Annotated in this window: 53 protein-coding genes, 2 tRNA genes and 3 other RNA genes (2 of these 58 only partly in view); 26 read left to right on the top strand and 32 right to left on the bottom strand. The window is 58.0% G+C overall.

All coding sequences use genetic code 11. The features are described from left to right. The 4 genes from chiD to sppA form a co-directional block, all read right to left on the bottom strand. Positions 1 to 635, bottom strand: partial view of a chitinase ChiD gene (gene chiD, locus QOL81_RS02080; protein ID WP_060423840.1) — the beginning only. 643 nt of this gene lie to the left of the window's left edge; the window shows 635 of its 1,278 coding nt (coding positions 1-635); the start codon lies at positions 633 to 635; its stop codon lies off the left edge, out of view. Positions 636 to 867: 232 nt separating this feature from the next. Continuing rightward, a complete protein-coding gene (gene pncA, locus QOL81_RS02075) occupies positions 868 to 1,500 on the bottom strand; it encodes a bifunctional nicotinamidase/pyrazinamidase (protein WP_070913642.1) in 633 nt (210 codons plus the stop codon). A gap of 22 nt (positions 1,501 to 1,522) precedes the next feature. After that, entirely contained in the window at positions 1,523 to 2,539 is a 1,017-nt protein-coding gene (ansA, locus tag QOL81_RS02070; RefSeq protein WP_047730911.1) for an asparaginase, read from the bottom strand. Between the two features lie 93 nt (positions 2,540 to 2,632). After that, entirely contained in the window at positions 2,633 to 4,489 is a 1,857-nt protein-coding gene (sppA, locus tag QOL81_RS02065) for a signal peptide peptidase SppA (protein ID WP_060439795.1), read from the bottom strand. 160 nt (positions 4,490 to 4,649) lie between these two features. Between sppA and QOL81_RS02060 the strand changes: the two genes are divergently transcribed. The 5 genes from QOL81_RS02060 to QOL81_RS02040 all read left to right on the top strand — a co-directional run bounded on the left by QOL81_RS02060 (position 4,650) and on the right by QOL81_RS02040 (position 9,738). Then, positions 4,650 to 5,201, top strand: coding sequence for an NAD(P)H nitroreductase (locus QOL81_RS02060; protein ID WP_060423835.1), 552 nt, complete (start codon positions 4,650 to 4,652; stop codon positions 5,199 to 5,201). 157 nt (positions 5,202 to 5,358) lie between these two features. After that, a complete protein-coding gene (gene selD / locus QOL81_RS02055; protein WP_060439797.1) occupies positions 5,359 to 6,402 on the top strand; it encodes a selenide, water dikinase SelD in 1,044 nt (347 codons plus the stop codon). After that, the gene (mnmH, locus tag QOL81_RS02050; protein ID WP_077267504.1) at positions 6,402 to 7,520 is read left to right on the top strand and encodes a tRNA 2-selenouridine(34) synthase MnmH; all 1,119 of its coding nucleotides are present in this window, start codon (positions 6,402 to 6,404) and stop codon (positions 7,518 to 7,520) included. Before selD ends, mnmH begins: the two co-directional genes overlap by 1 nt. Further along, positions 7,520 to 9,445 (top strand): DNA topoisomerase III, encoded by a 1,926-nt coding sequence (locus QOL81_RS02045; RefSeq protein WP_041035424.1) that lies wholly within the window; start codon positions 7,520 to 7,522, stop codon positions 9,443 to 9,445. The genes mnmH and QOL81_RS02045 overlap by 1 nt, the downstream gene beginning before the upstream one ends. Then, complete coding sequence (locus QOL81_RS02040) at positions 9,442 to 9,738, top strand: YnjH family protein (RefSeq protein ID WP_049201704.1); 297 nt, start codon at positions 9,442 to 9,444, stop codon at positions 9,736 to 9,738. Before QOL81_RS02045 ends, QOL81_RS02040 begins: the two co-directional genes overlap by 4 nt. Before the next feature lie 21 nt (positions 9,739 to 9,759). Here QOL81_RS02040 and QOL81_RS02035 read toward each other — a convergent pair whose 3' ends face one another. The 10 genes from QOL81_RS02035 to QOL81_RS01990 all read right to left on the bottom strand — a co-directional run bounded on the left by QOL81_RS02035 (position 9,760) and on the right by QOL81_RS01990 (position 14,171). After that, positions 9,760 to 10,161, bottom strand: coding sequence for a pyrimidine (deoxy)nucleoside triphosphate diphosphatase (locus QOL81_RS02035; protein ID WP_060423827.1), 402 nt, complete (start codon positions 10,159 to 10,161; stop codon positions 9,760 to 9,762). Positions 10,162 to 10,205: 44 nt separating this feature from the next. Then, a complete protein-coding gene (xthA, locus tag QOL81_RS02030; protein ID WP_038877231.1) occupies positions 10,206 to 11,012 on the bottom strand; it encodes an exodeoxyribonuclease III in 807 nt (268 codons plus the stop codon). Between the two features lie 101 nt (positions 11,013 to 11,113). Continuing rightward, the gene (locus QOL81_RS02025; RefSeq protein WP_033647601.1) at positions 11,114 to 11,686 is read right to left on the bottom strand and encodes an LOG family protein; all 573 of its coding nucleotides are present in this window, start codon (positions 11,684 to 11,686) and stop codon (positions 11,114 to 11,116) included. A 194-nt stretch (positions 11,687 to 11,880) separates the two neighbouring features. Then, a non-coding RNA gene (locus tag QOL81_RS02020) (RtT sRNA) lies at positions 11,881 to 12,008 on the bottom strand. A 47-nt stretch (positions 12,009 to 12,055) separates the two neighbouring features. After that, positions 12,056 to 12,183, bottom strand: a non-coding RNA gene (locus QOL81_RS02015) — RtT sRNA. Between the two features lie 47 nt (positions 12,184 to 12,230). Beyond that, positions 12,231 to 12,315, bottom strand: a tRNA-Tyr gene (locus tag QOL81_RS02010). Positions 12,316 to 12,411: 96 nt separating this feature from the next. Then, a non-coding RNA gene (locus QOL81_RS02005) (RtT sRNA) lies at positions 12,412 to 12,499 on the bottom strand. 29 nt (positions 12,500 to 12,528) lie between these two features. Then, positions 12,529 to 12,613 (bottom strand) — tRNA-Tyr (locus QOL81_RS02000). A gap of 176 nt (positions 12,614 to 12,789) precedes the next feature. Beyond that, entirely contained in the window at positions 12,790 to 13,638 is an 849-nt protein-coding gene (purU, locus tag QOL81_RS01995; RefSeq protein WP_060423821.1) for a formyltetrahydrofolate deformylase, read from the bottom strand. A 68-nt stretch (positions 13,639 to 13,706) separates the two neighbouring features. Next, positions 13,707 to 14,171 carry a YchJ family protein gene (locus QOL81_RS01990; RefSeq protein ID WP_038877235.1) on the bottom strand — a complete coding sequence of 155 codons (465 nt, stop codon included), beginning with the start codon at positions 14,169 to 14,171 and terminating at the stop codon, positions 13,707 to 13,709. 118 nt (positions 14,172 to 14,289) lie between these two features. Between QOL81_RS01990 and rssA the strand changes: the two genes are divergently transcribed. The 5 genes from rssA to QOL81_RS01965 all read left to right on the top strand — a co-directional run bounded on the left by rssA (position 14,290) and on the right by QOL81_RS01965 (position 19,848). Beyond that, on the top strand, positions 14,290 to 15,192 hold the full coding sequence (rssA, locus tag QOL81_RS01985; RefSeq protein WP_047730554.1) for a patatin-like phospholipase RssA: 903 nt from the start codon (positions 14,290 to 14,292) through the stop codon (positions 15,190 to 15,192). A gap of 103 nt (positions 15,193 to 15,295) precedes the next feature. Next, positions 15,296 to 16,309: a two-component system response regulator RssB gene (gene rssB, locus QOL81_RS01980; RefSeq protein WP_038877239.1), complete on the top strand. Its 1,014-nt coding sequence runs from the start codon at positions 15,296 to 15,298 to the stop codon at positions 16,307 to 16,309. A 214-nt stretch (positions 16,310 to 16,523) separates the two neighbouring features. Next, positions 16,524 to 17,441: a UTP--glucose-1-phosphate uridylyltransferase GalU gene (gene galU, locus QOL81_RS01975; RefSeq protein WP_060423820.1), complete on the top strand. Its 918-nt coding sequence runs from the start codon at positions 16,524 to 16,526 to the stop codon at positions 17,439 to 17,441. A gap of 43 nt (positions 17,442 to 17,484) precedes the next feature. Next, a complete protein-coding gene (locus tag QOL81_RS01970) occupies positions 17,485 to 18,828 on the top strand; it encodes a UDP-glucose dehydrogenase family protein (RefSeq protein ID WP_070913644.1) in 1,344 nt (447 codons plus the stop codon). 9 nt (positions 18,829 to 18,837) lie between these two features. Beyond that, a complete protein-coding gene (locus QOL81_RS01965) occupies positions 18,838 to 19,848 on the top strand; it encodes an NAD-dependent epimerase (RefSeq protein WP_283439596.1) in 1,011 nt (336 codons plus the stop codon). A gap of 183 nt (positions 19,849 to 20,031) precedes the next feature. Here the strand turns inward: QOL81_RS01965 and hns are convergent, their stop codons facing one another. Next, positions 20,032 to 20,439 carry a histone-like nucleoid-structuring protein H-NS gene (gene hns / locus QOL81_RS01960; RefSeq protein ID WP_004932170.1) on the bottom strand — a complete coding sequence of 136 codons (408 nt, stop codon included), beginning with the start codon at positions 20,437 to 20,439 and terminating at the stop codon, positions 20,032 to 20,034. Positions 20,440 to 21,142: 703 nt separating this feature from the next. Between hns and QOL81_RS01955 the strand changes: the two genes are divergently transcribed. Continuing rightward, the gene (locus QOL81_RS01955) at positions 21,143 to 21,727 is read left to right on the top strand and encodes a thymidine kinase (protein WP_060423810.1); all 585 of its coding nucleotides are present in this window, start codon (positions 21,143 to 21,145) and stop codon (positions 21,725 to 21,727) included. 120 nt (positions 21,728 to 21,847) lie between these two features. On the opposite strand, the gene adhE is transcribed toward QOL81_RS01955, so the two are convergent. Continuing rightward, positions 21,848 to 24,520: a bifunctional acetaldehyde-CoA/alcohol dehydrogenase gene (gene adhE / locus QOL81_RS01950; RefSeq protein ID WP_033634787.1), complete on the bottom strand. Its 2,673-nt coding sequence runs from the start codon at positions 24,518 to 24,520 to the stop codon at positions 21,848 to 21,850. A gap of 531 nt (positions 24,521 to 25,051) precedes the next feature. Here adhE and QOL81_RS01945 point away from each other — a divergent pair. The 7 genes from QOL81_RS01945 to oppF all read left to right on the top strand — a co-directional run bounded on the left by QOL81_RS01945 (position 25,052) and on the right by oppF (position 33,769). Next, complete coding sequence (locus QOL81_RS01945; protein WP_015378089.1) at positions 25,052 to 25,696, top strand: YchE family NAAT transporter; 645 nt, start codon at positions 25,052 to 25,054, stop codon at positions 25,694 to 25,696. Positions 25,697 to 26,392: 696 nt separating this feature from the next. After that, positions 26,393 to 28,030 (top strand): ABC transporter substrate-binding protein, encoded by a 1,638-nt coding sequence (locus QOL81_RS01940; protein ID WP_283439595.1) that lies wholly within the window; start codon positions 26,393 to 26,395, stop codon positions 28,028 to 28,030. Between the two features lie 148 nt (positions 28,031 to 28,178). Then, a complete protein-coding gene (gene oppA, locus QOL81_RS01935) occupies positions 28,179 to 29,816 on the top strand; it encodes an oligopeptide ABC transporter substrate-binding protein OppA (RefSeq protein WP_049199093.1) in 1,638 nt (545 codons plus the stop codon). Between the two features lie 83 nt (positions 29,817 to 29,899). Then, positions 29,900 to 30,820 (top strand): oligopeptide ABC transporter permease OppB, encoded by a 921-nt coding sequence (gene oppB, locus QOL81_RS01930; protein ID WP_004932150.1) that lies wholly within the window; start codon positions 29,900 to 29,902, stop codon positions 30,818 to 30,820. Positions 30,821 to 30,834: 14 nt separating this feature from the next. Further along, entirely contained in the window at positions 30,835 to 31,743 is a 909-nt protein-coding gene (gene oppC, locus QOL81_RS01925) for an oligopeptide ABC transporter permease OppC (RefSeq protein ID WP_049199092.1), read from the top strand. Positions 31,744 to 31,754: 11 nt separating this feature from the next. After that, on the top strand, positions 31,755 to 32,771 hold the full coding sequence (locus QOL81_RS01920) for an ABC transporter ATP-binding protein (RefSeq protein WP_033634782.1): 1,017 nt from the start codon (positions 31,755 to 31,757) through the stop codon (positions 32,769 to 32,771). Next, the gene (gene oppF / locus QOL81_RS01915) at positions 32,768 to 33,769 is read left to right on the top strand and encodes a murein tripeptide/oligopeptide ABC transporter ATP binding protein OppF (protein ID WP_025303071.1); all 1,002 of its coding nucleotides are present in this window, start codon (positions 32,768 to 32,770) and stop codon (positions 33,767 to 33,769) included. The genes QOL81_RS01920 and oppF overlap by 4 nt, the downstream gene beginning before the upstream one ends. Before the next feature lie 73 nt (positions 33,770 to 33,842). Here the strand turns inward: oppF and QOL81_RS01910 are convergent, their stop codons facing one another. Both QOL81_RS01910 and cls read right to left on the bottom strand, forming a co-directional pair. After that, the gene (locus QOL81_RS01910) at positions 33,843 to 34,166 is read right to left on the bottom strand and encodes an HI1450 family dsDNA-mimic protein (RefSeq protein WP_004932139.1); all 324 of its coding nucleotides are present in this window, start codon (positions 34,164 to 34,166) and stop codon (positions 33,843 to 33,845) included. Between the two features lie 56 nt (positions 34,167 to 34,222). Further along, a complete protein-coding gene (gene cls / locus QOL81_RS01905) occupies positions 34,223 to 35,683 on the bottom strand; it encodes a cardiolipin synthase (RefSeq protein ID WP_038877257.1) in 1,461 nt (486 codons plus the stop codon). Positions 35,684 to 35,925: 242 nt separating this feature from the next. Here cls and QOL81_RS01900 point away from each other — a divergent pair, with 242 nt between their 5' ends. After that, positions 35,926 to 36,102 carry a YciY family protein gene (locus QOL81_RS01900; protein ID WP_025159792.1) on the top strand — a complete coding sequence of 59 codons (177 nt, stop codon included), beginning with the start codon at positions 35,926 to 35,928 and terminating at the stop codon, positions 36,100 to 36,102. A gap of 45 nt (positions 36,103 to 36,147) precedes the next feature. Here the strand turns inward: QOL81_RS01900 and QOL81_RS01895 are convergent, their stop codons facing one another. Together QOL81_RS01895 and smfY are read right to left on the bottom strand one after the other, a co-directional pair. Further along, the gene (locus QOL81_RS01895; RefSeq protein WP_004932132.1) at positions 36,148 to 36,639 is read right to left on the bottom strand and encodes a Dps family protein; all 492 of its coding nucleotides are present in this window, start codon (positions 36,637 to 36,639) and stop codon (positions 36,148 to 36,150) included. Positions 36,640 to 36,839: 200 nt separating this feature from the next. Further along, entirely contained in the window at positions 36,840 to 38,312 is a 1,473-nt protein-coding gene (gene smfY, locus QOL81_RS01890; RefSeq protein ID WP_283439594.1) for a multidrug efflux MFS transporter SmfY, read from the bottom strand. 126 nt (positions 38,313 to 38,438) lie between these two features. On the opposite strand from smfY, the gene QOL81_RS01885 reads away from it, so the two are divergent. After that, positions 38,439 to 38,990: a TetR/AcrR family transcriptional regulator gene (locus tag QOL81_RS01885; protein WP_038877264.1), complete on the top strand. Its 552-nt coding sequence runs from the start codon at positions 38,439 to 38,441 to the stop codon at positions 38,988 to 38,990. Between the two features lie 46 nt (positions 38,991 to 39,036). On the opposite strand, the gene QOL81_RS01880 is transcribed toward QOL81_RS01885, so the two are convergent. The 6 genes from QOL81_RS01880 to QOL81_RS01855 form a co-directional block, all read right to left on the bottom strand. Beyond that, positions 39,037 to 39,300 (bottom strand): hypothetical protein, encoded by a 264-nt coding sequence (locus tag QOL81_RS01880; protein ID WP_019452732.1) that lies wholly within the window; start codon positions 39,298 to 39,300, stop codon positions 39,037 to 39,039. A 274-nt stretch (positions 39,301 to 39,574) separates the two neighbouring features. After that, positions 39,575 to 40,582, bottom strand: coding sequence for a substrate-binding domain-containing protein (locus tag QOL81_RS01875; RefSeq protein ID WP_060423804.1), 1,008 nt, complete (start codon positions 40,580 to 40,582; stop codon positions 39,575 to 39,577). A gap of 33 nt (positions 40,583 to 40,615) precedes the next feature. After that, positions 40,616 to 41,593, bottom strand: coding sequence for an ABC transporter permease (locus QOL81_RS01870; protein ID WP_016927501.1), 978 nt, complete (start codon positions 41,591 to 41,593; stop codon positions 40,616 to 40,618). Positions 41,594 to 41,669: 76 nt separating this feature from the next. Next, entirely contained in the window at positions 41,670 to 43,175 is a 1,506-nt protein-coding gene (locus QOL81_RS01865; protein ID WP_060439806.1) for a sugar ABC transporter ATP-binding protein, read from the bottom strand. Next, positions 43,172 to 44,689, bottom strand: coding sequence for a xylulokinase (xylB, locus tag QOL81_RS01860; RefSeq protein ID WP_283439593.1), 1,518 nt, complete (start codon positions 44,687 to 44,689; stop codon positions 43,172 to 43,174). The genes QOL81_RS01865 and xylB overlap by 4 nt, the downstream gene beginning before the upstream one ends. Before the next feature lie 4 nt (positions 44,690 to 44,693). Further along, positions 44,694 to 45,728: an NAD(P)-dependent alcohol dehydrogenase gene (locus QOL81_RS01855; protein ID WP_089186057.1), complete on the bottom strand. Its 1,035-nt coding sequence runs from the start codon at positions 45,726 to 45,728 to the stop codon at positions 44,694 to 44,696. 229 nt (positions 45,729 to 45,957) lie between these two features. Between QOL81_RS01855 and QOL81_RS01850 the strand changes: the two genes are divergently transcribed. Together QOL81_RS01850 and QOL81_RS01845 are read left to right on the top strand one after the other, a co-directional pair. After that, the gene (locus QOL81_RS01850; protein WP_197657933.1) at positions 45,958 to 46,512 is read left to right on the top strand and encodes a D-lyxose/D-mannose family sugar isomerase; all 555 of its coding nucleotides are present in this window, start codon (positions 45,958 to 45,960) and stop codon (positions 46,510 to 46,512) included. A 71-nt stretch (positions 46,513 to 46,583) separates the two neighbouring features. Next, the gene (locus QOL81_RS01845; protein WP_060423786.1) at positions 46,584 to 47,585 is read left to right on the top strand and encodes a LacI family DNA-binding transcriptional regulator; all 1,002 of its coding nucleotides are present in this window, start codon (positions 46,584 to 46,586) and stop codon (positions 47,583 to 47,585) included. Between the two features lie 53 nt (positions 47,586 to 47,638). Here QOL81_RS01845 and QOL81_RS01840 read toward each other — a convergent pair whose 3' ends face one another. Together QOL81_RS01840 and QOL81_RS01835 are read right to left on the bottom strand one after the other, a co-directional pair. Then, positions 47,639 to 48,589 (bottom strand): amidohydrolase family protein, encoded by a 951-nt coding sequence (locus QOL81_RS01840; RefSeq protein WP_060439811.1) that lies wholly within the window; start codon positions 48,587 to 48,589, stop codon positions 47,639 to 47,641. Between the two features lie 172 nt (positions 48,590 to 48,761). Continuing rightward, positions 48,762 to 49,058 carry a YciI family protein gene (locus QOL81_RS01835; protein WP_033634770.1) on the bottom strand — a complete coding sequence of 99 codons (297 nt, stop codon included), beginning with the start codon at positions 49,056 to 49,058 and terminating at the stop codon, positions 48,762 to 48,764. Between the two features lie 175 nt (positions 49,059 to 49,233). Between QOL81_RS01835 and QOL81_RS01830 the strand changes: the two genes are divergently transcribed. Then, entirely contained in the window at positions 49,234 to 49,887 is a 654-nt protein-coding gene (locus QOL81_RS01830) for an epoxyqueuosine reductase QueH (protein ID WP_025303057.1), read from the top strand. Positions 49,888 to 50,123: 236 nt separating this feature from the next. Further along, the gene (gene tonB, locus QOL81_RS01825; RefSeq protein ID WP_049271333.1) at positions 50,124 to 50,867 is read left to right on the top strand and encodes a TonB system transport protein TonB; all 744 of its coding nucleotides are present in this window, start codon (positions 50,124 to 50,126) and stop codon (positions 50,865 to 50,867) included. A 70-nt stretch (positions 50,868 to 50,937) separates the two neighbouring features. Here the strand turns inward: tonB and yciA are convergent, their stop codons facing one another. Continuing rightward, entirely contained in the window at positions 50,938 to 51,366 is a 429-nt protein-coding gene (yciA, locus tag QOL81_RS01820) for an acyl-CoA thioester hydrolase YciA (protein ID WP_004932085.1), read from the bottom strand. A gap of 76 nt (positions 51,367 to 51,442) precedes the next feature. Then, positions 51,443 to 51,982, bottom strand: coding sequence for a septation protein A (locus QOL81_RS01815; protein WP_004932082.1), 540 nt, complete (start codon positions 51,980 to 51,982; stop codon positions 51,443 to 51,445). Between the two features lie 221 nt (positions 51,983 to 52,203). On the opposite strand from QOL81_RS01815, the gene QOL81_RS01810 reads away from it, so the two are divergent. Beyond that, a complete protein-coding gene (locus tag QOL81_RS01810; RefSeq protein WP_038877273.1) occupies positions 52,204 to 53,907 on the top strand; it encodes a SulP family inorganic anion transporter in 1,704 nt (567 codons plus the stop codon). A gap of 52 nt (positions 53,908 to 53,959) precedes the next feature. Here QOL81_RS01810 and QOL81_RS01805 read toward each other — a convergent pair whose 3' ends face one another. Continuing rightward, positions 53,960 to 54,712 carry a YciC family protein gene (locus tag QOL81_RS01805; RefSeq protein WP_049232944.1) on the bottom strand — a complete coding sequence of 251 codons (753 nt, stop codon included), beginning with the start codon at positions 54,710 to 54,712 and terminating at the stop codon, positions 53,960 to 53,962. Between the two features lie 34 nt (positions 54,713 to 54,746). Beyond that, the gene (locus QOL81_RS01800) at positions 54,747 to 55,187 is read right to left on the bottom strand and encodes a YkgJ family cysteine cluster protein (RefSeq protein ID WP_033634766.1); all 441 of its coding nucleotides are present in this window, start codon (positions 55,185 to 55,187) and stop codon (positions 54,747 to 54,749) included. A 286-nt stretch (positions 55,188 to 55,473) separates the two neighbouring features. Between QOL81_RS01800 and ompW the strand changes: the two genes are divergently transcribed. After that, positions 55,474 to 55,648, top strand: the 5' portion of a protein-coding gene (ompW, locus tag QOL81_RS01795) for an outer membrane protein OmpW (protein WP_019452715.1). The gene runs 458 nt beyond the window's last position; 175 of the gene's 633 nt are visible here — the first part of the coding sequence; the start codon lies at positions 55,474 to 55,476; the stop codon falls past the right edge of the window.

Below are 55,648 nucleotides of genomic sequence, written 5' to 3'. Positions count from 1 at the left end.
ACATCGACCCATTCCTGCGGGCTTTTGACGTTGGCCCCGACGGCGATGGTTAACAGCTTGCCTTTACCCAGCGCCTGGTGAAGCTCTTTCAGCAGCAGGGTGAAGTTGTCGCGGTCTGCCGGTTGGCTTTCCACCAGCCCCCAGGCGCCGTTCACCGGATATTCCCAGTCCAGATCGATACCATCCAGCTGATACTGGGCGATCACCTGCAGCGCGGAGCGGATGAATATCGCCCGGTTTTCCGCAGTCGCCGCGGCGGCGGAGAAGCCCCGTGCGCCCCAGCCGCCGACCGACAGCAGCACTTTCAGCTCGGGGTTCTGCTTGCGCAGCGTCGGTAGCCGTTGCAGATCGGCCATCACCTTTGGCGACAGGTAGATCTGGTGGCGGCGAGCGGGGTCTTTCAGCGCCGCATTGGTTTCGTCTTTCTCGCCGTTGTAGATCAGGCCGAACGAATAGTTGAGGTGGGTGATTTGCGTGACGTCCAGTTTGTCGATGTCGCCACCGGGGCCGGCGGTGACGTCGCCGCCGCCGTTGAAGTAACCGACGGAGAGATAAGCCGCCTGGGCCGTGCTTGCGCCGGCCATAGCCAACTGCACCGCCGCCAGCAAAGGCAGCAGTTTTCGGGTTATTTTCATGTCTGTCTCCTTGGGCCGGCAAGGCCGACCGCACCGCCAGAGGCGGTCACAATAAAGCCGGGCTCAGCGGGCCCCGGATGCGTATAACCGGTTGACGCCAAAAGCGTCGCAGCCATAACAGCAAAAGCGCCTGCCGGTCACAAGCCGTTGGGGAAGAAGAAGGGCGGTATTGTGAGCGGCGTCGATATTTTCGCCGCCGCGCAGAGAGGGCGCCGGTGGCACCCGAGAGGATTTAGCTGGCGAGAAATTGTGACAGGGTAACCAGTTGCGCACCGGCGCGCGCCATGTCCTGCAGCGCCCCTTCGCTGTCGTCCGGATGCAGATTAACGCCGCGGCAGCCGTCGACGATCACCTGCGTTGGATAGCCGGCAGCCAGCGCATCCAGCACGCTGAATTTGACGCAGTAGTCGGTCGCCAGGCCCATGATTGCCAGCCGCTGGACGCCCTGCGATTGCAACCAGCCGTGCAGTTCGGTCTGCGCACGGTGGCCGTTATCGAAGAAGGCGCTGTAGCTGTCGATGTCCGTCTCCTGCCCTTTGCGAAAAACGGCATTGATATGTTGCCGCTGCAACCGGGGGTGAAAATCGGCACCGTGGCTCCCTTGCACGCAGTGCACCGGCCACCACACCTGCGGCAGGCCCTCCAGCTCGCCAAGGGTGCCGACCTGCGCATGGGAATTCACCGCAAAGCTGCGGTGATTGGCGGGGTGCCAGTCCTGGCTGGCCACGACCGGCTCGCCACGCGCCAGACAGGCGGCGATCGCCTGATTGGCAACCGGGATGACGGCGTCGCCCGCCGTGACCGCCAGCGCGCCGCCGGGGCAGAAATCGTTTTGCAGATCGATCAACAACAGGGCCGTTTTCATCGCCGCTCCAAAGATCAGTAGGTTAACCGTTGATGCTCAGTTCGCCGCGCAGGTCTTGCTGCATCAGGGCGCGGATTTGTTCCGGCGTCAGCGGCTGGCTCAGCAGGTAGTGCAGCTTGGTCAAGGCGGCTTCCACCGTCATGTCGAAACCGCTGATCACCCCGGCGTGCGCCAGCGCGTTACCGGTGGCGTAGCCTTCCATATTGACGCGCCCGGAGATGCACTGCGTCAGGTTGACCACCACGATGCCGCGTTCGGAGGCCGCACGCAACTCGTCGATCAGCTCGGCCTTTTGCGGCGCGTTACCGACGCCGTAGGAGCGCAGGATCAGCGCCTTGACCGGTTGCAACAGGAAGTTGCGCACCACCGCGCCGGAAATGCCCGGATAGATGGTGACCACGCCGATCGGCTGCGGCGTGATATCGTGCACCCGCAGCGCGCCGTTGCAAGCCGGGCTGTCGATGCCGTGCTGGCGACGAATGTGAATGCCGGCTTCCAGCAGCGGCGGCAGATTCGGGGAGGCGAAGGCGTCAAAGCCGTCGGCGTGCGCTTTGGTGGTGCGGTTGCCGCGGAACAGCTTGTTGTTGAAGAACAGGCTGACTTCGTTCACCGGATGGTTAGCCGCCAGATACAGCGCGTTGAGCAGGTTGGTCTGGCCATCGGAGCGCAGCTCCGCCAGCGGAATCTGCGAACCGGTGACGATCACCGGTTTAGCCAGGTTTTCCAGCATGAAGGAGAGCGCCGATGCGGTGAACGCCATGGTGTCGGTACCGTGCAGGATCACGAAGCCGTCGTAGCGATCGTAGTTCTGTTTGATGTCGTCGGCGATGTGCTGCCAATCTTCCGGCGTCATGTCCGAAGAGTCGATCAATGGCGCATATTCATGAATGGTGAAATCCGGCATTTCCGGGCGATGGAATTCGGGCATCAGCGCCAGCTGGCGCTGCAGGTGGCCGGAAACCGGGATATAGCCGTGATCGGAACGCTGCATGCCGATGGTGCCGCCGGTGTAGGCGACGTAAATGGATTTCTTTTGCATGGTCATGATTTTAACAAAGATAAGATGGGCTGAATTATAGGGGCATGGCGGCAGAAAAAAAGCCCGGCGATGGCCGGGCTGCAGAATTATTTGTTAGCGGACTTCTCCGCAGGTCAGACAGATCGCATAACGGTTTTGCGGATCGTTCAGGTTATTGAACAAGCCCGGCTGTTCTTTCACCGCGTTGGCGACCGAGGCCAGCGGGGCGGGCAGCATGGCCTGAATCGCCGCCGGCAGCATGGCGTGAATGGAAACGCCGAACTGGCTGAGCACCATATCGCTCAGGCTTGGGGTATCGACGAACCAGTCGAGCTGCCACTGCTGCAGCTTCGCCAGCTCGGCGGCTTTCTTCACCGCGTCGTCGAAATCGCCCAATTGATCGACCAGGCCGTTGGCCTTGGCGTCGCTGCCGAGCCAGACGTGGCCTTGCGCGATTTGGTCAACCTGCTGCGGGGTCATCTTGCGCGATTTGGCGACCAAATCGAGGAAGTTCTTATACCCGTTTTCGATGTTCAGCTGCATCATCTGCGAGAACTCTTGCGGTAATGCCTTGGTGACCGCAATGTCGGCCAGCGGCGAGGTCGCCACGCCGTCGGTGTGCACGCCCAGCGTATCCAGGGTTTTCTCGTAGGTGTTGATGATGCCGAAAATGCCGATGGAGCCGGTCAGGGTGCTCGGGCTGGCGATGATGTAGTCGGCCGGCGTCGAAACCCAGTAGCCGCCCGACGCGGCCATGCCGCCCATCGACACCACCACCGGTTTGCCGGCGGCGCGCACGGCGGCCAGTTCGGAGCGGATCACTTCGGATGCGCTGACGCTGCCGCCCGGGCTGTTGACGCGGAACACCACGGCCTTGATGGCCGGATCCAGGCGCGCCTGGCGCAGCTCGGCGGCGGTTGTGTCACCTCCGACGTTACCCGGCGTCTGCGGGCCGTCCATGATGGCGCCGTTGGCGAACACCACGGCGATCTTACCGCCCTGGTTGGCGTCCGGCTTCGGCTGGTAGTCGTAGATGCTGGTGGCGTTGAAATCGTTCGCCTGTTTATCCCAGCCGAAGGCCTTGACCAACTGATTTTCGATCGCGGTGCGCGAGGCCAGCTCGTCCACCAGCTTATTGTCCAGCGCATAGCGGGCGGTGTCGCCACCGGCCGCCTGCAGGCCGCTCAGTACGCCGGCAGCGCCCGGGAACAGCTGCTGCGGCGTCAGCTGGCGGTTGGCCGCCACGGTTTCCAGATAGTTCTGCCACAGGCCGCCAATCCAGCGGCTGTCCGCTTCGCGCGCCGCCGGGGACATATCGTCGCGGATCAGCGGCTCGACCGCCGATTTATAGGTGCCGACGCGGAAGATATTGGTGGTGACTTTAAGCATGTCCAGCAACGACTTGTAATACAGGTTGTTGGTGGCGAAACCGTGCAGATCGACCGCGCCCTGCGGCGACAGGTAGATTTTGTTGGCGTAGCTGGCCAGGAAATATTGCGTCTGGTTATAGCTGTCGCCGATGGCGAAGATCGGCTTGCCACTGTCGCGGAACTCGCGCAGCGCCTTGCCGATATAACGCAGTGACGGTTGATCGGCGCCGGCGAAGTCATTCAGCTGCAACACCATGCCGGTAATGTTTTTGTCGTCTTTGGCCTTGCGGATGCTGTCCACCACGTCGAACAGCGAGTTTTCCTGCAGGCGGCTGCTGGAGGCACCCAACAGTTCGCGGCCCCATTGCCGCACCCGGTTGTTTACCGAAGGCTGATCGACCACCACGCCGCTTAAGTCAACCAGCAGCGCGCCGCGCGCCGGGGCCGTCGAGGTGGAGGAACTTTGGAAGGACAGATAGATGCCGACCCCAACCAGGATCAGCAAGACCAGGAACAGGTTAAGGATCAGTTCCCTGATAAAATTCAGCAGACGCCATGTCCACCGGAAAATGCCGGCAATAATTTGCCACAATGTGCGCATGTGCTCTCCAACAAGAGTCGAGAATGTTCCGCTATCCTAATGAGCGGCCGGGTAAATGTCAGCTTTAAATCGTGGCACGCAGACGCTATCGCCGAGGCTGTAACTCGTCGTTTAGCTATGTTAACGTGGCCGGAATGAAAATTGTTATCAGGAGTTTACGATGGATGCTCTGGATCTTTTATTGAATCGCCGCTCGGCTTCGCGCCTGGCGGAACCGGCGCCGGCGGGGGAAGTGCGTCAAAATATCATCAACGCGGGCCTGCGTGCGCCCGATCACGGCGCGCTGCAGCCGTGGCGTTTCGTGATGATCGAAAATCAGGGCCTGGAGCGCTTCAGCCAGCTGCTGCAGGCGGCGGCGAAGCAGGATCAACTGGACGAAGCGGCGATCGAAAAGGCCACCAAGGCGCCGTTCCGCGCACCGCTGATCATCACCGTCATCGCCCACTGTACTGAAGAGACCAAGGTGCCGCGCTGGGAGCAGGTGGTTTCCGCCGGTTGCGCGGTGCAGGCGATGCAGATGGCGGCGCTGGCGCAGGGCTTTAACGGCATCTGGCGCACCGGCGCCTGGACCGAGCATGCGCTGGTGCGCGAAGCCTTCGGCTGCCGCGAGCAGGATGAGATCGTCGGTTTCCTCTATCTGGGCACGCCACAGCTGAAGGCCGCCACCAAGGTGACGCCGCCGGACAGCGCGCCTTTCGTCAGCTATTTCTGAGTTTTCTCCCGCGGGGCGCGGCGAAAATGCGCCAAACCCCGCAAAATTGCATGGTTTCTGAGCAGGCCGTTCGCATATCGGCGGCCCGCTCTTATCAATCCCCTCGGCAAGCGCTACCCTATGATATCTTGAGTGCCGTTACCGAAGGGAGTGGACTATGACATCGCCAGCGATCCGTTTAACCCAGTACAGCCATGGCGCTGGCTGCGGCTGCAAAATCTCACCGAAAGTTCTCGAAACCATCTTGCACAGCGAGCGGGAAAAGTTTGTCGATCCGCGCCTGCTGGTCGGCAATGAAACCCGCGACGACGCGGCGGTGTACGACATCGGCAACGGCGTCGGCATCATCAGCACCACCGATTTCTTCATGCCGATCGTCGACGATCCGTTCGATTTCGGCCGCATTGCGGCCGCAAACGCCATCAGCGACGTGTACGCCATGGGCGGCAAACCGATCATGGCGATCGCCATTCTTGGCTGGCCGATCGCCAAACTGCCACCGGAGGTGGCGCAGCAGGTGATCGACGGCGGGCGTTTCGCCTGCCAGCAGGCGGGCATCGCGCTGGCCGGTGGCCATTCCATCGATGCGCCGGAACCAATTTTCGGCCTGGCGGTGACCGGCGTGGTCAATACCGAGCGGGTGAAGAAAAACAGCGCCGCACAGGCCGGTGCGAAACTCTATCTGACCAAGCCGCTAGGCATCGGCGTGCTGACGACCGCCGAGAAGCAAAGCAAGCTGCGCCCAGAGCATCAGGGCCTGGCGACGGAAGTGATGTGCCGCCTGAACAAGCCGGGCGCCGACTTTGCCGAGGTGGCGGGCGTTACGGCGATGACCGATATCACCGGCTTTGGCCTGCTGGGTCACCTGAGCGAGGTGTGCCAGGGCTCCGGTCTGCAGGCGACGGTCTGGTTCGATCGGGTGCCGAAGCTGCCGGACGTCGAGGCGTATATTGCCGAAGGCTGCGTGCCGGGTGGCACCGGGCGCAACTTCGACAGCTATGGCCATCTGGTGGGCGAGATGAGCGATTTGCAGCGCCAGCTGCTGTGCGATCCGCAAACCTCCGGCGGCTTGCTGTTGGCGGTATTGCCTGAGTCGGAGGCGCAGGTGCTGGCGATTGCCAAGCAGCACGGTATCACGCTTGAGGCCATCGGTGAGCTGCATGTGGCATCAGCCGGTAAGCCGCTAATCGAGGTCGTGTAGTGTCCAACATGCCAGGAAGACCGGACTGCGCCGATTATCAACGCATTTTTTTGCAGGACGTGCCGCTGATTGACGTGCGCGCGCCGATTGAGTTTCAGCAGGGCGCCTTTGCACAGGCGGTGAATTTGCCGCTGATGATCGACAGCGAGCGGCAGGCGGTCGGTACCTGCTATAAACAGCATGGTCAACAAGCGGCGATCGCGCTTGGCCACAGTCTGGTGAACGGCAAACTGCGCGAACAGCGCACCGCCGCCTGGCTGGCGGCCTGCGCAGAGCGGCCCGCAGGCTATATTTACTGCTTCCGCGGCGGGCTGCGCTCGCAGCTGGTGCAGCAATGGCTGCATGAGGCCGGCGTGGATTATCCGCGTATCACTGGCGGTTATAAGGCATTGCGCAATTATCTGCTCGGTGTACTGACGCAAAGCGCGGCATTGCCGATGGCCCTGGTGGGCGGCAATACCGGCAGCGGCAAGACGCTGCTGGTCAACGAACTGGCCGACGGCGTCGATCTGGAAGGCGCGGCGCGCCATCGCGGTTCATCTTTTGGCCGAACGCTGGCGGGACAGAGCTCGCAGATAGATTTTGAGAATCGTCTGGCTGTGTTATTGCTGAAAAAACAGCATGGTGGCAGCCGCCGTTGGGTGCTGGAAGACGAAGGGCGGATCATCGGCAGCAACAATCTGCCGTTGCCGTTGTTCAACGGCATGCAGCAGGCACCGGTGGCGGTGATCGACGATCCGTTCGACATTCGCCTGGCGCGCCTGCAGGCGGAATATATCGACGGTATGCGCGAACAGTTCGAACAGGCCTATGGCGTGGAAGAAGGTTGGCGGCAGTACGATGACTATCTGCATCACGGTCTGTTCGCCATTCGCCGCCGTTTGGGCCTGGAGCGTTTCCAGCAGCTGACGCAGCGGCTGGAGGCGGCGCTGCGGGCTCAGCGTCTCAGCGGCCAGGGCGACGCGCACCGTGAGTGGCTGGCGCCCCTGTTGCAGCAGTACTACGATCCGATGTATTGCTATCAGTTGGAAAAGAAAGCCCAGCGGATTGTTTTCCGTGGGAACTATGCAGAAGTAAGAGAATTCTTGATGACGTTCAGCCAGAAAAACGGTGATTAATGCGACTGTTCATAGCCGAGAAACCGAGTTTGGCGCGCGCCATTGCCGACGTCTTGCCCAAGCCGCACCGCCGTGGCGACGGCTATATCGCCTGCGGCAACAACGACGTGGTGACCTGGTGCGTCGGCCACCTGTTGGAACAGGCCCAGCCTGACGCCTATGACAGCCGCTATGCGCGCTGGTCGTTGGCGGATCTGCCGATCATCCCCGAAAAATGGCGCTTGCAGCCGCGGCCTTCGGTCAGCAAACAGCTCAACGCCATTAAAAAGTTGCTGCTCGAAGCTGATGAAGTGGTCCACGCCGGTGACCCGGATCGCGAAGGGCAACTGCTGGTGGATGAGGTGCTGGACTATCTGGATTTGACGGCGGAGAAGCGCCAGAACGTGCGCCGCTGTCTGATCAACGATCTCAACCCGCAGGCGGTGGAGCGTGCGGTCGAGCGCCTGCGCGACAACCGAGACTTTATCCCGCTGTGCGTGTCCGCGCTGGCGCGTTCGCGCGCCGACTGGCTGTACGGCATCAATATGACCCGCGCCTATACGCTGTTGGGCCGCAACGCCGGTTACGACGGCGTGCTGTCGGTGGGCAGGGTGCAGACGCCGGTGCTCGGATTGGTGGTGCGTCGCGACGAAGAGATCGAAAACTTCGTGCCAAAAGACTTCTTTGAGGTTAAGGCGCACATCGTCACGCCGAAAGAAGAACGCTTTGTGGCACTGTGGCAACCCAGCGACTCCTGTGAACCTTATCAGGATGAAGAAGGGCGTTTGCTGCACCGGCCGTTGGCGGAACACGTGGTCAAGCGCATCGAGGGCCAGCCGGCCCTGGTCACGGCCTATAATGATAAACGGGAATCAGATACCGCACCGCTGCCGTTCTCGCTTTCCACGCTGCAAATCGAGGCGGCCCGGCGCTACAACCTCAGCGCGCAACAGGTGCTGGACGTTTGCCAGCGGCTGTACGAAACCCACAAATTGATCACCTATCCGCGTTCCGACTGCCGCTATCTGCCGGAAGAGCATTTTGCCGGCCGCCACGCGGTGCTGAACGCCATCAGCGTGCACCAACCCGAGCTGTATCCGCAGCCGGTGATCGACAGCGATCGCCGCAACCGCTGCTGGGACGATAAAAAGGTCGATGCGCACCATGCCATCATTCCCACCGCCCGCGCCGGCAAGGTCAATTTGACGCAGGATGAACGGAACGTGTATGGGCTGGTGGCGCGCCAGTACCTGATGCAGTTTTGTCCGGATGCGGTGTTCCGCAAATGCGTGATCGAGCTGGATATCGCCGGCGGCAAATTCATCGCCAAGGCGCGTTTCCTGGCGGAAGCCGGCTGGCGTACGCTGCTGGGCAGCAAGGAGCGCGACGAGGAAAACGAAGGTGCGCCGCTGCCGGTGGTGGCCAAGGACGATGAGCTGCTGTGCGAGCGCGGTGAAGTGGTGGAGCGCCAGACGCAGCCGCCGCGGCCGTTTACCGACGCCAGTCTGTTGTCGGCTATGACCGGCATCGCGCGATTCGTACAAGATAAAGCGTTAAAGAAAATCCTGCGGGCGACCGATGGTTTAGGAACGGAAGCGACGCGAGCGGGGATCATCGAATTGCTGTTCAAGCGGGCGTTTCTGTACAAGAAGGGACGCTATATTCACTCCAGCGAAACCGGGCGCGCGTTGATTCACTCGCTGCCGGATCTTGCTGCGCGCCCTGATATGACGGCCAACTGGGAAGCCACGCTGACGCAAATCAGCGAGAAATCCTGCCGCTATCAGGACTTTATGCAGCCGTTGGTCGGCACGCTGCAAGAGCTGATTTATCAGGCTAAGCAGAGCCGGGCGAGCATGGCGTTTCGTGGATTGCCGCCGCCGCCCTCCAGCGGAGGCAAAAAACGCAGGAAAAGCGCCGGCAAGGCGCAGGAGAAGAGTGAATGAAGCGTGGACTCAGTGGGGTATTGGCTGCCGCTGCCCTGATGTTTTCCGGCCTGGCGGTCGCCAATCGCGGCGATGTGGACGTGGTGTTACCGGTTTCGCCGGAGATTTGGGGCACGGCTAAAAGCGGCGTCAACCCACCGCCGGCACAGCCCTGCAACCGCTGTTGCGTCTACCAGAATCAAAACTATTCCGAGGGCGCGGTGCTTAAAGTGGAAGGGGAAGTGCTGCAGTGCGTGCGTGAGCCTAACACCATCGGCACCAACCCCTTGATTTGGGTGCGATTGAAGAAGTGACGATGTAACCTGTCGCCGCGCTCAGCGTGCACCGCTTTGCGCGGCGATATAGTCCGCCAGCAGTGGAACGTCGGCGGGCGCCAGGGCGTATTCCTGCGCCTGTTGCGGCGTAACCCAGACCAACGCCGAGTGGCAGCGCTGTTGCAATTCACCGGAGAACGCCGTGACTTGCCAGGCGTGCAGGCGGATGATGCGTTCGCCTTGCTGCCACTGATTGCTGCCCACATAGTCGCCGATACGGGCGCAAATTCCCAATTCTTCATCCAGCTCGCGCGCCAGCGCTTCTGGCTGGCTTTCGCCCGTTTCAACCTTGCCGCCGGGAAACTCCCACAGACCGGCCTGATCGCTGCCTGTGCCGCGCTGGGCCAGTAAAATGTGGCCGTTCTGTTCCAGAATAGCGGCTACCACGTCGATAATTTTCATTGGCTTCACAGAGTAAAACCCCGGCGAGCGCCGGGGTGATGGGATTACAGCGTAAATTCCGCCCAGACCGGCGCATGGTCGGAAGGTTTTTCCATGCTGCGGGTTTGGTAATCGATGCCGGTGGCGATGCAGCGCGAAGCCAGCGGGGTACTGGCCAGCAGCAGATCGATACGCAGGCCGCGGTTGTCGTCGAACCCTTTGGAACGGTAGTCGAACCACGAGAATTCGTCGTTGCGCCCCGGGTTGGCGTGGCGATAGGTGTCTACCAGGCCCCAGTTCAGCAGGCGGTCCATCCATTCGCGCTCTTCCGGCAGGAAGGAACACTTGCCGGTGCGCAGCCAGCGTTTACGGCTGTCTTCGCCGATGCCAATGTCATAATCGCTCGGGCTGATGTTCATGTCACCCATGATCAACACCGGGGATTCCGCCGACAGCTGCTGCTCCAGGTAGTTTTGCAAATCCTGATAAAAGCGTGTTTTAGCCGGGAATTTGATCGGGTGGTCGCGGCTTTCACCTTGCGGGAAGTAGCCGTTGATCACCGTCAGCGTGCCCTGCGGCGTCGCCAGATCGGCCATGATGATGCGACGCTGCGCATCTTCTTCATCGGTCGGGAAACCGCGGCGCACGGCCAGAGGCTCCGCTTTGGTCAGCAGCGCTACGCCGTAATGGCCTTTTTGCCCGTGATAGAACACGTGATAGCCGTGCTGGCTGACTTCTTCCAGCGGGAACATGTCGTCGTGAACTTTCGTTTCTTGCAGGCCGATCACGTCGGGCTGGTGCTGTTCGATAATTGCCGCCAGCTGATGCGGACGCGCGCGCAGTCCATTGATATTAAAAGAGACAAACTTCATGAGCGGTGCCGTTTTCACGAGAAAAATGTGCTGTGATAGTAGCAGAGTTTGGCGGGAAATGTAACGCAGACAGCGGCAGGGCCGCTGGCTGCGCAGCGGGTTTATTTCGCCCAGCGGTCGTAATTTTTGGGTTGATAATCGTCAAACTGTTGCAGCAGCGTTTGCGCCGATTCACTGATGTGCAGGGTGCCGAGATAGTCGTGGCGCATAAAGCCCTGATCGGCGACGTGTTCGAGGAATTGGCTCAGCGGGCGGTAGAAGCCGTTAACGTTCAGCAGGCCGACCGGCTTGTTGTGATAGCCGATTTGTCCCCAGGTCCAGATTTCAAACAACTCTTCCAACGTGCCGATGCCGCCGGGCAGGGCGATAAAACCGTCCGCCAGCGCGGCCATACGGGCTTTGCGCGTATGCATATCAGGCACCACTTCCAGTTCGGTCAGGCCGCGATGCGCGGTTTCCGCTTCAACCAGGCGCTCGGGGATAATGCCGACAGCTTCACCGCCCGCCGCCAACACGGCATCTGCCACGATCCCCATCAATCCTTTCTTGCCGCCGCCGTAGATTAAACGGCGCCCCTGTGCGGCCAGCAGCTGCCCCAGTTGACGAGCCTGCTCGGCATAAGCGGGATTGACGCCTTCACTGGCGCCACAAAAAACGCAAATATTGTTTCGCATCCACCTGTTCCTTACTGCACTAAAGAAGCCAGTGGTATAGCGAATTGTCGGCCGGAGTTCAAGTTACGGCTGGGAGTGAGGAAATAAAACATCGAGGTGAACGCGGGGAATAAGGGGGGGTAATTGAGTTTTATTGATACGAGAGCATTGGGGGCGATGTGCTTTAAGTCGATTTGGGAATGTTCTGCAAGAGATGGTGGTGGGGGAAGGATGATTCGTCGCTGTGCGACTCACCCTGCGGGCCGCGCTAAAGCGCGTTGTCTCACTGCGTGAGACTCGAACCTTGGTCGAAGCTTCTCATCCTTCCCCGGTGCGGAGCATTATGGATGCGGTGTGCTTTAAGTCGGTTTAGGGAGTTTTTGCAAGAGATGGTGGTGGGGGAAGGATGATTTGTCGCTGCGCGCCTCACCCTGCGGGCCGCGCTGAAGCGCGTTGTCTCACTGCGTGAGACTCGAACCTTGGTCGAAGCTTCTCATCCTTCCCCAGTGCGGAGCAATATGGATGCGGTGTGCTTTAAGTCGGTTTAGGGAGTTTTTGCAAGAGATGGTGGTGGGGGAAGGATTCGAACCTTCGAAGTCTGTGACGGCAGATTTACAGTCTGCTCCCTTTGGCCGCTCGGGAACCCCACCATGATATTCATGGATTTACTAATTGTTGCTCCGGTTTTATCCGGAAGAAACCTGGCCGGCTTCTTTACTGCTTCTTCGCTCCTGGCGGAGAAAAGATGGTGGTGGGGGAAGGATTATTCGTCACTTCGTTCCTCACCCTTCGGGCCGCGCTAAAGCACGTTATCCTTCCCTTTCTGATTCGCTTTAACCCAATGCGTATCAGCAACGAAAAGATGGTGGTGGGGGAAGGATTCGAACCTTCGAAGTCAGTGACGGCAGATTTACAGTCTGCTCCCTTTGGCCGCTCGGGAACCCCACCATATTACATGGCTATTTAACTGGCCTTGCTTGCGAGAGCGCTGTCTCGGTAAGCGGGGCGCATCATATCAAATGAAGCGGATGTGTAAAGCATTGAAATGCAGAAAATGAATCGTTTGCCGTTTTTTTATTCTTGACGGTGCATCCCTGAACGAAATGCACCGATTTATTGAACGATTACAGAATAACGGTGCGGTTGCCGTAGACGAAGACGCGCTGTGCCAGCACCTGATACAGCGCGCGGCTGAGCACATTTTTCTCTACGTCGCGCCCGGCGCGCATCATATCCTCGGCGGAATAGGTGTGATCGACGTGGATCACGTCCTGCATGATGATCGGGCCTTCGTCGAGATTGTCGTTAACGTAGTGGGCGGTGGCGCCGATGATTTTTACCCCGCGCTCATAGGCCTGGTGGTAAGGGCGCGCGCCGATAAACGCCGGCAGGAACGAATGGTGAATGTTGATCACCTGATTCGGATAATGCTGCACGAAGGCCGGGGTCAGCACGCGCATATATTTGGCCAGCACCACGTAATCCGGCTGATATTGATCGATCTGGGCCGTCATTTCGCGGTCGTGTTGCTCACGCGTCAAGCCTTCGTGGCTCACCAGATGGAAAGGAATATCGAAACGTTCCACCAACGTTTGCAGCGTGTCGTGGTTGCCGATCACGGCGGCGATTTCAACGTCGAGGCCGCCATAGGCGCTTTTCATCAACAGATCGCCCAGGCAGTGGGCCTCTTTGGTGACCAGCACCACGATGCGGCGGCGCCCGGTGCTGTGCAGCTCGCGCAGCGAACCTTCCGGCAGCGCGCTGTCCAGATCGGCCAGCAGCGTGTTGTCGTTGAAAATGCCTTCCAGCTCGGTACGCATGAAGAAACGCCCGGTGCGGTGATCGACGAACTCATTATTCTGAACGATATTGAGTTCGTGCTTGTAACAGATGTTGGTGATCTTGGCGATCAGCCCTTTGGCGTCCGGGCAGATGGTGCGTAACACTTTCCGTTGTACATTTTGGTGTGGCATGGGTTTGAGGATCCTGTCTGATACTGAACGGCCTGTCTGCGCAGGCGTAAACGTGAAGCGCCGGCCGGCTAGCGCCCGCAGCACTTCTTGTATTTTTTCCCTGAGCCACAGGGACAAATTGCATTTCTGCCGGGCTGGGGTTTGGTGCCGTCGATATAATACCAACGTTGATCGCGACGAAGGAAGCGCGAGCGCTCATGCATCGCCTGCGGTTCGCCGCTTTCGCCATCGGTAAAACGGGCGATGAATTCGACGAAGCCTTCGTCCGGCTCATGGCCGGCTTTCTCTTCCACGATCGTCAGGCCCAGCCATTCGGTATTTTTAAAGCTGTCGACGATCGCATTGCGCCAGGCTTCGGCGCCGCAGTCGGGGTGCCAGGTAGCGATCAGATAATCGACGTTATGATTCACGTAGGCGGTGAAGCGTGAACGCATCAGCTGGCCGGGCGTCGGCGCCGGTTGATTGCCGCTGATAAAAGGGGCACAGCATGCGTTATACGCTAGTCCGCTGCCGCATGGGCATGATTCGGGCAAAATAACTCCTGAGAAGACGAGGCAGAAAATGAATTTAGCGCATATGTTACCTAACAATATTCGTCAGTGACAATCTACCCTGAAAGCAGATACCCCCTGTTACCGAGAGGATGGCGCTATGCGGCAAATCAAGATCGGACTGGCGCTGGGAGCTGGCTCGGCTAAAGGCTGGGCGCACATCGGCGTGATCAATGCGTTAAAGAAACTGGGAATTGAGGTCGATATCGTTGCCGGCTGCTCTGTCGGTGCGTTAGTGGGCGCGGCGTTCGCCAGCCATCGCCTGCCGGCGATGGAGCAGTGGGTGCGGTCGTTCAGCTATTGGGACGTGATTCGTCTGATGGACTTTTCCTGGCAGCGTGGTGGCTTGTTGCGCGGCGATCGGGTGTTTAACGCCGTCGGACAGCTATTGAAGATCAACGATATTGCCGAATGCGCGCTGAAGTTCGGCGCCGTGACGACCAATCTCAGCACCGGCCGCGAACTGTGGCTGACCGAAGGCGATATTCATCAGGCGGTGCGCGCTTCCTGCAGCATGCCTGGCCTGCTGGCGCCGGTGTGGGCCGACGGCTATTGGCTGGTGGACGGCGCGGTGGTCAATCCGGTGCCGGTGTCGCTCTGCCGGGCGCTGGGTGCCGATATCGTCATCGCGGTCGATCTGCAGCATGACGCGCACCTGATGCAGCAGGATTTGTTCTCGGTACGCATTGAGGACGAAAGTTCGGACGATGCGCCTGCCGATACCTGGCGCGGGCGTCTGAGAGAGCGCGTCGGCAGAATGCGACAGCGTAAACCGACGACGGCGCCGACGGCGATGGAGATTATGGGCACCTCGATTCAGATGCTGGAAAATCGCCTGAAGCGTAACCGGATGGCGAGCGATCCGCCGGACGTGCTGATCCAACCTTTTTGCCCGCAAATCTCGACGCTGGATTTCCACCGCGCCGATGAAGCGATCGAGGCAGGGTTACTGGCGGTGGAAAAACAACTGGATCGGTTGTTGCCGTTGATAAAAAATAGATAATTCTCGGTTCTTGGTTGGCAATGCGCGGTCGGTCTGATTCAGACGAGCATAAGTGACCTTTTTGAGCCACTATTACACTATGGAAAGGGACGAGGCTCGGCTGATGGCATTACCACTCACTCACAAACGCATCTTGATCGTTGAGGACGAACAGGTTTTTCGTTCCGTGCTGGTCGGTTATTTGACCTCGCTGGGCGCTGAAACCGGCGAGGCGACCAACGGTTTGCAGGCGCTGAGTGCCGTCGATGACTTCAAGCCCGATCTGATTCTGTGCGATCTCGCGATGCCGGAAATGGGCGGTATCGAATTTGTTGAGCACCTGCGTTTGCAGGGGGGGCAGATCCCGGTGCTGGTGATCTCGGCCACCGACAAGATGGCCGACATTGCCAAGGTGTTGCGCTTGGGCGTACAGGATGTCCTGCTGAAGCCCCTGACCGATCTCAATCGCCTGCGTGAAGCGGTGCTGGCGTGTTTATACCCCAATATGTTCACCTCTCAGGCGATTGAAGAGGTTGAGCTGTTTCAGGATTGGGATGCGCTGAGCAAAAACCCTTCCGAAGCCGTCAAACTGCTTAAACAACTGCAACCGCCGGTACAGCAGACCATTGCACATTGCCGGATCAACTATCGGCAGTTAACCACGGGCGAAAATCCCGGTCTGGTGCTGGATATTGCCGCGTTGTCAGAAAAAGACCTGGCATTCTATTGCCTGGACGTCACGCGCGCCGGCGATAATGGCGTATTGGCGGCATTGCTGTTGCGCGCATTATTTAATGGGTTGCTGCAAGACCATCTGGCTAATCAACAACATCGTCTGCCGCAAATGTCAGCATTGTTAAAGCAGGTTAATCAATTATTGCGGCAGGGGAAATTAGATGGCCAATTCCCACTGTTGCTGGGATATTACCACGCCGAAAATAAGAACCTGATTCTGGTCTCCGCCGGGCTGCATGCCAACGTCAATACCGGGGATAATCAAATTCAGCTGAGCAACGGCGTACCGCTGGGGACGCTGGGGGCGACCTATATGAACCAGATCAGTCAACGTTGCACCGCCTGGCAATGTCAGGTGTGGGGCAGCGGGGGCCGATTGCGGCTGATGCTGAGCGCTGAATAACGGGCGCCGAGCGGCGAGATCTTAAGCTATTCACTTATCGGTAATTAAACCGTTTATTTATTCTCCCGATTATCAGAACGGGTAATAGTCCTAAATGTTTTCTATTTGTGTTCTGGCTAATGCTCGGCGCGCATAAGCTGGTATACTCCGAAGGTTTTTTTTATATCGAGCCCAAGCTCATAAAATGAGCGTTTTAGCTTTAAGAGAGGAAATAATGCCTGCTGTAAATCGCAAAGTCAGAAAAGCCGTGATCCCGGTTGCAGGCTTGGGTACGCGGATGTTACCGGCCACCAAAGCCATTCCAAAAGAAATGCTGCCGCTGGTTGATAAACCGCTGATCCAATACGTCGTCAATGAGTGCATTGCGGCAGGGATTAACGAGATTGTGCTGGTCACTCACTCCTCCAAAAACTCGATCGAAAACCATTTTGATACCAGTTTCGAACTGGAAGCGATGCTGGAAAAACGCGTCAAGCGCCAATTACTGGATGAAGTGCAATCGATCTGCCCGAAAGGCGTTACCGTGATGCAAGTCCGTCAGGGGAATGCCAAAGGTTTGGGGCACGCTATCATGTGCGCCTATCCGATGGTGGGTGATGAGCCGGTTGCGGTGGTGCTTCCGGACGTGATCCTCGACGAATATAGCGCCGATCCGAAAAAAGATAACCTGCGCGAAATGTTGCAGCGCTTCGAAACCACCGGCGTCAGCCAGATCATGGTTGAGCCCGTGCCGCATAAAGATGTCGGAAACTACGGCGTAGCCGATTGTAAAGGTGTCAAGCTGCAACCGGGCGAAAGCGCGCCGATGGTCAGCGTGGTCGAGAAGCCGTCGCCGGATAAAGCGCCTTCCAATCTGGCGATTGTCGGTCGTTACGTGCTGTCCGCCGATATTTGGCCGCTGTTGGCGAAAACGCCTCCAGGCGCCGGCGACGAAATTCAGCTGACTGACAGCATCGAAATGTTGATGCAGCAGGAAACGGTGGAAGCGTATCACCTGAAAGGCGTGAGCCATGATTGTGGCAACAAACTGGGTTACATGCAGGCATTTGTGGAATACGGTATGCGCCATGCCAGCCTCGGTAAAGAATTTTCTCAGTGGCTGCAACAGGTTGTTGCCGCTGACAAGAAATAATTGCGTGATGTTTCGTCTTAATTTGAAAAACTAGGATTTTCACATGAAAGTAACAGTTTTTGGTATTGGTTATGTGGGTCTGGTGCAGGCCGCCGTGCTGGCTGAAGTTGGCCATGACGTTATGTGCATTGACGTCGATGAGCGAAAAGTCGAAAACCTGAAAAAAGGCAATATCCCGATTTTTGAACCGGGCCTGACGCCGCTGGTGCAGCAAAACTATGAGGCCGGCCGTCTGCATTTCACTACCGATGCCAAAGCGGGCGTGGCGCACGGGAATATCCAGTTCATCGCCGTCGGTACGCCGCCGGATGAAGACGGTTCCGCTGACCTGAAATATGTCACTGCGGTTGCTCGCACCATCGCTGAGCACATGACCGATCGCAAAGTGGTGATCGACAAATCCACCGTTCCGGTCGGCACGGCGGACAAGGTGCGTCAGGTGATGGCGGATACGCTGGCGAAGCGCGGCAGCAACGTGCCGTTCGACGTGGTGTCTAACCCGGAATTCCTGAAAGAAGGCGCGGCGGTGGCAGACTGCATGCGCCCTGAGCGCATCGTGATCGGCACCGATAATCTAGAGGTGATCGAACCTATTCGCGAGCTGTACGAGCCGTTTAACCGCAATCACGATCGTATGATCATGATGGATATCCGCAGCGCAGAGCTGACCAAATATGCCGCCAACTGTATGCTGGCGACCAAGATCAGCTTTATGAACGAAATGTCCAACCTGGCGGAAATGCTGGGTGCGGACATTGAGAAAGTGCGTCAGGGCATCGGTTCTGACTCACGCATCGGTTATCACTTCATCTACCCTGGCTGCGGCTACGGTGGTTCTTGCTTCCCGAAAGATGTCCAGGCGTTGATCCGCACGGCGGAGCAGATCGGTTACCAACCGAAGCTGCTGCAGGCGGTAGAGCAGGTCAACTACCAACAGAAAGACAAGCTGAACAGCTTTATCAAAGACTACTTCGGCAGCGATCTGAAGGGTAAAACCTTCGCGCTGTGGGGCCTGGCGTTCAAGCCGAATACCGATGACATGCGTGAGGCGTCCAGCCGCGTGCTGATGGAGACGTTGTGGGCTGCCGGCGCCACCGTTCAAGCCTACGATCCGGAAGCGATGAACGAAGTTCAACGCATCTATGGTCAGCGCGACGATTTGAAGCTGATGGGAACCAAAGAAGCTGCGTTGCACGGCGCCGATGCTTTGGTGATCTGCACTGAATGGCAGAACTTCCGCGCACCGGACTTCGATGTGATCAAGAGTGCACTGAAGCAGCCGGTGATCTTTGATGGGCGTAACCTGTACGATCCTGAGCGTTTGGAAAATCGCGGCTTTACCTACTACGCGATTGGCCGCGGAGCCTCGATTAAACCAGTTATTTAAGGAGTGGGTATGAAATTCCTGGTTACAGGCGCCGCAGGGTTTATTGGTTATCACGTTGCAGAGCGTTTATTGGCCGCCGGCCATCAGGTTGTCGGCATCGATAACCTGAACGACTATTATGACGTGGGCCTGAAAATGGCTCGTCTGGACAGACTGACGGATAAGCCGGGATTCCGCTTTATCAAGCTGGATTTGGCTGACCGTGAAGGTATGGCGGCATTGTTTGCCGAGCAGCAGTTCCAGCGAGTCATTCATTTGGGTGCTCAAGCCGGCGTACGTTACTCGCTGGTCAACCCGTTGGCCTATGCGGATGCCAACCTGATTGGCCATTTAAACGTTCTGGAAGGCTGCCGTCACAATAAGGTCGAGCATTTACTTTATGCTTCCTCCAGCTCGGTATATGGCCTGAATCGCAAGTTGCCTTTTGCCACGGAAGACAGTGTCGATCATCCGGTGTCATTGTATGCGGCAACCAAAAAAGCCAATGAGCTGATGTCGCACAGTTATTCCCACTTATACGGTCTCCCGACGACCGGACTGCGGTTCTTTACCGTATATGGCCCTTGGGGGCGTCCGGACATGGCGCTGTTCAAATTCACCAAAGCCATATTGGCGGGGGAGAGCATCGACGTATATAACTATGGCGAAATGCATCGCGATTTTACTTACATCGATGATATCGCTGAGGCGATAGTGCGCTTGCAGGCGGTTATTCCGCAGGCAAATCCATCCTGGACCGTTGAACAGGGATCGCCGGCGACCAGTTCTGCTCCGTACCATGTTTATAATATCGGCAATAGCGCTCCCGTAAAACTGATGGAATATATCAGCGCGCTGGAGCAGGCATTGGGGGTCACCGCCCGTAAGAATATGCTGCCGATGCAACCAGGCGATGTGATGGATACCAGTGCGGATACGGAAGAGCTTTATCGTGACATTGGTTTCAAACCGGAAACCGGCGTTGAAGAGGGTGTGAAGCGCTTTGTTGACTGGTATAAGGCATTCTATCAGGTTCAATAATTGGACGAGATTTAATGCGATACAGGGGCCTTAGGGTCCCTTTTTTTTCACTGAAATTTCATGATCGAAGGAAAAGCGAATTAGGATATTTACTAAAAGGATAGGGGGGCGGGTACAGAAAGATAAGATTTAAAATGAAAAGGCCCCCCGCAGGGAGCCTTTCAGATACGGACTGAATCGCTATTACAGCAGGAAATCGTCCAGAGATTTACCTTGCTCTTCGATAGCTTTCTTAATCACCGCAGGAGTACGGCCTTGGCCGGTCCAGGTTTTCAGCTCGCCGTTTTCGTCTTTATATTGGTATTTAGCAGGACGTGCTGCACGTTTTGCTTTACCGGCAGCCTTGTTGGCAGCCATGGTTTGCAGCAGTTCATTCGGGTCGATACCGTCAGCAATCAGCATTTCGCGGTATTGCTGCAGCTTACGAGTGCGTTCTTCGATTTCTGCTTGAGCCTGGCTGTCTTCTTCGCGACGTTCGTTCACAACAACTTCCAGTTTCTCGAGCATTTCTTCCAGCGTTTCCAGAGTGCATTCTCTTGCCTGGGCGCGCAGGGTGCGGATGTTGTTCAAAATCTTTAATGCTTCGCTCATTGTCCTAGTCTCAAATTATATTGGTGGGGGGCGTCTCGATAATAATAGAGTGCTCTTTTCTTTTCTGCAATAGCCAAATTGACTTGAATACTCAAATTTACCTTTAAAAAAACCGTTAATCGGATCAGTCCGACAAATAATAGGAAGGCCTGTTAACTATTACCTTCATCGAGCTTAAGTCAAAATTTCAGCAGACAGGCTTTAAAGGGCGCGTGTCGCAAGGCTTTCATCGATAAGTTATCGCCGTAATTTATATCAATATTACAATGGGTTCTGTGGGCTTAATCACGCCATGGCAAGGCAGACATTGTAAACAATAGGGGTATATAGGTAAAGATTGCGTCAGGTAACGTCGGGGCGTCGGCGAAGGCGATTAAATGCCCGTTATTGGCCTCACCTATAAATAGACAGGCGTTCCGCCGCAGCTACAGCGCCTGCGGAGGGGAAAGGGCGGCTATGCATTAATGGGCAAATGCCCGGGGCTAACCATTAGCAAGAATTAATAGTGATGACAGGCATACATTATCCTGTAAATAGCTGTAAAAAGAACATGCCGACAGAACGATATGTTTCGCTTGAAAGCGCATTATTACGGCGAACGCAATATTCGTTCGCTTTGGGCTGAGCCGGGGGGCGGGTTATGGTACACTCACCGTCCTAATCAACATTTGAATATTTCTTATACCATCGGAGTGGCGGGGCCATGGCTCAACTTTATTTTTATTACTCTGCGATGAATGCCGGCAAGTCTACCGCGCTGCTACAGTCTTCATATAACTATCAAGAGCGTGGTATGCGCACGCTGGTGTTCACCGCGGAGATCGATCACCGCTATGGCGTAGGCAAAGTCAGCTCGCGCATCGGGTTATCTTCACAGGCCCAGCTCTATAACAACGACTCAATGCTCTTCGCCATGATTCAGCAAGAGCATCAACAGCAGCAGGTGCATTGTGTGCTGCTCGATGAAAGCCAGTTCCTGACCAAAGCGCAGGTTGAGCAATTGTGCGATGTGGTGGACCAACTGGACATTCCCGTATTGTGTTACGGCCTGCGCACCGATTTTCTCGGTGAGTTGTTTACCGGCAGCCACTATTTGCTGGCCTGGGCCGATAAGCTGGTGGAATTGAAAACCATCTGTCACTGCGGGCGCAAAGCCAATATGGTGCTGCGACTGGACGAGAATGGCAAAGCGATGCATGCCGGTGAACAGGTGGTGATTGGCGGTAACGAGAGCTATGTCTCCGTCTGCCGCAAGCATTATAAAGAGGCGATTCACTCCCTGGACTAAGGGTGAAAATGCCGCCAGAGCCCGCTGAAGCGTTTTGGCGGCGTGAATCGAAATGCAGCGCCTCAGGCGCAATAAAAAACCCGCCGTTTGGCGGGTTTTTTTTATCGGTTCACGGAACCGTTATTTCTTGGGCTTCTTTACCGCGGCTTTGGCGGCAGCCGGAGCGGCCGCTTCCTCTTCTACCGCTTCGCTGAATTCGCGGCCGTAGAAGGTATCCAGCATGATTTGCTTCAGCTCGGCAATCAGCGGATAGCGTGGGTTGGCGCCGGTACATTGGTCGTCGAATGCATCTTCCGACAGCTTGTCGACTTTCGCCAGGAAGTCCGCTTCCTGCACACCCGCTTCACGGATGGAGGTTGGGATGCCCAACTCGGTTTTCAGCTCGTCCAGCCAGGCCAGCAGTTTCTCAATCTTCTGCGCAGTGCGGTCGCCCGGTGCGCTCAGGCCGAGGTGGTCGGCGATTTCAGCGTAGCGGCGGCGCGCCTGAGGGCGGTCGTACTGGCTGAAGGCCGTCTGCTTGGTCGGGTTGTCGTTCGCGTTGTAGCGAATGACGTTGGAAATCAGCATCGCGTTGGCCAGGCCGTGCGGAATGTGGAACTCCGAACCCAGCTTGTGCGCCATGGAGTGACAGACCCCGAGGAAGGCGTTGGCGAAGGCGATACCGGCGATGGTGGCGGCGTTGTGCACGCGTTCACGGGCAACCGGATTTTTCGCGCCTTCTTTATAGCTGGCCGGCAGATACTCTTTCAACAGTTTCAGCGCTTGCAACGCCTGGCCGTCGGAGTATTCGTTCGCCAGCACCGAAACGTAGGCTTCCAGCGCGTGGGTGACCGCATCCAGACCGCCGAAGGCGCACAGGGATTTCGGCATGTTCATCACCAGGTTGGCATCGACAATTGCCATGTCTGGGGTCAGCGCATAGTCGGCCAACGGGTATTTCTGTCCGGTGGTGTCGTCGGTTACGACGGCAAACGGCGTGACTTCCGAACCGGTGCCTGACGTGGTGGTGATGGCGATCATTTTCGCTTTCACGCCCATTTTCGGGAACTTGTAGATACGCTTGCGGATGTCCATGAAGCGCAGCGCCAGATCCTCGAAGTGGGTTTCAGGATGTTCGTACAGCACCCACATGATTTTGGCGGCGTCCATCGGCGAACCGCCGCCCAGCGCGATGATGACGTCCGGTTTGAAGGAGTTCATCTGCTCTGCGCCCTTGCGCACGATGCTCAGCGTCGGATCGGCTTCCACTTCGAAGAACACTTCGGTTTCGATGCCGTGAGACTTCAGAACCTTGGTGATCTGGTCGGCATAGCCGTTGTTGAACAGGAAACGGTCGGTCACGATGAAGGCGCGTTTTGCCCCGTCGGTCGCCACTTCTTCCAGCGCGATAGGCAGCGAGCCCCGGCGGAAGTAGATCGATTTCGGAAGTTTATGCCACAACATGTTTTCTGCTCGCTTCGCTACAGTTTTCTTGTTGATCAGGTGTTTAGGTCCGACGTTCTCAGAGATGGAGTTACCACCCCAGGAGCCGCAACCCAGCGTCAGCGAAGGCGCGAGTTTGAAGTTATACAGGTCGCCGATACCGCCCTGAGAAGCTGGGGTGTTGATCAGAATACGAGCCGTTTTCATTTTATCGCCGAAGTAGGCGATGCGAGCCGTTTGGTTATCCTGGTCGGTGTACAGGCAGGAGGTGTGGCCGATACCGCCCATGGCGACCAGTTTCTCAGCTTTGGCGACGGCGTCTTCGAAATCTTTGGCCCGGTACATCGCCAGGGTAGGCGACAGTTTTTCATGTGCGAAAGGCTCGGACTCGTCGACCAGCTTCACTTCGCCGATCAGCACTTTGGTGTTGGCCGGCACTTTGATGCCCGCCATCTCGGCGATTTTCGGTGCGGATTGCCCCACGATGGCCGCGTTCAGACCGCCGTTTTTCAGAATGATGTCCTGAACCGCTTTCAGTTCTTTACCCTGCAGCAGATAGCCGCCGTGGGAGGCGAAACGTTCGCGTACCGCATCATAAATAGAGTCGACGACGATGACCGACTGTTCGGAAGCGCAGATAACGCCGCTGTCGAAGGTTTTGGACATCAGGATAGAGGCGACCACGCGCTTGATGTCTGCGGTTTCGTCTACCACGACCGGGGTATTACCGGCACCGACGCCGATGGCAGGCTTGCCGGAGCTGTAGGCGGCCTTCACCATGCCCGGGCCACCGGTGGCCAGGATCAGGTTGATGTCCGGGTGGTGCATCAGCTGGTTGGACAGCTCGACGGTCGGTTGATCGATCCAACCGATGATGTCTTTTGGCGCGCCGGCGGCGATAGCGGCCTGCAGCACGATATCGGCGGCTTTATTGGTGGCATTCTTCGCACGCGGGTGCGGCGAGAAGATGATGCCGTTACGGGTTTTCAGGCTGATCAGCGCTTTGAAGATCGCGGTAGAAGTTGGGTTGGTGGTAGGAACGATACCGCAAATCAGGCCGATAGGTTCGGCGATGGTGATGGTACCGAAGGTGTCATCTTCAGACAGGATGCCACAGGTTTTTTCGTCTTTATAGGCGTTGTAGATGTACTCGGAAGCGAAGTGGTTTTTGATCACTTTGTCTTCGACGATACCCATTCCGGATTCTTCCACGGCCATTTTGGCCAACGGGATACGGGCATCAGCAGCGGCGAGGGCGGCAGCGCGGAAGATTTTATCCACTTGCTCTTGAGTGAAGTTGGCATATTCGCGCTGGGCTTTTTTGACACGTGCGACAAGCTCGTTCAGTTCAGCGACATTCGTTACAGCCATAATGCTCTCCTGATAATGTTAAACTCTTTCAGTAAATAAGCCGTGCGAGCCACTAGTATAGTCCTAACGGGAATAAACGGTGATGAGAATACCGGGGCTTTCCCGCGTTATTTCTTCGCATGCTGCTGATTTGCTTAAAGAGCTTTTCCCTACGCCAGCCGGAGGGGCAGACCGTGAAGAGAACGGTATCGGCGATGTGGCCACCCACTTTGTTCTACTCCCTGCCTACGACTAAGAGCTTACCCACTGTTGGGTAGTTGATTTGTGATCTAAATCATGAAAACTGCAAGCTGACACCTTTCAGCTTGCGGGTGTTGGGAATCATTCTTGATAACTGTGAGCAATGACTCTTTTTTCAACATAAAAAATCAAAAGGCCATACATCACTTTAACAAAGGGCATTTGTTTCGCAGCATAACTTGCTGACAGTCAAAAATGCTGCTCTGGCCGGATGGATTACCCGCGGCAATTCCATTACATTAGCGCGCATAGGCAGCACACCTTTTTATAGTACTTAACGCGGAGCCATCTGTGGGCCAATCTCTGTTGGATCTTTCCGGCTTTATCAAGTTCTTTGTCGGTCTGTTTGCACTGGTCAACCCGGTGGGCATTTTGCCGGTGTTCATCAGCATGACCAGTTATCAGGCGGAAGCGGGGCGCAATAAAACCAACCTGACCGCCAACCTGTCGGTCGCCATCATTCTGTGGACCTCGCTGTTCCTGGGGGAAGGGATCCTGCGGATGTTCGGCATCTCTATCGATTCGTTCCGCATCGCCGGCGGTATTCTGGTGGTGACCATCGCCATGTCGATGATCAGCGGCAAGCTGGGGGAAGACAAACAGAACAAACAGGAGAAGTCGGAGAGCGCGATCCGCGAAAGCATCGGCGTGGTGCCGTTAGCGCTGCCGCTGATGGCGGGGCCGGGGGCGATCAGTTCTACCATCGTGTGGAGCTCCCGTTATCACAACTGGCAAAGCCTGCTCGGTTTTACGGTCGCGATCGCCTTGTTCGCCTTTTGCTGCTGGCTATTGTTCCGCGCCGCGCCGCTGTTGGTGCGTTTGCTGGGGCAGACCGGCATCAACGTGATCACCCGTATCATGGGTCTGCTGCTGATGGCGCTCGGCATCGAGTTTATCGTTACCGGCATTAAGGCGATATTCCCCGGCCTGTTGTAATACGCCTTGTTTAGCCGCGCACCTTTCGCGTTAGCGCGGCTAAAATTAATTTTAAAGTTTAAATTATTTATTGGCTCGCATTATTATAGTGCACAGGATGAATAAAATTTATGCGGTTGCACTCTTATGTTGCATAAATCTCATGTTGTTGCTCAAAAAAAACGCTAAGCGTTATTTCAATCACTTTTCCTCCCCCATTTCTGCCCATTTCGCCCCCGCTAAACGGTCACGCTGTTGTTAAATTAGTCACATCATTCTGTGGGGCTTGTCTCACTTTCATCCAGGTGTTATTAGTGATTAACCGCACATAGGCAGGTGTTTGTTCTTTGAATGGTTAGATTGTTAACTGAATGTTTCTTTTTGCAGCGGTGAGATCGTGCTGATGGTTTCAATTGAAATGAATGTGGTTTTTTTGTCTTTAAAATCATGCTGATGATCTCGATTTTTCCTGCCTTCCATCTTGGTGGCCGGATTGGGCTTCGTGCGATAAAAGAGAATTGCTTAACATTTTCGTAAAATTTATTGGCTATGGAATTTGGCTTCTGCTAATTTCCGAGCAACTTTCCCGTGGTCAATTAACTGAAATGCGCCACAAAAACGGGAATGATTTTTGCTGGTATCCGTTTATTTAGAATTCTTATAAACACTTCACAAACTTCGATAAGCGATGCTTGTCGGTGAAAAGGAGCCTCGATTATGCAGCAAACCCTGAAGCGTACTTCTTTGACCTTGTTGATTAGCGGCGCGCTGGGCGCCGGCGCCGTAAATAGCAGTTTGGCGGCAGAGGTTCCGGCCGGCGTCCAATTGGCGCAGCAGCAGAATATTGTGATCAACAACGGTAGCGAAGTGGCTTCATTGGATCCGCATAAGGTCGAGGGCGTCCCGGAAAGCAATATCATTCTTAACCTGCTGGAAGGGCTGGTGAGCACCGACGCCAACGGGCATGTGGTGCCGGCGGCGGCGACAAGCTGGGAAAACCAGAATTATCAGCAGTGGACCTTCCACCTGCGCCCCGGCGCGGTGTGGAGCGACGGCAGCCCGGTGACCGCGCAAGACTTCGTCTACAGCTGGCAGCGTCTGGCCGATCCGAAAATCGCTTCGCCCTATGCCAGCTACCTGCAATACACCAAAGTCGAGAATATCGACGACATCCTGACCGGGAAGAAGAGCCCGCAGACCCTCGGCGTTAAGGCGCTGGACGACCAGACGCTGCAGGTGACCCTGAGCGAACCGGTGCCGTATTTCATCAGCATGCTGAGCCACACGTCGCTCAAACCGGTGAAACGGGCGGTGGTGGAGAAATTCGGCGATAAATGGACGCTGCCCGCCAACTATGTCGGCAACGGCGCTTACCGCATGAAAGAGTGGGTGGTGAACGAGCGCATTGTGCTGGAGCGCAGCCCGAGCTACTGGAACAACAAGCAAACGGTGATCAATCAGGCGACCTTCCTGCCGATTACCTCGGAGGTCAGCGACGTCAACCGCTTCCGCAGCGGCGAGATCGACATCACCAACAGCGCCATTCCGCCGTACCTGTACGTCAAGATGAAACGCGAAATGCCCGAGCAGCTGCACGTTAACCCTTATCTGTGCACCTTCTATTACGAGCTCAATAACAAGCGGGCGCCGTTCACCGATCCGCGCGTGCGTACGGCGGTGAAGATGACGCTGGATCGCGACATTATCGCCAACAAGATCATGGGCCAGGGGCAAATCCCGGCCTACAGCTTCACGCCAACCTTCACGGAAGGCGCCAGCTTCACTCAGCCTGCGTGGGCCGGCTGGAGTCAGGAGCAACGCAACGCCGAAGCCAGGAAACTGCTGGCGGAAGCGGGCTACAGCGACGCCAAGCCGCTGAAGTTCTCGCTGCTGTACAACACCTCCGATCAAAACAAACAACAGGCGATCGCTGCCGCGTCGATGTGGAAGAAGAACCTGGGCGCCGAGGTCACGCTGCGCAACCAGGAATGGAAAACTTCGCTGGAGAGCCGCCATCAGGGGCAATACGACGTGGCGCGTGCCACCTGGTGCGGGGATTACAACGAACCCAGCGCGTTCCTGAACCTGGTTCTGTCCAACAGCAGCATCAATACCGTGTTCTACAAGAGCCCGGCGTTCGACGCCATCATGGCCGCCACGCTGAAGGCGCCGGATGAGGCCGCGCGCGCCGCGCTCTATCAGCAGGCGGAAGCGCAGCTGGACAAAGACTCCGCGTTGGTCCCGGTTTATTACCGCGTCAGCGCGCGTTTGATCAAGCCGACGGTGGGTGGGTTCACCGGCAAAGATCCGCTGGACTATACCGACGTTAAAAATCTTTACATTATCAATCAGTAAAGGGGTATTCCTCACGCCGAGGGGCAGGGGAATATAGGGAAGGCCGGCCGCCGCATTCGTTCCGCGGCGGCGGGAAAACAAAGTCCGCTTACGGGCAACGCGGGTTCCACGAAGAGCCTGTGATAATAAAAAACTGGAGTCGATAAGTATGACCAACATCACGAAGAAAACGCTCATTGCCGCCGGCGTCATCGCCGCGCTGGGTATCACAGCAACCACCAGCGCTTTCGCCGCTGACGTCCCGGCGGGCGTGCAGCTGGCCGACAAGCAAGAAATCGTCAAAAACAACGGTTCCGAAGTGCAGTCGCTGGATCCGCACAAGATCGAGGGCGTGCCGGAAAACAACGTCACGCGCGACCTGATGGAAGGCCTGGCGAACAACAGCCCGGACGGTTCCATCGTGCCAGGCGTCGCGGAAAGCTGGGATAACAAGGATTTCAAAGTCTGGACCTTCCACCTGCGTAAAGACGCAAAATGGTCCAACGGCAAGCCGGTGACGGCGCAAGATTTCGTCTACAGCTGGCAGCGCGTGGTGGATCCGAAAACCGCGTCGCCTTACGCCAGCTACCTGCAGTACGCCCATGTGGAAAACGTCGATGACATCATCGCCGGTAAAAAAGACAAGTCGACGCTGGGCGTGAAGGCCATCGACGACCACACCTTCCAGGTGACCCTGAGCGAGCCGGTGCCTTATCTGGTTGAAATGACCCCGCACTACGCCATGAAGCCGGTTTACAAAGACGCGGTAGAGAAGTTTGGCGAGAAGTGGACGCTGCCGGCCAACTACGTCAGCAACGGCGCTTACAAACTGAAAGACTGGATTGTCAACGAACGCATCGTACTGGAACGCAACCCGGAATATTGGGATAACGCCAAAACCATCATCAATAAAGTGACGTTCCTGCCTATTTCGTCGGAAGTGACCGACGTTAACCGCTACCGCACCGGTGAAATCGACATGACCTACAACAACATGCCGATCGAACTGTTCCAGAAGCTGAAGAAAGAGATCCCGAAAGAGGTGCATGTCGATCCTTACCTGTGCACCTATTACTACGAAATCAACAACCAGAAGGCGCCGTTCACCGATGCGCGCGTGCGTGAAGCGCTGAAGCTGGGCATGGACCGCGACATCATCGTCAACAAGGTGAAAAACCAGGGCGACCTGCCGGCCTACAGCTTTACGCCGCCATACACCGACGGTGCCAAGCTGACCGCACCGGAGTGGTTCGGCTGGACGCAGGAAAAACGCAACGAAGTGGCGAAGAAACTGCTGGCCGACGCCGGCTACGGCCCGGGCAAACCGCTGACCTTCTCCCTGTTGTACAACACCTCCGATCTGCACAAGAAGCTGGCGATCGCCGCGGCCTCCATCTGGAAGAAAAACCTGGGCGTGGACGTGAAGCTGGTGAACCAGGAGTGGAAAACCTTCCTGGATACCCGTCATCAGGGCACCTATGACGTGGCGCGCGCCGGCTGGTGTGCCGACTACAACGAGCCGAGCTCGTTCCTGAACATGATGCTGTCCGACAGCAGCAGTAACACCCCGCACTACAAGAGCGCCGAGTTCGACAAGCTGATGGCCAACGTGTTGACCGCGAAGACCAAAGACGAGCGCGCCGAGCTGTATCAGAAAGCGGAAGTTCAGCTGGACAAAGATTCCGCCATCGTTCCGCTGTATTACTATGTGAACGCCCGTTTGGTGAAACCTTACGTCGGTGGTTACACCGGCAAAGACCCGCTTGATAACGTGTACGACAAAAACCTGTACATCATCAAGCATTGATACGGTAAGAGCCGGCGGCGCAGGCCGCCGGCCCATGTTGAGAATAATAAGCCGTCATCAGGCTGTCGCACAGGGTTAGGGCAATGCTTAAATTTATACTTCGTCGCTTGTTGGAAGCGATCCCGACACTATTTATCCTTATCACCATCTCATTCTTCATGATGCGCCTGGCACCCGGCAGTCCATTTACCGGGGAACGCGCATTGCCGCCGGAAGTTATGGCGAACATCGAAGCCAAATATCATTTGAACGACCCGATCTGGAAACAGTACGGTCATTATCTGGCGCAGCTTGCGCAGGGAGACTTCGGCCCGTCCTTTAAATACAAGGACTATTCGGTGAACGATCTGGTCGCCAGCTCTTTCCCGGTGTCCGCCAAACTCGGCCTGGCCGCGTTTCTGCTGGCGGTGGTGCTGGGGGTGAGCGCAGGCGTGATTGCCGCGCTGAATCAGAACACCAAATGGGACTACACGGTGATGGGGTTCGCCATGACCGGGGTGGTGATACCCAGTTTCGTGGTGGCGCCGCTGCTGGTGCTGATCTTCGCCATCACGCTGAAATGGCTGCCGGGCGGTGGCTGGAACGGCGGCGCGCCTAAATTCATCATCCTGCCGATGGTGGCGCTGTCGCTGGCCTATATCGCCAGCATCGCCCGTATCACGCGTGGCTCGATGATTGAAGTGCTGCACTCCAACTTCATCCGTACCGCGCGCGCCAAAGGCTTGCCGATGCGTCGCATCATTTTCCGCCACGCGCTGAAGCCGGCGCTGCTGCCGGTGCTGTCCTACATGGGGCCGGCGTTCGTCGGTATCATCACCGGATCGATGGTGATCGAAACCATCTACGGTCTGCCGGGGATCGGCCAGCTGTTCGTTAACGGCGCGCTGAACCGCGACTACTCCCTGGTGCTGAGCCTGACCATTCTGGTGGGCGCCCTGACCATTCTGTTCAACGCGATCGTCGATGTGCTGTATGCGGTCATCGATCCGAAAATCCGTTATTAATCTGGAGCACGCGAATGATGTTGACTAAAAAGAACAGCGAAGCTCTGGAAAACTTCAGCGAGAAGCTGGAAGTGGAAGGGCGCAGCCTGTGGCAAGACGCGCGTCGGCGCTTTATGCACAACCGCGCGGCGGTCAGCAGCCTGTTTATTCTGGTGCTGATCACGCTGTTTGTGGCGCTGGCGCCGATGCTGTCGCAGTTTGCCTACGACGATACCGACTGGGCGATGATGTCCGCCGCCCCAAGCGTGGAATCGGGGCACTATTTCGGCACTGACTCCTCCGGGCGCGATCTGCTGGTGCGCGTGGCGATCGGCGGGCGCATCTCGCTGATGGTCGGCGTGGCGGCGGCGCTGGTGGCGGTGGTGGTGGGCACCCTGTACGGCGCAATGTCCGGCTATCTGGGCGGCAAGGTCGACTCGGTGATGATGCGCCTGCTGGAGATCCTCAACTCCTTCCCGTTCATGTTCTTCGTGATCCTGCTGGTGACCTTCTTCGGCCAGAACATCCTGCTCATCTTCGTGGCGATCGGCATGGTGTCGTGGCTGGATATGGCGCGTATCGTGCGCGGCCAAACCCTCGGCCTGAAGCGTAAGGAATTCATCGAAGCGGCGCTGGTGTGCGGCGTCTCCACGCGCAATATCGTGCTGCGCCATATCGTGCCGAACGTGCTCGGCGTGGTGGTGGTGTATGCGTCGCTGCTGGTGCCGAGCATGATCCTGTTCGAATCCTTCCTCAGTTTCCTGGGGCTGGGCACGCAGGAGCCGCTCAGCAGTTGGGGCGCATTGCTCAGCGACGGCGCCAACTCAATGGAAGTTTCACCGTGGTTGCTGCTGTTCCCGGCGGGTTTCCTGGTTGTCACTCTGTTCTGTTTCAACTTTATCGGCGATGGCCTGCGTGACGCCCTCGACCCGAAAGATCGTTAAGGAGTGCAATCATGAGCACCATTGAACATCCTCAACTGCAAACCGGCGCCGGGGTCAAAACGTCGCCGCTGCTGGACGTGAAAGACCTGCGCGTCACGTTCTCCACCCCGGACGGCGACGTGACGGCGGTGAACGATCTGAACTTCGACCTGCGCGCCGGGGAAACGCTGGGCATCGTCGGTGAGTCCGGCTCCGGTAAATCGCAGACAGCGTTCGCTCTGATGGGCCTGCTGGCCAGCAATGGCCGCATCGGCGGCTCGGCCAAATTCAACGGCCGTGAAATCCTCAACCTGCCGGAAAATCAGCTCAACAAGCTGCGGGCAGAAGAGATCTCGATGATCTTCCAGGACCCGATGACCTCGCTCAACCCTTATATGCGCGTTGGCGAACAGCTGATGGAAGTGCTGATGCTGCATAAGAAAATGAGCAAAAGCGAAGCCTTTGAAGAGTCGGTACGCATGCTCGACGCGGTGAAAATGCCGGAAGCGCGCAAGCGCATGCGCATGTATCCGCATGAGTTTTCCGGTGGCATGCGCCAGCGCGTGATGATCGCCATGGCGCTGCTGTGTCGGCCAAAGCTGCTGATTGCCGACGAACCGACCACCGCGCTGGACGTTACCGTTCAGGCGCAGATCATGACGCTGCTCAACGAGCTGAAGCGCGAGTTCAACACCGCCATCATCATGATCACCCACGACCTGGGCGTGGTGGCCGGCATCTGCAACAAGGTGCTGGTAATGTACGCCGGCCGCACCATGGAATACGGCAGTGCGCGCGAGGTGTTCTACCAGCCGAGCCACCCGTACTCTATCGGTCTGTTGAACGCGGTGCCGCGTCTCGATGCCGAAGGCGAAGCGTTGCTGACCATTCCCGGCAACCCGCCGAACCTGCTGCGGTTGCCGAAAGGCTGCCCGTTCCAGCCGCGCTGTCCGTACGCCATGGAGCAGTGCGCGAGCGCTCCGCCGTTGGAGCAATTTGGGGAAGGGCGCCTGCGCGCCTGCTTTAAACCGGTGGAGGCGTTGGTATGACAGCGGTAACCGACAAGAAAGTGCTGCTCGAAGTGGCCGATCTGAAAGTGCACTTCGACATTCATGACGATAAACAGTGGTTCTGGCAGCCGCCGAAAACCCTGAAAGCGGTCGATGGCGTCACGCTGCGGCTGTTCGAGGGGGAAACCCTGGGCGTGGTCGGCGAATCCGGCTGCGGTAAATCCACCTTCGCGCGCGCCATCATCGGCCTGGTGAAGGCCACCAGCGGGCGCGTCGCCTGGCTGGGGAAAGATCTGCTGGGCATGAGCGACGCCGACTGGCGCAAAACCCGCAGCGATATCCAGATGATCTTCCAGGATCCGCTGGCTTCGCTCAACCCGCGCATGACCATCGGCGAGATCATCGCCGAGCCGCTGCGCACTTACTACCCGAAAATGCCGCGTCAGGAAGTGAAGGACAAGGTCAAGGCGATGATGCTGAAGGTCGGCCTGCTGCCTAACCTGATTAACCGCTACCCGCACGAGTTCTCCGGCGGCCAGTGCCAGCGTATCGGCATCGCGCGCGCGCTGATCCTCGAGCCGAAGCTGGTGATCTGCGACGAGCCGGTCTCCGCGCTGGACGTGTCGATTCAGGCGCAGGTGGTGAACCTGTTGCAGCAGCTGCAGCGCGAAATGGGCCTGTCACTGATCTTTATCGCCCACGACTTGGCGGTGGTGAAGCACATTTCCGATCGCGTGCTGGTGATGTATCTGGGCCATGCGGTGGAGCTGGGCACCTATGACGAGGTGTACCACAACCCGCAGCACCCTTACACCAAAGCGCTGATGTCTGCGGTGCCGATCCCGGATCCGGACAAGGAGAAGGAGAAGCAGATCCAGCTGTTGGAAGGGGAGCTGCCTTCGCCGATCAACCCGCCGACCGGTTGCGTGTTCCGCACCCGCTGCCCGATAGCCGGGCCGGAGTGCGCCAAGACGCGTCCGCTGCTGGAGGGCAGTTTCCGCCACGCGGTGTCCTGCCTGAAGGTCGATCCGCTGTAATGTGCCGCTAGTCGGCAACAAAAAGCCCCGCTGAATGAGCGGGGCTTTTTTTATCCGATGCGCTAACGGCGAATCACTCTTTCCACAGAATGTGGCACAGCTTGTGGTCTTTCTCACGGCAGATCAGCACGCGGGCGAACACGTCGTTGATCGGCTCGCCGTCGCTGTCCGCCAGACCGATCACCACCTCGGCGAAGAAGTCCGGGTTCAGGTCGTAATCCACGTGCTCGCTCCAGTCTTCGGAGGGATCGTACAGTTCGGCGCCGCCGCGCTCTTCAAACTGCAGGTTGAACAGCAGAATATCCGCCGGATCCAGATTGTCGCCGGCCAATTCGAGGAAGATGTCGTAGGCCTGTTCCAGCGTTTCGTCTTCGGTAAGGCGGTTATTCAAATCCATAAAAAAATCCTGATAACAAATGATTTGGCGCTATTAAAGCACGCTCGCCGCGGCTTTTACAGCAGCGGGCTGAAAAAGTAGAACAGGCGCTCGACCAGGCGATGCCAGAACGGCCGCTTCAGCCACTCTTTGGCGTTCAGCAGCTGGGAACGGGCGATGTAATCTTCCTGCACGCAGGCCAAATCGCTGCCGAAGCCGTCATCGTCGATCACCAGCGTGATTTCGAAATTCAGCCACAGGCTGCGCATGTCCAGATTGACGGTGCCGACCAGGCTGAGCTGGCCGTCCACCAGCACGCTCTTGGTATGCAGCAGGCCGCCTTCGAACTGATAGATCTTAACCCCGGCCTCCAGCAGCTCGGAGAAGAACGCGCGGCTGGCCCAGCGCACCATCATCGAATCGTTGTCGCGCGGCACGATGATGCTGACCTCGACGCCGCGCAGGGCGGCGGTGCAAATGGCGTGCAGCAGATCGTCACTTGGCACGAAGTACGGCGTGGTCATGATCAGCTGCTCGCGGGCGGAATAGACCGCGGTCAGCAACGCCTGGTGGATCATCTCCTCGGGGAAGCCGGGGCCGGAGGCGATCACCTGAATGGTATGGCCGCTTTCCTGCTCGAACGGCATGATGTTGACGTCCGGCGGTGGCGGCAGAATGCGCTTGCCGGTTTCAATCTCCCAGTCGCAGGCATAGACGATGCCCATGGTGGTGGCCACCGGGCCTTCCATGCGCGCCATCAGATCGATCCATTGGCCGACGCCCGCATCCTGCTTGAAGTAGCGCGGATCGACCATGTTCATGCTGCCGGTATAGGCGATGTAGTTGTCGATCAGCACCACCTTGCGGTGCTGGCGCAGGTCCATGCGGCGTAGAAATACGCGCAGCAGGTTGACTTTCAGCGCCTCGACCACTTCGATGCCGGCGTTGCGCATCATCGCCGGGTAGGGGCTGCGGAAAAATTGCAGGCTGCCGGCGGAGTCGAGCATCAGGCGGCAGTGTACGCCGCGTCGGGCGGCGGCCATCAGCGATTCGGCCACCTGATCGACCAGGCCGCCGGGTTGCCAGATATAGAACACCATTTCGATGTTGTGCCGCGCCAGTTCGATGTCGCGGATCAGCGCTTTCAGCGTGTCATCGGTGGTGGTGAGCAGCTGCAGCTGGTTGCCCTTGACGCCGTCGATGCCCTGGCGGCGGTTGCACAGCTGGAACAGCGGTTCGGCGACCTCGCTGTACTCGGTGGCGAAGATGCGGCGACTCTCTTTCAGCTCCTTCAGCCAGCGGGCGGTTGACGGCCACATGGCCTTGGCGCGCTCGGCCCGGCGCTTGCCCAGATGCAGCTCGCCGAACGATAAATAGGCCACGATGCCGAACAGCGGCAGTATGTAGATAACCAGCAGCCAGGCCATGGCAGAGGGAACCGCACGGCGTTTCATCAAAATGCGCATCGTCACGCCGGCGATCAGCAGCCAGTAGCCGAACACCATGAGCCAACTGATTACGGTATAAAATGTTGTCATAAAGGCGAAAAATCCCGTTCGCAAACCACCAATGATGAGTGTACGCACAGATCGGTCAAGGCGAAACCTTTTATCGGCGCTTATGTTACATAAATATGATGAAGTTAAGGCACTTGCTGAAAATGAAAGGGCGGCTTTTGCCCGCGTGGCGCCCGCTGTGCCGCCGATAACTGCGGCTTGGATCACGGGCGGAAAGGGCTATAATGCCCGCGGTTGGCATTAGACGAACGAGTGACGGAATTATGAGACGCAGTAGAAATGAAGTGGGCCGCTGGCGCATGTTGCGGCAGAGCCAACGCCGCCGGCATCGCTGGCTGGAACGCCAGTCGTGCAGCAATCGCCATATTATCCGGGTGCGGCGCCGCCTGGACGATCAGCATCGGCGCGCGCTGCTGTTTGCGGTATCCTGCGAGTGGTAAAACGAAAACAGTCCCGTGAGGGACTGTTTTGTTATGGCGCCTGGGTTATTTGCCCAGATAGGCGTTGAGCATCCAGACCTGTTTTTCCTGCTCTTTGATGTAATCGCTCATCAGCGATGCGGTGCCTTCGTCACCGGCGTCTGCCGCTACCGTCAGCAGTTCACGCTGCTGCTGCAGCAAGATTGAATACCCTTCCAACAGGCCGCGCAGCGTGCCTTTATCATCGGTCACGTTGGTGTGTTCCTTGATGTCGGCGGTTTTCAGATAGTCGCTGAAAGCGTGGCGCGGCTGCGAGCCCAGCGTCAGAATACGTTCCGCCAGCTCATCCACCTTGGTCAGCAGATCGTTATATGTCTCTTCGAATTTCGCGTGCAGCTCAAAGAACTGCGGGCCGGTAATATTCCAGTGATAGCCGCGCACGTTCATATACAGCACCTGATAGTTCGCCAACAGCGCGTTCAGCGCCTCGGCGAGTTTTGCCGATTGTTTACTGTCGAGGCCGATATGGGTTTTCGCTGCTTTCTTTGCCGTTGCCATAATAATCTTCTCCTGATTATTTGTTCCGATAGTAGACAGAATCAATTTCCATAGCTGTTACAGTAACCGGATTTATCGCAGGGTTAAACACGATAACAGGCATTATTGCCATCGCTAAAACCGATGACGATAAATCCGTCGAGCAAATTGCCGAATCAGTTTACGCAGGATCCGCAGGCGAAAAAAGCCGCTTTTATCGGTTACTTGCGCAGCGCCAGTTTCACCGCGCCGGCGCCCAGCGCCATTAGCAATGCGGCGGCGATCAGCACCGTAATAAACGCGCGATCAAAGGCCAGACGCGCCAGCTGCGTCAGCTGCTGCGCGCGATCGGCCGCCAGCCCGGCCGCCAGCCGCAGGGCTTCGTCGATGCTGTCGTAGGCCAAATCGCTAACCGGCAGCTCCGCCGGCAGTGCCAGGCTGTGGCTGTAAACCGCCGTCATCAACCCGCCGAGCAGCGTCACGCCCAGCACGCCACCCAGTTCGTAGGAGACGTCTTCGATGGACGCCGCCATGCCGGACTTCTCCTCCGGCGCGTTCAGCATGATGGCGGTAGAAGCGGCGGTGATCACGCCGCCGAGGCCAAAGCCCACCAGCGCCAGGCTGACCAATTGCGGCGCCATGCCGCTCTGGTACCACACGGCAAGACCGGCGATGCCGAGGGTAGTCAGGACAAAGCCGCCGAGGATGATGCTGCGTTCGCCGTAGCGCGGCAACAGCAGGCCGGCTACGGGCCCCGCCAGCGCCGAGGCCAGCGGGATCGGCAAAATAAACAGCGCCGCCTGCAGCGGGCTGAGGCCGAGCACCAGCTGTAGGCGTTGGCTGAGCACCAGCTCGACGCCGATCAGCGCTACCATCGACAGCAGGGCCACGCCGATGCCGCCTGCGAACAGCCGGTTGCGGAACAGGGAGAAATCGATCATCGGGTGGGCGCTGCGCTGCTGACGACGCACGAACAGCACCAGGAACAACACGCCGATCAGGGCCGCCACAAGCAAGGCGCCCACATCAGGCGTCGGCTTGCTCAGCTCCTTCAGCGCATAGATGGCGCCGACCAGACCCATCATGATCTGCACCGAACCGACGATGTCCGAAGGGCGCGGGTTATCGCCACCGCAGCGCGGGATCAGTTTCCACGCCAGCGGCCAGACCAGCAGTACGACCGGCACATTGATCAGGAACACCGACCCCCACCAGAAATACTCCAGCAGCAGGCCGCCGACCACCGGGCCGATGGCCGCGCCGCCGGAGGCCACCGAGGCCCAGATGCCGATTGCCAGCGCGCGTTCGCGTTCGTCGGTAAAGACGTGGCGCACGATGGACAGCGTGGCGGGCATCATCATTGCCGCGCCAACGGCGAGGAACACGCGGGCGGCGATCAGCCACTCGGCGGAGGGCGAGAACGCGGCGCACAGTGACGCGACGGCAAACACCGGCAGCCCGGCGAGAAACAGCCGCTTATGGCCGATGCGGTCGCTCAGCATGCCGGCGCCGGGCAGCAGGCCGGCCACCACCAGCGGGTAGGCGTTGACGATCCAGAGTTTTTGCGAGGCGCTGGCGTCCAGCGCCTGGGTTAAGCGCGGCAGGGCGGTATATAACACCGTCATATCGATGACGATCAGGAAAAGGGCGCTGGCGACCATCGTCAGGATCAACCAGCGGTTCTTGGCGTACATAATTCATATCCAGTTAACGTGGGCGGCGCGGAGGCGCCGCCATTGGGGTAACCCACCGGCGATGCCGGGTGGTATACTGATGATAATATATATCCATACGTTCGTATTGAAAAGAAGGGTTTCTTAATGGGACGTCAACGCAGCATCGATCGCGACAAGGTTTTGGACACCGCCGAAGAGATCGTCGCCACCCAGGGCGCCGCCGGCTTGACCATCGACGCCGTCGCCAAAGCGATGGGGATCTCCAAGGGCGGGGTGCAGTATTGTTTCGGCAGCAAAGACGCCCTTATCGATGCCATGTTCGATCGCTGGGGCAGTGCCTATGAGACGCTGTTCACGGCGATCGCCGGCGACGAGCCTTCGCCGCAGACCGCCGTGCGGGCGCATATGCTGGCCACCCACAGTTCGGATCAGACCTCCAGCGCCAAGGCCGCCGGGCTGATGGCGACGTTGATTCAAACGCCGGAGCATCTGGCGAGCACGCGCGAGTGGTATCGCAGCCGCATCGCCGGTTTGGATTTGACGACCGAAGAAGGCAAGCGCGCGCGCCTGGCGTTTCTCGCCACCGAAGGCGCCTTTATGCTGCGTTACTTTGGTTTGATGGATATCGACCAGGCGGAATGGGAAACGATGTTCGCCGATATGCAGGCATTGATATTGACGGGCGGCGACAAGTAAACGCCGGGACAAGCGGCAGGAGCAGCCTGCCGCGGGCTAAGCCTGATTATTTATAGGCTATCGCATTGATGGTTTCGAAGGTGGTTTTCCCCTCGCGGCCGATAATGACGTAATACTTACCGCCTTTTTCATCTACCGCTTTCGACAGACGCGCATGGTCGATCCCCACGGTGTCGTCGCCGTCTTGTGAAATGGTCACCGGACCGATCTCGGTATGTTTCGCCGCCTCTTCCCGAGTGATTTCAATTGCCGCCAGGGAAGAGAATGAGGTGAACGCCAGCAGTGCCAAGAGATATTTAGTTGCCTTCATAATTATTCCTTTTGGAAGATAAAAACGACCCGTAACTGCATCTTGACTACGGCTCAAGTGTAGGTCAGCGGCGGCGCTTTACCATGCAACGGCAAAAAATAGTCTCAGACGGCGGCGCCTATCACACTGATAGTTAGTCAAGGGGGCGGCGAAAGGCGTATGTTTATCGAACAAGATATTCCCTCGAAGAACCTTTAAGCCAGCCACTCCGTGCTGGCTTTTTTTTTGCAGACAAGTGCCATAGCAGGGCCCCCTGGAGCCAGGGGGCGGGGGATTATTTGCGGGCATCCAACAGCGCTTGAGCGTTCTCTGCGGTAACGACGGTCCACGGAATGTAGTAATGCTTCTGCGTGCCGCCCTCCCATTTCAGATCCTTGGCGTACTGCTTCCAGATATCCGACTGAGGTTGATAGCTTTCACCTTTCACGGCGCGCAGCGCGACGTCGATGGACCCCTGCATCTGGCCTTTGGCATCTTGCAGGATAGAGACCATTTCACCGGCCTGCACCGCATGAATCGCGTCGGAAACGCCGTCAACGCCGGCAATCGCGAAGTCTTTCACATTCAGGCCGGCGCCTTTGATCGCCTCGATAGCACCCAGCGCCATCTCGTCATTTTGGCCGATCACGCCGTTGATTTTACCCCGGTGTTTCTGCAGCCAGTTTTCCATCAGCGGCTGCGCTTCCGCGCGTGACCAGTTGGCCGTTTTGCGCTCAAGTACCGTGACCTGGCCGGCGCCGCACTCGGCAATCGCTTTATCGTTGCCCTTACCGCGCTGGATCTCGCCGCTGCCGCCTTTCGGGCCTTCGATAATCACCACGTTTACCTTGTGGTTCTTGCAGTCGAGTTTGTCCAGGACGGCTTTGGCTTCCAGATACCCCCCCAACTCGTCATTAGACACCACTTCAGACGTCATCGCGTCCGTGTTCAGGCGCGCGTTGGTGACCACCACCGGGATTTTGGCTTCGTTGGCATTAGTGACGATATCGATATTGGCCTCAAAATCCATAGGGTTGACGATAATGGCATCGGCGCGCGTCTGGATAGCGGTGGCGGCCTGATCGTTTTGCACCGATGCATCATAACGTCCATCGTAGAAGGTCAGCACGGCTTCGCCGCTTTTCACCGCCGGGTGTTCCTTGCCGAACCTTTCCATCAATTGCACGAACTCGGCTTTGTTGCCGTACATCAATACCGCGATTTTAACCGGGGCGGCCTGAGCTGCCGACAGGCTACCCAGCATCATGGCTGAGGCAAACAACGCTATCTTGGTCTTATTCATGGTTTTCTCCTGGTAGAGTTGGGTCTGATGTTATTAATCGCGCTGTTGCTTACGCGAGGGGTCGAGCAAGACGGCAAGAACGATCAATGCGCCTTTGATAATCTGTTGGTAATACGATTGCACGCCGAGCAGATCGAGGCCGTTATTCATCACCCCGATAATCAGCACGCCGAAGAAGGTACCGACCAGCGTACCGACGCCGCCGGCCATGCTGGTGCCGCCGATCACCACCGCCGCGATGGCGTCCAGCTCATACCCAGCACCGGCGTTGGTCTGCGCCGAGCCGGTGCGCGCCGTGAGGATCAGGCCGGCGATGCCGGCCAGCGCGCCGCACAGCGTATACACCAGTATTTTGATGCGGGTGACGTTAATCCCCGAGGTGCGCGCGCTTTTCGGGTTGCCGCCGACGGCGTAGATGTAGCGCCCGAAGAGGGTTTTATTCAGCACGAGCCAGGCGAGGGCGAACAGCACGATGAAGATGATGACGGGCACCGGAACGCCGCCGACATAGCCATTGCCCAACCAGCGGAAATCGCTGTTCAATTGCGATACCGGATTGCCGTTGGTAGTCAACATGGTTAAACCGCGCGCCGCGGAGAGCATGCCCATGGTGACGATAAACGGCTGCAGGCGGTAGCGGGCTAACACGGTGCCGTTCACCAGGCCGCAAACGATGCCGATACCGAGCGCCACAATCAGCGGTGCCATGACGGCGGTCGCGGTATCGCCGATAGCCAATCCGCTGTTGTTGGTAGCGAAGCGGGCGGCGACGATCCCGCTTAGCGCCAGCACCGATCCCACGGAGAGATCGACCCCGGCCGTGATAATGACGAAGGTCATGCCGATGGCCAGAATGCCGTTGATCGAGACCTGGCGCAGGACGATCAGGGTGTTTTCATTGCTGAGAAAATAGTTGCTGCTCCAGGCCCCCTGAGCGACCTGATATTCGCCAATCAGCGCCACGATCAGGCACAGGGCGAAAAAGGCGATGATAATGCCGTATTTGTGCATGCGGCGCTTATTGCGGGTGAAAAATGAAATTCCTGGTGATAAGGAGTGGGCGCTGCTCATTTTTTTTCTCTCTCTGTTAAACCGCAAGTTTCATCAGTGCTGCCTGGGTCGCATCGGCTGCCGAAAGCTCGCCGGCCAACTGCCCGTCACGAAACACCAATATGCGATCGCTCATGCCGATAATTTCCGAAAGCTCGGAGGAAACCATGATGATCCCTTTGTTTTGCAAGGCGAACTCCGACATAAATCGATAGATCTCTTTCTTGGCCCCGACGTCGATACCGCGCGTCGGCTCGTCGAGCAGCAAAACCTCCGGATCCAGCAGCGCCCAACGGCCCAGCACGACCTTTTGCTGGTTGCCGCCGCTCAGGTTGCCCACCGGCTGTTCGCCGTCATGGGTTTTAACGTTGAAGCGCTGGATCATGTCGCGGGTCCGCGCCTGCTCCCGTTTCTCGCTGACAAACCCCATCCGGCTGATGGCGGCAAAAGAGGCGATATTGATGTTTTCACTGACGGAGCGGCACAGCACCAGGCCGGTTTCCTTGCGATCTTCCGTTACGTAGGCAATACCGCTGTCGATGGCCTTGCGCGGAGAATGGCGGTTCAGCGTCTTGTCACCCAAGCGGATCGTGCCGCTGTCGGCATGTTGAATGCCGAAGATAAGATCGAGAAACTCGCTGCGGCCCGAGCCCACCAGCCCATAGATGCCCAGGATCTCACCGTGCTTAAGCTGCAGGCTGATATCTTTTATCTTGCTGCGCCAACACAGGTTGTTGACCTCCAGCAAAACCTCTTCGCCGGGCTGATTGAATTTGGCGAACTCGCTGTCGTACTCGCCGCCAATAATGTGTTCGATCAGCTGTTCACGGGTGATGTCGGCGATATAGCCTTCATGGATGTAGGCGCCGTCGCGGAAGATGGTGTAGCTGTCCGCGATTTGGAATATCTCTGACAAACGGTGAGAGACGTAGATAATGCCTTTACCTTTCGCCGCCAGTTGCTGAAGCGTCTGAAAGATTTTCTGCGCATCCTCTTCGCCAATCGCCGAGGTGGGTTCATCCATGATGATGATGTCGGCATTGGCATGCGACAGCGCCTTGGCGATCTCGACCAGCTGTTGCTCGGCGACGCTCAGGTTGCGCATTTTTTCTCGGGCGTCGATCTTGAAATCGAGTTCTTTGAGCAGGCGGGTCGTGCGCTGGTTGAGCGTTGCGAAGTCGACGAACCCCAAGCGTCTCGGCTCGCGGCCCAGCCAAATGTTTTCGGCCACCGTCAGATCCGGGATCGCGCTCAGTTCCTGCTGCACGATGGCGATGCCGGCGTTGAGGGCTTCCCGAGGGTGATGAAATTCACAGCGTTGGCCATTGATAAAAATGTCGCCGCCATCGGGTTGAATAAAGCCCATCAGAATGCTGAGAAAGGTGGATTTGCCCGCGCCGTTGCCGCCGCACAGGGCATGGATGGATCCGCGCCGCAGGCAAAACTCCGCATTCCTGAGCGCCACGACCGGGCCAAAGGCTTTTTTGACGCCGCTGACCTCCAGCAGGTAGGCGGGCGCTGGCGTATGGGGATCTTGCGTCACAGTTGCACCTCCGGGTAGGTCTGCTGCAAGCGTTGCAGGTACCGTTGATAAAGCGTCTCGTATTGTGCCTGTCTGCCGGCGTTTGGCCGTGTGCGCGTGGCCTCATCCAGCGCAACGAAGCGTTGGCACAGTTCGGCCAGCAACGCGCCGGCGTTCCGGCGCGGATCGTCAGCCAACATCGTCGCCCACATCGCCTGAATGGCGCCGCCCAGCGCGGCGGTCTCTTTGGCTTTCAGACAGACCACCGGGCATCCCATCACGTCCGCGACGATTTGTCGCCAGGCGGCGCTGCGGGCGCCGCCGCCGGTGAGGCGGATTTCGCGCGCTTCGATGCCCTGACGGCGAAACAGCTCGATGCCATAGCGCAACCCATACGTGGCGCTTTCGACTACCGCCAGGCAGAGATTGGCGCGGGTAAAATTGTCGCTGTCGAGGTTATGCAGGCTGGCGCGCGCGTGGGGCAGCGGCGGAACGCGTTCGCCATTGAAGAACGGCAGCATCTCGACACCGCCTGCGCCGGGCGAGGCCTGTGCCAACAACGCGTTAAAGCCGGCAAGATCTTCATCCAGCAGCGTTTGCACGGCGGTGGTGGCCGAGGTGACATTCATGGTGCAAATCAAGGGCAGCCACCCGTTGGTGCTGGAGCAGAAGCCGGCAATCATGTCCGATTCCGCCGCGACGGGGGCAGCAGACCAGGCGAACAGCGTGCCGGAGGTGCCCAGGCTCAGGGTGAGGGTGCCGGCCTCGATGTTGCCGGAACCGATGGCCGCCATCATGTTGTCGCCGCCGCCGGTCGATACCCGCACCGTTGGGCCGAGGCCGAGTTTTTCCGCCGCGGCGGGGCGCACCGTGCCGATGCAGTACTCCGCGCTTTTGAGCGGCGGCAAAGCTTGCCACAGGCGGCCGCTGTCATCGATGAGCTCGACGGCGGTTTTGCTCCAGCTACGCGTGCGCACATCGAACAGCCCGCTGCCGGAAGCGTCGCCATATTCTGCTACGCGCTCCCCGGTCAGCCAGAAGTTCAAATAATCATGGGGCAGCAGCACGGTGTGCAGTTTTGCCCACAGCGCCGGATGGTGCGTCTTGAACCAAAGGATTTTTGACGCGGTATAGCCGGTGGCGAGCCGCAAACCGAGTGTTTCCAGCGAGCCGTTGGCGCCGCCGAGCTGTTGCAGGAGCCGTTCGTTTTCTTCCGCGGTTTCGGTATCGCACCACAGCTTGACGCTGTGCAGCACGTTGCCGTCTGCGTCCAGCGGCACAAACCCATGCTGTTGGCCCGAGACCCCCAGAGCATGAATCTCCCGTGCATCAACGCCGGCGTTAGTCACGGCTTGGCGAAAAGCGATGACCAACGCCTCAATCCACCAGTCGGCCTCCTGTTCGCGCCGGCCATTGGCTTGGCTGATGAGACGGTGAGGGGCATTGCCCTCACCGAGGATCGCGCCCTGTGTGCTGTCGACAATCACGACTTTCGTGCCTTGCGTACCGCAGTCTATGCCAGCATAGAGCGTCATAGGATTACTCCATCTCCAGCATGATTTTGATGTCTGAGGCATGTCCCGCCGCCGCGCGCTCGAAGGCGGCCACGCTGTCGGAGAACTTGTAGGTTTGGCTTATCAAAGGCTGGACGCGCAACTTGCCGCTGCTCAACAGCCGTAGCGTGCGCGGGTACATGTTGGCGTAGCGGAAAATGGTCTTGAAGGTGATTTCTTTGGCCTGCGCGGCGACGATATCCAGCGGCGCGGCATCGATCGGCATGCCGACCAGCACCGCGGTCGCCCCTGGCGCCGCATGTTCGGCCAGCGTTGCGATAGCCGGTTTGGCGCCGCTGCATTCAAACACGACATCGGCGCCATTGCCGCTGGTGAGCGCGGCCACTTTCCCCGCCAGGTCGCCGGTTTTGATATTGACGGCGTGCAGCCCCTCGTAACTGGCCGCCACGGCGAGTTTCTCGTCAAACAGGTCGCAAATAATGACGTCCGAGCAGCCGCCCGCCAGCGCCGCGAGGGCGGTGACCACGCCGATCGGCCCGGCGCCGATCACCAGGGCGATATCGCCGGGTTTGATCCCGGCTTTGGTGGCCGCTTGCATGCCGATGGCTAAGGGTTCCACCATGGCGCCTTCAGCGAAACTGACGTTGTCCGGCAATTTGAACGTGAAGGCGGCAGGGTGGATGACGGTTTCGCGCAGGCAGCCGTGCACCGGCGGCGTCGCCCAGAAGCGAACGGCCGGGTCAAGGTTGTAAATACCGGCGCGCGTCTGGGCAGAGTTGAGATCGGGAATGCCGGGCTCCATGCAAACGCGATCGCCGACGCTGAGGTGAGTGACGTTTTTACCTGTCGCGAGCACCACCCCGGAGGCTTCATGGCCGAGCACCATCGGAGCATTAACCACGAACGGGCCAATGCGGCCATGCTGGTAATAGTGCACATCACTGCCGCAGATGCCTACGGAATGAATTTTTATCTGTACATCATCGGGCCCCAACGCTTCGGCAAGCTGGACGTCCTCGATAGCGATTTCTCCCGCCTTCGCCAACACTAATGCTTTCATATGGCCTCCTGGTGAATCATTTTTATGGTAACGGTATCATTTTAGTGAGGCGATATTGGGCCAAAGCGAGTGGTTAAACTGTGATCAATGTTGGAATTACTCGACGGGGGTTAATTTTGCTGGTGGGTTGTTATTCAATATGGCGATAGCGATCACAAAATTGGCGGGGCAATGACGGTTTTAATATCAGCGCGTTGATATCGATACCGTTACTTTGCAGGGGGAAATGATGAAGATACACCAAAGCGCCAGAGCCGCTACGCTGGAATATTTGCGCCAGGCGGACATTGTCCTGACCGACGAAGAGCAGCAACGTATTGAAATTGCAACGTTTGGCCTGGCTGACTATCCCGTGTCAGGGCTGCAGCTGCTGACCTACGTCAACTCACCGCGGTATTGTGCGAAAGAGCTGGTGCTGTTTCCGGGGCAAACCTGCCCGGAACATTTGCATCCTCCTTTCGCCGGCACGCCCGGCAAGCAAGAGACTTTCCGCTGCCGTTGGGGCGCGGTGTTCCTGTTTGTCGATGATGAAAACCTGACGCTTAATGACGCCGGCGGCGAACCGGTATGCCGGGTACCCGAGGGCGCGGAGCCGTGGTATACCTGCAATCGCTATATCCTTTTGCGGCCCGGCGAGCAATACACCATCGCGCCCAATACCCGGCACTGGTTCCAGGCTGGCGAGCAGGGTGCCGTGGTGTCCGAGTTCTCTTCCGAGAGCCGTGATGAGTTGGATATTTTTACCGATCCCCGGATTAATCGTCTTGCCGGCGTAAACCATTAGCGCCATGGACCAAGTTCTGTCATGATGCTAAAAATGATACAAAATGATACCTTCAGGCTAAGGAGCTGCATTTGGCAGGGGATCGAGGACGGAAAGCGACGCTGGCTAGCGTCGCCGCACAGGCAAACGTCAGTAAAATCACCGCGTCGCGGGCATTTTCACAGCCGGACAAGGTTCATCCGGAAACGCTGCGCCGCATTCGGGAGACCGCTGCCGAGCTCGGCTATGTGGTCAATGCCGCGGCGCGCAACCTGCGGGCAAAAAGCAGCAGAACCATCGGCATCGTCAACCCTGATATGGCCAACCCGTTCTTTGGCGGCCTGACGCGGCTGATGACGCTTGAAGCGCAAAAAATGGGATACGACACCCTGGTGTTCGACTCCTATGAGTCTCAGGAAAGCGAAGACAGAATCATCGACAAACTGATTGGCTATAACGTCGATGCGATCATTCTCTCGGTCATTTCCAACGATCATTTGTACCAGCCTTCCTACCTAAAACGGTTGGAAACCTTGAATATTCCGGTGGTGCTGATCGACCGGGAGCTGGACAATCGCCATTGCAGCGGGGTGTATATCGATAACCTGGACTGCGGCCTCCAGGCGGGGCGCTGGCTGCTGGAACAGAAGGCGCAGCGGGTGGTGGTGGTCTCCGGGCCGGAAAACTCCAACGTGGCGCGTGACAGGGTCACTGGCTTGCAAGCGGCATTACAAGGCAAGGTAGCGTCGCTTGAAGTGCTGTATGCCGATTTCTTTATGGATGTCGCCTGGCAAGAGACGAGCCGTTGGCTGGCCAATAACCGCGCGCCGGACTTTTTCGTTGGCTGCAATAACCAGATCTCCCTGGGTATTATCAAGGCCTGTATCGAACATCGGCTGCCGTTGATGCAGGACGTGTCGCTGTTCAGCATCGATGAGGTTTCACATGCCGAGATCTACGGTTTTCATTTCCCCTGCGTGTCACACGATTTGCAAGAGATCGCCTGGCAAGCGTTGAATCTGGCGATCCGCCGCATTGCCGACCCCGAGATCAAGCCGGGCAAGGTGGTGGTGCGGGGAAAACTGGTCATATAACGCGGCGCACGACACCTGATGGGCGGCACAGGGGCTCACTGAGCCTTGACGTGTCAGTTTGTACCCAGCCCAAACAGCGCTGCCGCATTGCGATCCAAAATGGCGTTCACCTCTTCCTCCGGCAAACCCGCTCGCCGGATGTAGTTCACCGTGGTTTGAAACAGGTCGCCCGGTTGGAACGGAAAATCGGTGCCGAACAGCAACCGCTGTGCGCCGAACGTCGCTGCCGCCGCTTGCAGTGCGGGCACCTGATCGTGGCCTACCGTGTCGTACCACATGCGCAGGGCGGCGCGGCTTGGGGGTTCCGGCGTATTCGGCGCCTCCCACGCGACGGTCTGGTCGAGGCGTTCCAGCGTCATCGGCAGCAGGCCGCCCAGATGCGGCACAATGATTTTCATCTCCGGAAAGCGTTGAGGGATGCCGTTGAGGATAAAGTGCATGGCGGCGACCGTGTCTTCGATCGGCGCGCCGATCGACCAGGTCAAGGCGTAGTCGGCGATGAGCGGCGAGTGCGCGCCGCGGCCGGCGGGATGAATGGCCAACACGCTGTGGCGGCGGTTGAGTTCCTGATAGAGCGGCTCGAACAGCGGGTTGGCGATAGACAACCCGAGCACTGAGGTGGTGATGCAGGCGCCCAGCATATTGAGCTGGGTAAAGGCCCTTTCAAGCTCGCGTAACGCAACGTCGATATGCGGCAGCGGCAAGGAAGCGATAGCCCGGAAGCGGGTGGGATAACGCGCTACCAGCTCCGCATATTCATCATTGATCCGGCGCGCGGCATCAACGGCCGCCTGCTCGTCTTCCAGATGCGGCGACAGCGGCGTCGCCGACAGGATTTGCATGTCGATGCCGGCCTTATCCAGCAGGGCGAAACGCGCGTCGAGCTCGCGCTCGGTGCGGCCGGCGCCCAGGTGCCGATAGGCGGCAACTTCATGCACGCCATGCGCTTGCAAAAGATCCAGATACTCTGTGCTCCACAGGTGGGCGTGTACGTCGAGTCGCATCGGTCGATCTCCTGAGTTCGCGGCGATGCCGCGGGTTCAGAAGAGTATAGGCAGGCGACGCGACAGCCCCTGGAGGGAGGGCATTTTTTCTACCGACGGGTTAGGGTGAGAGCACGCATTGATCCGGGAACGGCGCGCGAACGGGCGTTCCCGGTATTGGGAGGGCTGGAGATCAGAACACCTGCTTGAACGGCTTCACCGTCACGTCGGCATAGACGCCGGCGGCGATATAGGGATCCTGCTGCGCCCAGGCCTGGGCTTGCGCCAGCGACTCGAATTCGGCGATCACCGTCGAGCCGGTAAAGCCGGCGGCGCCGGGATCGTTGCTGTCGATGGCCGGGTTAGGGCCGGCGACCACCAGGCGGCCGGCGTCGCGCAGCGCCTGCAGGCGCGCCAGGTGTGCCGGGCGTACCGCCAGGCGATTTTCCAGCGAGTTGGGGACGTCTTGCGCGTAGATCAGATAAAGCATGTTTCACCTTTAAAATCATGGCTATAAAACGGTGCTACCAAGGTAGCGCAAAAGGCGCGGCAGGGGAACGGTGCGCGGCGAATTTCCCGGCGGATTGGCGCTTATGCCTTGAAGCCGCTACTTTTTATTCGTATAGTGCGGCGCGCTTAAACTGATATGCCATTGAGGTGAGGATATGACGGAACTGGTAAGGGAAAAACTCGATTTGCCGGCGGGCAAAAGTAAACTGCTGCTGCACTCTTGCTGCGCGCCCTGTTCCGGCGAGGTGATGGAAGCGATCCAGGCCTCCGGGATCGAGTACGCCATTTTCTTCTATAACCCCAACATTCACCCGCAAAAAGAGTATCTGCTGCGCAAGGAAGAGAACATCCGTTTCGCCGAGCAGCACGGGGTGCCGATCATCGATGCCGATTACGACACCGACAACTGGTTCGCCCGCGCCAAGGGGATGGAGAATGAGCCGGAGCGCGGGATTCGTTGCACCATGTGTTTTGACATGCGTTTCGAGCGCACGGCGCTGTATGCGCATGAGCACGGTTACGACACCATCTCCAGCTCGTTGGGCATTTCGCGCTGGAAGAACATGCAGCAGATCACCGACTGCGGCATCCGGGCGGCGGAAAAATATCCCGATTTGGTGTACTGGGATTACAACTGGCGCAAGAAGGGCGGTTCGTCGCGCATGATAGAGATCAGCAAGCGCGAACGCTTCTATCAGCAGGAATACTGCGGCTGCGTCTATTCGCTGCGCGACACCAACCTGCACCGCAAGGCGCAAGGGCGGCCGCTGATTAAGCTGGGCGTGCTTTACTATGGTGATGAAGAATAACGCTTAATCACCGCAATCAACCCGCTACGGCGGGTTTTTTATTTTTTGACGCCCGGCCAAACGTTAATGAAGCGTGTTGTTCCGGCGATAAAAAAGCAACGGTGAGGTTAATATCCTTATGAGTTTGCTGGTTTTAGCCGCGCAGACTGACGATTAAAGCGATAGTTTGCCTTTCGTTATTGAATATGATTGCTATTTGCATTTAAACTTGGCGAACCAGAGGAAACAGAATCATTATGCCGCTAAAAAAGATGTTCCTTAATCGCCGTATATCCGTGCCTTTCGTCTTGTCCGTAGGCCTGCACAGCGCCCTGGTGGCGGGATTGCTTTACGCTTCGGTAAAAGAAGTGGTGGAGCTGCCGAAGCCAGAGGACGCGCCGATCAGCGTCATGATGGTCAACACCGCCGCGATGGCCGAACCGCCGCCACCGGCGCCGGCCGAGCCGGAGCCGCCGCAGGTCGAACCTGAGCCGGAGCCAGAACCGGAACCTATCGTGGAGCCGCCGCCGAAGGCGATCGTGAAACCCGAGCCGGTCAAGCCGAAACCGAAGCCTAAGCCGAAGCCGAAGGTCGAAAAACAGGTTAAACCGGAGCCGAAGAAGGTTGAGCCGCGCGAGCCGTCGCCGTTCAACAACGATTCACCGGCGAAACCGATCGATAAAGCGCCGGTGAAACAGGCGCCTGCCGCGCCGGTGCAGGGCAACTCGCGCGAGGTCGGGCCAAGACCGATCAGCCGCGCCAATCCGCTCTATCCGCCGCGGGCCCAGGCTTTGCAGATCGAAGGCAACGTGCGGGTACAGTTCGATATCGACAGCGACGGGCGCGTCAGCAACGTGCGCATCTTGTCGGCCGAGCCGCGCAATATGTTCGAGCGTGAAGTGAAGCAGGCGATGCGTAAATGGCGCTATGAGGCCAAAGAAGCGAAAGATCGCACCGTCACTATCCGCTTCAAGCTGAACGGCACGACCGAAGTGAACTGAGTCCGGTAACCACCCAAAAAGAAAGGGTCGCCTCGGCGACCCTTTTTGTATTTGCGGTACAGCCGCCGGCTTATTCTTCGAAGCCAACGCGGAAATTCATTTTGCCCTCAGGCAGCGCGCGCGAGTTGCCTTCCGCATCGACCGCCACATAGGTGAACACCGCTTCGGTCGCCCGGTAGCGCTGGCCGATCGGCGCGGAAGAGACTTTCTTGACCCACACTTCGATATTGATGGTGATCGAGCTGCGCCCGGTGCGGATGCAGTGCGCATAGCAGCAAACCACGTCGCCGACCGCCACTGGTTTCAGGAAGGTCATGCCGTCCACGCGCACGGTCACCACGCGCCCTTCGGCGATCTCTTTGGCCTGGATGGCGCCGCCGATGTCCATTTGCGACATCAGCCAGCCGCCGAAGATATCACCGTTGGCATTGGTATCGGCCGGCATGGCCAGCGTGCGCAGCACCAGCTCGCCGCTGGGTAAAGGTCGTTGTTGTGTCATAGCAGTCTGCTTTTAAAAGGAGGGAATAACATCATACTGCCCGCGGCAAGCGCCGCAGGCATTAACAATTTTGTAACTATTTTTTCTGTTCTTCCGGCATGTGCCGGTAAATATAGATACCGCTGAGGAGGGTGAAGACCAGCGTCAGCACCGTCAGGCCAAAGACTTTGAAATTGACCCAGACGCTTTGCGGCAGCCAGAAGGCGACATAGATGTTCGCCAGGCCGCAGGCCAGGAAGAAGACTGCCCAGGCCAGGTTGAGGTTGCTCCATACTTTGTCCGGCAGCGTCAGCTCTTTGCCCAGCATGCGTTGAACCAGCGGTTTTTTGAGCACCCATTGGCTGATCAGCAGCGCCAGCGCGAACAGCGCGTAAATCACCGTGACCTTCCATTTGATGAACAAATCGTTGTGGAACACCAGCGTCAGGGTGCCGAACACCAGCACCATCAGGAAGGTGATCAGCGTCATCTTCTCGACCTTGCGGTATTTCACCCAGGTGAACACCAGCGCCAGCGCGGTGGCGACAATTAACGCGCCGGAAGCGACGTAAATGTCGTACAGCTTGTAAAAAGCGAAAAAGACAATTAGCGGGAGGAAATCAAGAAACTGCTTCATAAATCAATCCATCATCTGTTCATCGGCCGACTATACCGGATTCGGCGAGCTCTGTGTACCGCCGGGCGTTGCCGATTATCGGCGTTTGGCCGGCGGATTTCTGCCGCGAAAGCAGGAATTTGCATAAACTTACGCAAGAAAGCGCGGGCACATTGCCAGTGCGGGCCGCAGGCCGCATAGTAAGTGTCATAATAACCAGATAATTTACCGCGGAAAACAGCATGCAGTGGAAATCTCTCCAGGCCTTGACGCCGGGTTTGACGCATTTATTGGGGTATCAACGCAGCTGGCTCAAGCCGGATATTCGCGCCGGCCTTTCCGTCGCCGCCGTCGCCTTGCCGGTGGCCATCGCCTATGCCGAGCTGGCCGGGGTCAGCCCGGTGGTGGGGCTCTATTCCTGTATCTTGCCGATGGTGGCCTATGCGCTGTTCGGCTCGTCGCGCCAGCTGATCGTCGGGCCCGACGCCGCCACCTGTGCGGTGATCGCCGCGGTGGTGACGCCGCTGGCGGCGGGTAATATGGAGCGCCATTGGCAGCTGACCATCATGATGACCGCGATGATGGGCGGCTGGTGCCTGCTGGCCAGCCGGTTCAAGCTGGGGGCGCTGGCGGATCTGCTGTCGCGGCCGATCCTCAGCGGGCTGCTGAATGGGGTGGCGATCACCATCATCGTCGATCAGATCGGCAAGGTGTTGGGATTCACGGTGCGCCCGGCGCAGCTGATCGAGCGCATCTACGCGCTGCCCGGCAACCTGCTGCACAGCGACTGGTTGACGATGGCGGTGTCGTTGTTGACGCTGGTGACGCTGCTCGGATTTAAAAAATGGCGGCCTAACTGGCCGGCACCGCTGTTTGCCATCGTGCTGGCGGCATTCGTCACCTGGGCCGGCGGCCTGCAGCAGCATGGCGTGGTGACGGTGGGCGGTTTCAGCGGCGTGTTGCCGATCGTCCAGTGGCCGGACTTCCAGCCCGGCTTGCTGCGCGACATGGTGATCCCGGCGCTCAACCTGGCGGTGGTGAGTTTTGTCAGCATGATGCTCACCGCCCGCAGCTTTGCCGCCAAGAACGGTTATGAGGTGAACGCCGACGCCGAGTTTCGTGCACTGGGGCTGGTGAATATCGTCTCCGCGCTGTCGCAAGGTTTCGCCATCAGCGGTGCGGACTCGCGCACCGCGGTGAATGACGCCAACGGCGGCAAGAGCCAGCTGGTGTCGGTCATCGCCGCTGCGGTCATCGCCTTCGTCTTGCTGTTCCTGATGGCGCCGCTGCAGTTTATTCCGGTGGCAGGATTGGGCGTGGTGCTGATGTATGCGGCCTGGTCGCTGCTGGACATTCGCGGCATCTGGGTTTTGCGCCGCCGCAACGCGCAGGCGTTTCGCCTGGCGCTGTTTACCTTCCTCAGCGTGCTGCTGGTGGGGGTGATCAGCGGCATCGGGCTGGCGGTGTTGCTGGGGCTGATGCAGTTTCTGCGCACCGTCTTCCGGCCGACGGAGCAGCTGCTGGGCGTCAACGACGAAGGCATGATCCATTCCATGGGCAACAACAATGGGGTGAAGGCGGTACCTGGCGTCATGATGTATCGCTTCAATTCGCCGCTGACCTATTTCAACGTGGCGTACTTCAAACGCCGTATTCTCAATTTGGTCGACGGCACGCCGTTCCAGCCGCGCTGGGTGGTGGTGGATGCGGTAGCCAGTTTTACCCATGCCGATATCAGCGTGCTGGCGGCCATCGACGAGCTGAAACGCGATCTATTACAGCGTAATGTTAAGCTGGTGCTGGCGGGGCGCCGCACCGAGCTGACGCGCTGGTTCCGCATCAACCGCTTAGGGCGCGACAAAGAGCTGATTTTGGTGCCGGACCTGTATCTGGCGCTGAAGCTGATTCAGAGTAAGGAGCAGGCGGAAGCCGCCACGGTGGGGTAAACAAAAAAGGGGCGCGCCGAAGCGTGCCCCTTGGGTTTTGGTTGCGTCGGCGTTAGCCGCGCAGCAGCATGTACAGGCGGAACAGGTAGATCAGCAGCAGGGCAGACACCAGGTTGCTCAACGCGGTCAACACCACGCTGGCGACGTTTGGCGTCAGCACTGACAGATGGCTCACCAAAAACAGCACCAGCAGCTTGGCCGCCAGCCACAGCATCATCGCCGGCACGATCACGCGCGCATTGGCGAAGGCCAACTTGCTGCTCAGCTTGAGCGAAGCGAACACGCCTTTTTTATCGACGGAGGCGATCACCGGCGCCAGCGCGAAGGCGATCGCCATGAGCACGCCCGGCACCACAAACAGCGTCAGGCCGAGCTGGATCAGCAGGGTGCAGATAAACAGCAGCAGCAGCAGACGCGGCAGATCGGGCGCCGAGGCACCGAGCGCGCGCAGGGCGCTGGTGCGTTCCCCTTGCGACACCAGACGGATCAGCGTCAGCATCCCGCCGACCAGCAGCACGTTGCCGACCAGCGCGGAGAAGGTGGCGGCCGCCGACACTTTCAGCAACACCATCTGCTGTTCCGGCGTCATCTGCTGGATCACTTCCTGAATGCCCATACCGGTAGACGAAGCGAAATCGCTGGTGGTGGCAGCGAGCGTCGCCAACTGTTCGGCATCAGGGCTGAAGGCCTGATTCAGCAGCACGGAGATAAACGCCGTCAACAGCGCCAGCATCAGGATGCTGGCCAGTTGGTTGCGTAAAAAGTTAAAACTGTCACGGTACAAAGCGTTGGCCGTGATAGGCATGCAGACTCCTTGGCGTCGGGAAAACAGAGATAAATCAGTGGGTGATTGTACCCTGTTCCACGCCGCTGTGGCACCCCGCGAATTGCACTACGCCTATTTCTTCAACGATCGTCGTCTCAGGCAGCGAGAGCGGCAGGGGCACCGGCAGGGGCGGCAGCCCGTAGCGTTCCCGGGCGCGATCGCAGGCTTCGTTGCGCAGGCCGTTTTCGCCGGACTGATCGAACTCTCTGCACGGGCTGGGCCGATTGAGGTAGATCGAGCAGGACACGGCTTTGCCGATCTCGCCGTCCAGCGCGTTGCAGCGGGGGGACTTGCTGTTGGTCCCCTGCATGCAGCGCAGGAACGGGGTCAAAGGCTCCGTTAAGGAAAGGGGAACGGTGCCGCCGCCGTCTTCGGCTTCGGCCCAATAGAATGACACTCGAAAATAACCGCAGCATGCGCCGCAGCTGACACAGGGATTAAGGATTTCGCTCATCTTGATTGCCCACCGACTCCTTACGGCACCAACCAAAACCAACACGGAAAATGAAATTACCTCAGCCGCATTTTTCTCCGCAACCGAAATTTGAACATGTAGATAATTTGCAACAAAATCGATTTTTTGATGCAGATCAATCCTTGATTTATTAGGCGGTTAGGTAACCTTGTTTTTAGTGGGATTTTAAATTTTTACACATAAGATGTGATCTCGATGGGATCACAAATACCCGAAAGTAGGTATATTCCCCCTCGAGCGATTAACCACACAAATGGAATGGATAATGAAAAAGACAACTCTGGTGGTATTGGCGACGATGATGGCGCCTATGTTGGCAAGTGCGCATCAGGCCGGTGATTTCCTGTTCCGCGCGGGCACCGCGACGGTGCGTCCAAATGCGGGTTCGGACAACGTATTGGGGTTGGGTTCGCTGGATGCGAAAAACAACACCCAGCTCG

This window comes from Serratia sp. CC22-02 (assembly GCF_900182895.1).
GTDB classification, from domain to species: domain Bacteria; phylum Pseudomonadota; class Gammaproteobacteria; order Enterobacterales; family Enterobacteriaceae; genus Serratia; species Serratia nevei.
The sequence above is the reverse complement of the archived record's forward strand: the minus strand, read 5'-3'. Positions and strand labels throughout refer to the sequence as shown.

What these genes read in the sequence shown, in the direction of transcription:
- pncA (WP_070913642.1), bottom strand. Translation starts at nt 1,500, where the DNA reads ATGAAAACGGCCCTGTTGTTGATCGATCTGCAAAACGATTTCTGCCCC.
- ansA (WP_047730911.1), bottom strand. Translation starts at nt 2,539, where the DNA reads ATGCAAAAGAAATCCATTTACGTCGCCTACACCGGCGGCACCATCGGC.
- sppA (WP_060439795.1), bottom strand. Translation starts at nt 4,489, where the DNA reads ATGCGCACATTGTGGCAAATTATTGCCGGCATTTTCCGGTGGACATGG.
- QOL81_RS02060 (WP_060423835.1), top strand. Translation starts at nt 4,650, where the DNA reads ATGGATGCTCTGGATCTTTTATTGAATCGCCGCTCGGCTTCGCGCCTG.
- selD (WP_060439797.1), top strand. Translation starts at nt 5,359, where the DNA reads ATGACATCGCCAGCGATCCGTTTAACCCAGTACAGCCATGGCGCTGGC.
- QOL81_RS02045 (WP_041035424.1), top strand. Translation starts at nt 7,520, where the DNA reads ATGCGACTGTTCATAGCCGAGAAACCGAGTTTGGCGCGCGCCATTGCC.
- QOL81_RS02040 (WP_049201704.1), top strand. Translation starts at nt 9,442, where the DNA reads ATGAAGCGTGGACTCAGTGGGGTATTGGCTGCCGCTGCCCTGATGTTT.
- QOL81_RS02035 (WP_060423827.1), bottom strand. Translation starts at nt 10,161, where the DNA reads ATGAAAATTATCGACGTGGTAGCCGCTATTCTGGAACAGAACGGCCAC.
- xthA (WP_038877231.1), bottom strand. Translation starts at nt 11,012, where the DNA reads ATGAAGTTTGTCTCTTTTAATATCAATGGACTGCGCGCGCGTCCGCAT.
- QOL81_RS02025 (WP_033647601.1), bottom strand. Translation starts at nt 11,686, where the DNA reads ATGCGAAACAATATTTGCGTTTTTTGTGGCGCCAGTGAAGGCGTCAAT.
- purU (WP_060423821.1), bottom strand. Translation starts at nt 13,638, where the DNA reads ATGCCACACCAAAATGTACAACGGAAAGTGTTACGCACCATCTGCCCG.
- rssA (WP_047730554.1), top strand. Translation starts at nt 14,290, where the DNA reads ATGCGGCAAATCAAGATCGGACTGGCGCTGGGAGCTGGCTCGGCTAAA.
- rssB (WP_038877239.1), top strand. Translation starts at nt 15,296, where the DNA reads ATGGCATTACCACTCACTCACAAACGCATCTTGATCGTTGAGGACGAA.
- galU (WP_060423820.1), top strand. Translation starts at nt 16,524, where the DNA reads ATGCCTGCTGTAAATCGCAAAGTCAGAAAAGCCGTGATCCCGGTTGCA.
- QOL81_RS01970 (WP_070913644.1), top strand. Translation starts at nt 17,485, where the DNA reads ATGAAAGTAACAGTTTTTGGTATTGGTTATGTGGGTCTGGTGCAGGCC.
- QOL81_RS01965 (WP_283439596.1), top strand. Translation starts at nt 18,838, where the DNA reads ATGAAATTCCTGGTTACAGGCGCCGCAGGGTTTATTGGTTATCACGTT.
- hns (WP_004932170.1), bottom strand. Translation starts at nt 20,439, where the DNA reads ATGAGCGAAGCATTAAAGATTTTGAACAACATCCGCACCCTGCGCGCC.
- QOL81_RS01955 (WP_060423810.1), top strand. Translation starts at nt 21,143, where the DNA reads ATGGCTCAACTTTATTTTTATTACTCTGCGATGAATGCCGGCAAGTCT.
- adhE (WP_033634787.1), bottom strand. Translation starts at nt 24,520, where the DNA reads ATGGCTGTAACGAATGTCGCTGAACTGAACGAGCTTGTCGCACGTGTC.
- QOL81_RS01940 (WP_283439595.1), top strand. Translation starts at nt 26,393, where the DNA reads ATGCAGCAAACCCTGAAGCGTACTTCTTTGACCTTGTTGATTAGCGGC.
- oppA (WP_049199093.1), top strand. Translation starts at nt 28,179, where the DNA reads ATGACCAACATCACGAAGAAAACGCTCATTGCCGCCGGCGTCATCGCC.
- oppB (WP_004932150.1), top strand. Translation starts at nt 29,900, where the DNA reads ATGCTTAAATTTATACTTCGTCGCTTGTTGGAAGCGATCCCGACACTA.
- oppC (WP_049199092.1), top strand. Translation starts at nt 30,835, where the DNA reads ATGATGTTGACTAAAAAGAACAGCGAAGCTCTGGAAAACTTCAGCGAG.
- QOL81_RS01920 (WP_033634782.1), top strand. Translation starts at nt 31,755, where the DNA reads ATGAGCACCATTGAACATCCTCAACTGCAAACCGGCGCCGGGGTCAAA.
- oppF (WP_025303071.1), top strand. Translation starts at nt 32,768, where the DNA reads ATGACAGCGGTAACCGACAAGAAAGTGCTGCTCGAAGTGGCCGATCTG.
- QOL81_RS01910 (WP_004932139.1), bottom strand. Translation starts at nt 34,166, where the DNA reads ATGGATTTGAATAACCGCCTTACCGAAGACGAAACGCTGGAACAGGCC.
- cls (WP_038877257.1), bottom strand. Translation starts at nt 35,683, where the DNA reads ATGACAACATTTTATACCGTAATCAGTTGGCTCATGGTGTTCGGCTAC.
- QOL81_RS01900 (WP_025159792.1), top strand. Translation starts at nt 35,926, where the DNA reads ATGAGACGCAGTAGAAATGAAGTGGGCCGCTGGCGCATGTTGCGGCAG.
- QOL81_RS01895 (WP_004932132.1), bottom strand. Translation starts at nt 36,639, where the DNA reads ATGGCAACGGCAAAGAAAGCAGCGAAAACCCATATCGGCCTCGACAGT.
- smfY (WP_283439594.1), bottom strand. Translation starts at nt 38,312, where the DNA reads ATGTACGCCAAGAACCGCTGGTTGATCCTGACGATGGTCGCCAGCGCC.
- QOL81_RS01885 (WP_038877264.1), top strand. Translation starts at nt 38,439, where the DNA reads ATGGGACGTCAACGCAGCATCGATCGCGACAAGGTTTTGGACACCGCC.
- QOL81_RS01880 (WP_019452732.1), bottom strand. Translation starts at nt 39,300, where the DNA reads ATGAAGGCAACTAAATATCTCTTGGCACTGCTGGCGTTCACCTCATTC.
- QOL81_RS01875 (WP_060423804.1), bottom strand. Translation starts at nt 40,582, where the DNA reads ATGAATAAGACCAAGATAGCGTTGTTTGCCTCAGCCATGATGCTGGGT.
- QOL81_RS01870 (WP_016927501.1), bottom strand. Translation starts at nt 41,593, where the DNA reads ATGCACAAATACGGCATTATCATCGCCTTTTTCGCCCTGTGCCTGATC.
- xylB (WP_283439593.1), bottom strand. Translation starts at nt 44,689, where the DNA reads ATGACGCTCTATGCTGGCATAGACTGCGGTACGCAAGGCACGAAAGTC.
- QOL81_RS01855 (WP_089186057.1), bottom strand. Translation starts at nt 45,728, where the DNA reads ATGAAAGCATTAGTGTTGGCGAAGGCGGGAGAAATCGCTATCGAGGAC.
- QOL81_RS01850 (WP_197657933.1), top strand. Translation starts at nt 45,958, where the DNA reads ATGAAGATACACCAAAGCGCCAGAGCCGCTACGCTGGAATATTTGCGC.
- QOL81_RS01840 (WP_060439811.1), bottom strand. Translation starts at nt 48,589, where the DNA reads ATGCGACTCGACGTACACGCCCACCTGTGGAGCACAGAGTATCTGGAT.
- QOL81_RS01835 (WP_033634770.1), bottom strand. Translation starts at nt 49,058, where the DNA reads ATGCTTTATCTGATCTACGCGCAAGACGTCCCCAACTCGCTGGAAAAT.
- QOL81_RS01830 (WP_025303057.1), top strand. Translation starts at nt 49,234, where the DNA reads ATGACGGAACTGGTAAGGGAAAAACTCGATTTGCCGGCGGGCAAAAGT.
- tonB (WP_049271333.1), top strand. Translation starts at nt 50,124, where the DNA reads ATGCCGCTAAAAAAGATGTTCCTTAATCGCCGTATATCCGTGCCTTTC.
- yciA (WP_004932085.1), bottom strand. Translation starts at nt 51,366, where the DNA reads ATGACACAACAACGACCTTTACCCAGCGGCGAGCTGGTGCTGCGCACG.
- QOL81_RS01815 (WP_004932082.1), bottom strand. Translation starts at nt 51,982, where the DNA reads ATGAAGCAGTTTCTTGATTTCCTCCCGCTAATTGTCTTTTTCGCTTTT.
- QOL81_RS01810 (WP_038877273.1), top strand. Translation starts at nt 52,204, where the DNA reads ATGCAGTGGAAATCTCTCCAGGCCTTGACGCCGGGTTTGACGCATTTA.
- QOL81_RS01805 (WP_049232944.1), bottom strand. Translation starts at nt 54,712, where the DNA reads ATGCCTATCACGGCCAACGCTTTGTACCGTGACAGTTTTAACTTTTTA.
- QOL81_RS01800 (WP_033634766.1), bottom strand. Translation starts at nt 55,187, where the DNA reads ATGAGCGAAATCCTTAATCCCTGTGTCAGCTGCGGCGCATGCTGCGGT.